A 40842-nucleotide genomic window follows, 5' to 3' on the forward strand; every position below is an offset into this window, starting at 1 on the left:
TATATTGCTGGGAGTTCTCTTGATGGAACAAGAATTAAAAAAGGGGAAGTTATTAAGTATGCAATTGAAAGTTGCAACATTTCTAATTTATCAAGAGTAATCATGATTGGAGACAGAGATAATGACATTATCGGGGCAAAACAGGTAGGTATCAATTCAATTGGTGTTTTATACGGTTACGGCGATAGAAATGAACTTGAGAAAGCGGGTGCTGATTTTATTGTTGATAATGTTGAAGGTATTGGAAGGATACTGTTACGTAATGAATGAAGGGTACACATTCTTAAAGAACACACCCGCATCAGCTTAATTACTATATGCTAAATCGCATCTATTTACTGGTTGCTACTCACCAACATTAATAATAGTGTAGACAGTAAGATTTTCAAATTCACTTCTTAACAGTAAAAAAATATAAGAATGTGGTAAACTAAACATATAGATTATTAAAATAAATACATTAAAATAATGGATATAGATTATTAACCAGTAAATAGATTCCACTTCGTTCCATACATTTACTGGAATAGGGTCGCATCAACCACCTAGTATATGGAAGTTAAGTAGATAGCCATGCGAAGATGCAGCATCTGATGTGAGTGTGACCTTAATTACAGATTATAGTTTTTAGCAGGCTCAGGCAAGCCTTCACAAATACTCCAGAGGTGCTTGTTTTTAGATTGATATAAAAATAAGCTAATGGGTAAACCTCAATAGTTTGTTAGATTGGGGATTGCAAAGGATATATGAGTTTAGATATTAGTTAGGGATTTGTAGGGAGATATTACTTTAAAGTTAGCTTTTAGCTTATCAATAAAAAACACTACTTCACCTAGGGGGAACCCAGTGTAGTAGTGTTTTCATTATTTCATCAATTAAAAGGAATCGGTATCTAAATTATAGATTGTTTTAAAAAATATAGTAAACATGTTATAATTTTATTAAAGATTATTCATATTCCGAAGATACGATACACGCATCATTGTACAATATTGTATAGTAATTTTAATTGAAAGAATAGGGGGTATCTTTATGGCAACTTTTCGTATTTTAAGTTTTATTAATCAAATAGTTATTTTAGGTTTATTGGGTATGGGTATTTATGGATTTGTATTATTTGTAAAACTTGCGAATAGAGGAATTAGAGCACTTGATATTTACATTAATGAAAAGACTAATAATAAATTATAGGTACATATCTTTCATATAGGTTGAATAAATTCAATTAATACGATATATGGAACTTTATATTCTAAACCGAAGCAAGTTTATATATATTGTTGAAGGTAAGGTAAAATGGACCAATAAAGTAAGTTTATAGATAAGTTAATTGTGTGTCTTCCTGAATTTGATAACATTACTAATATTATTTCAGTGTACTTAGGTGGAAGGTTTTCACGAGGAGATTATACTGTAACATTTACTATAAACTACCTTTACTACACACTTGGATTACAATGTTTCATCAATCGTTTTGTGAATTTTAACACCATAGATTATATATTATTTTTATAATGCTAACTAACTTAAACAAAAGCTAGCTAAGCTATAACGATATTTTGACCTTTAACAGATAAATAATAATTTGTCAGTGAGCTATTTTTGTTTAAGAACAATTGTATTATAATATAAGATTAATACATACGAAATTGAGGTGAATACTATGGGGAAATATACAAGAGAAGAGTTGGAAGAAGCGTTACAAGTTATATCTTCAACTATCACTAATTGTGAAAAAATGCAGCCTAAATTTGCGGAGAGTACGTCACAGCATACACTACTTAAGAACAGGATAAAAGCTCTATATATTTCAAAGGCATTAATATCATATCAAGATATTATGGACCAATATACAAAAGAAGAATTGATAGACTCCCTACGCCCTATATCCACAGTTATCAGCAAATGTGAAAAAGGACAGGCGAAATTTGAGGAAAGTACTCATCATTACACTCGCTTTAATAAACTAATAAAAGCCATGTATATTTCAAAGGGATTAATAACAGAGGAAATTAGTAAAAGAGGTTAATTTTTAGTTTTTTGTAAGACGATGAGTATAATGCTAATTTAGATAAATTTAAATTTTAAAGTTAAGTTAGTTCGGAATGTTTTTATAGGTTGAGTACATCTTTAAAATGCGATATAAATAACTTTGTAATCTATAACGCAATAACTGATGAAAATTATTCATAATAGACGAACTAATTAAAATCCATACAGTTAATAGGGTATGGGTTTTTTGTTGTTGATAATTGCCATTTATCCCTAAAATTTTCAGTAGATTATATAAATAATAAAATATATAATAAGTTGATATTAGTGTCATATTTATGAAATAATCATGCTGGAGGTGAAAATAAAGTAAAGTTGGACAAGCGATATAATAATAGAAAAGGAGAGAAATAATGGGGGGAAAAACTAATAGAAAATTAATTCACATTCGATTATTAGCAATTATGTTTATTACCAGCAGTTCTTTATTACTTCCAGGTGTTATAGTTAAAGCAAATAGCGTGGTAATAGATAAGGCACCAACAGTTGGAACTATTAATGTTACGAACATATCAACAGACGGAAAGATAGTATTTGGAATTCCCAAAGTATCTGTTAATCCTACTGATGATAAGGGAATAACTAAAGTTGAGTTTTTTGCAAAGGCAGTTTCGGCACCAGACAGTGCTTATTATAAAGTAAGGACAGTTACGGCAGCACCTTACAGTGCTAATTGGGCTACAAGTCCTTGGGTTGCAGATGGGGAATATACTATTAAAGTTGTTGTATACGATACAACTAAACAAACTGCTAATGCAACAAGAAATGTAATAGTTAAAAACACAAAACCAATTGTTGTAGCTATAGATATTACAAACATAGATGCAGATGGTAAGACGGTAACGCGAATGCCAATAATATCTGTTAATCCTCTTGATAACATGGGAATAAGTAAGGTTGAGTTTTATACAAAAGCGGTTTCTTCGCCAGATAGTGTTTATTATAAAGTAAAGACAGTTATCTCGGCACCTTACAGTACTAATTGGGCTACAAGTCCTTGGGTCGCAGATGGTGAGTATATTGTTAAAGTTGTTGTATATAATACAGCAAACCAAACTACGGATATATCAAGAAATGTAATTGTTAAAAACAATAAACCCATAGTTGTAGCTCCGACGAATTTGTTATCAACAGCGAAAATAGGTACTAATGTCCTTTTGAGTTGGACAGCAGCTGCTGGAGCAGCGGGGTATGAAATTTATGAAGGAGCAAATAAAATTGGAACAACGACTATAGCTACTGATTTTATGGCTACTGGATTAAATTCAGGAACAAATTATACTTTTACTATAAAAGCAAAAGATACCTTGGGAAACACTTCAGCAGCAACTAATAGTGTTACTGTAAATACAGAAGCTCAAGCACCAGTTAATCAAATTACTCTAAACAGTTATGTTGCTAAAGCAATATCTGCATATGAGATAGGTAAATATTCATATCTTTTAAACAATGACTATCAGCATTACAATGGTGTAACACAAGATATAGTTTATAACGGTGCGACATTATTAAGAGCTAATCCAGATGGGAGCAAATCAAGTCATTGTGTAGGTTTAACCTTTGAGGTTTTCTTTAAAGCTATGCAGACAAGAAACACCGATGCTGGAATCTCAAAAGATAGTTTTAATAATATGTCTTATGAAAATATGACTGATGCTATGCTTACCTGGTATTCAGCATTAGGAACTCTAAAATCACAAGGTGACCAACTTGCGGCAGCTATTGAAAAATATGGTTTGGGAACAAGAATAACTAATCTTGAGGAAGTTAGAACTGGTGATTTCATAGATTTTAGCAGAACAACTGGTTCAGGACACACAGCTGTGTTTATAAACTGGATTAGAGATAACAACAATATTATTGGATTTAAATATTGGTCCACAAATGTATCTACTAATGGTATTAACTACAAAGAAGAGTATTTTAGTGACAGTGTTAAAGAGGGAACTGTATATAGAAACCAGCTTTATATTGGAAGGGTAAGCTCTTTGCAAAACTATAAGTCTTTCAATAAGTAAAATTAATAGTATTACGTTTCTAAAACAATTAGGTTAAAACACAATAATCTTTTATGTAGTAACAAGTAACCTCGTATCTAATTAATGATATGGGGTTTAATATATTTAGATTATATTTATATGCTGGATGTAACATAATGTTGATATGTTCCCATTTAAGTAGACTGATTGGGCGCATTGGGGGGGGACCCAACTAAATATTCACAACTAATTGGGTGTGGATTTTTTTAGTAACCAGTAAATAGATTTCACTTCATTTTATCCATTTACTGGGATGGGGTCGCATCAGCAACCTAGTATATGTAAATATGCGGAGTTAGGCAAAGATGGAACATCTGATGCCAGTGTGACCTAATTACATAATATAATTTCTTATACAAATTTTACATTTATTAGTCTGCTGATAATACCCTATTGTAAAATATGGAAGTGGATACGCACAGGTTTTACTTTCTAAAAGTATATATGAACTCAAATATTAGTTAGGGATTTATAGGTAGATATTACTTTAAATTTAGATTTTAGTTTATTAATAAAAAAACACTATTTCACCTAGGGGGAACCCAGTGCAGTAGTGTTTTCATTAATTCATCATTTGAAAAGAATTGTTATCTAAATTATAGACTGTTTTGAGAAGTTTATTCACTGGTAGGATTATTAATTTAAGACATGCTATTAGTTATAATTACAAATAATGATATTAACAAAGTAACAGGCTATTAATTGGATAGTTCATAAGGTGTGAAAACTCACCTTTACTTATTTTAACAAGGATTTTCTGAAAAACATTGTAAATATGTTATAATTTTATTAGAGTTATTCATATTTTGAAGATACTATAAATGCAGCATTGTAAAATACTACGATAAAACTATTTAATATAGAAAGGAGAATTTGTATGGAAGTTGACTATGCTACAATTATTTTAATAGTTATTTACTGTGCTATATTAATTGTAATTTTAGCAGGGATATATAATGCAATACAAGGATTTAAAAGTTTTGTTGATAGAAATAGAAAGATGGATGAAAAGATAGATGTTATTTTAGACAAATTAGAAAATAAAGAAGATAATTGATATTTAAAGTTGCCAATTCATCTTCTATGAAGATGTTGCAGCTATGAAGGAGATGACTAAAATAATTACTCAAATAAGAGAAAAATCTCAAATTACAATACCAAAAGATTTAATTAAAAAATTAAATCTAAAAGTTGGAGATAATATAGATATTGATATTGAAAATGGTAAAATAATTATTAAACCAGTTGTTATTATACCAAAATCTCAAGCATGGTTTTGGAGCAAAGAATGGCAGCAAGGAGAATCTCAGTCAGAGAAGGATATAGAAAATGGGCAGGTAGAAAGATTTAATTCAACTCAGGAGTTATTCGAAGACCTTGATAATTGAACGTACTGATAAATTTAAAAAGGAATATAAAAAACTGCCTGAAAATATAAAAAAAGCTTTAAAAAAACAATTTGTAGTATTTATAGAACATCCTTCTCATAAATTTCATCCATCATTAAGAATAAAAAGAGTTCAAGGCACTTCAAATATTTTTGAAATGATAATTACTAGGTCAATTAGAATGACCTGGCAGTATACAGAAGATGGTATATTGCTTAGGAACATAGGTAACCATGATAAAACATTAAGTAACCCATAATATTTTAAAGAACCATCTGATGCGATTGCGACCTTAATTACAGAATATAGTTTTTAGCATGCTTAGGCAAGCCTTCATAAATACCCAGGGGTGTTTGTTTTTACATTGATGTGAAAATAAGATAATGGGTAAGTCTCAACAGTTTGTTAGAGTGGGATTGTAAAAAGGTTTATTGCCTTTTGGAATAAAAAAACACTACTTCACCTAGGGGGGAACCCGGTGAGGTGGTGTTTTAATTATTTCATCATTTAAAAGGAATCGGTATCTAAATTATAGACTATTTTGGAGAATTTATTCACTGGTAGGATTATTAAGTAAAGATATGCTACTAGTTATAGTTACAAATAATAATATTAATAAAGTAACAGGCTATTAATTGAGTGAAAACTCATATTTATTTTAGCAAGTCTTATTATTTTAAAAATATAGAAGAAATGTTATAATTTTAATAAAGATTATTCATATTCTGAGGATGCAATACATGCAACATTGTATTTAATGACGAACCAATAGTTGAACAAAGTTAAATATTTTAAAGTAGGTATTTCTAGAGGGGGTGATATTATGGTAAACATTCTTGCAGTTGCAGGTCCAAATTCGAAATATAAGTTATCCTATGCTCAGTCAGCTGGATTTTGGGCTGGTTTATGGCATGGATTAATAGTACCTATTACATTTTTAGTATGCATATTTAATTCTAATGTACGGATTTATGAAACTAATAATAGAGGTCGTTTATATGATTTGGGGTTTCTGATTGGGGCTTCGAGTTCAATTGGAGGAAGTAGTTCTAGAGCGGGGCAATAGATTTTCTGTTACGGAACATTCGTATAGTAGACTAAAGTGTAGCAACAGTAATATAAAATGAAGATAATTAACAGAATGTGGAGGATTATAATATGAAAAAAATATGTAATCAATGCCAGACTGAAATGATAGAGAATTACAAAGTTGAATCTTTTGGCGGAATTACAATTTCAAAAAAAGGTAAGTTTTTTCTAAATACTACGTATGGTACACTCAAAGCAGCAGTTTGCCCTAATTGTGGCTGTGTAATTTTTTATATTGATAACTATAAAGACGTTGTTAAGTAACCACATAATCATTAGATTACTAAATTACGTAAAATACTCTGTTTTCAGCATGAAGAACCATTCAAGATTAGTAACCAGTATATAGATTCTACTTCCTTCCATAGATTTACTGGAATGGAGTCGTATCAGCCACCTAGTATATCGGGATTGGGTGGATAGTTATGCGAAGATGCAACATCTGATGCGAGTGCGACCTTAATTATAGAATATAAAAGTATATATGAGCTCAAGTATTAGTCAGGGACTTGTTGGTAGATATTACTTAGAATTAGCTTTTAGATTATCAGTAAAAAAATACTACGTCACCTAGGGGGAACCTGGTGCAGTAGTATTTTATTAGTTTATCATTTTAAAAAGAATTGGTATCTAAATTATAGACTATTTTGAAAAAATTATTCACTAGTAAAATCATTAAGCAAAGATATGCTACTAATTATAATTACAAATAATGATATTAACAAAGCAATAGGCTATTAATTGGATAATTTATAAGGTATGAAAACTTACCTTTATTTATATTAACAAGTATTTTTGAAAAATATTGTAAACATGTTATAATTTATTAGAGTTATTCATATTCTGAAGATACTATAAATGTAGCATTTTAATCAAATCAGAATCATGGAGGTTAAGAGATGATAGATAAAATTATAGATAAAATCAAAGAAAATATTTCAGTAAAAACATTTTGTTTATTGGCTATTGACGGGTGCGGTGGGTCAGGAAAGAGCACCTTGGCAGAGCATATTGTTTCAAAGTATGGCAGTGGTCAGATAATACATATGGATGATTTCTATAAGCCATCTAATAAAAGATTACAAATGAAAATGAGTAAAAAAGAATCAGGAGCAGATTATGATATCAAAAGACTCAATCAGGACGTTATTATTCCTATCACTAATGGAATGAAAGCAAAGTCTCAAAGATATGATTGGGGTGGAGATAAATTGGCAGAATGGCACACTGTTGAACCTCATGGATTAATTATAGTTGAAGGTGTCTACTCTATAAATGACCAGTTACATAATAAGTATGACATCAAGATATTTGTAGAATGTAATAGAGAACTGCGTTTAAAGAGAGGATTAGAGAGAGATGGCGAAAACGCTTTTGATTTTTGGGAACAGTGGATGATAGGAGAGGACAAATATCTTCAAGAGCAAAGGCCAAGAGATAGGTCAGATTTTATAATTTCAGGAGAAGAAAAATACTAACAAATAGTTTAAATTTTAACTACATTAATACGCCTTTTTCGTAAAGTGTTCATCAAATCACATATATGCTATATATAGACAACTGTTAGAAATGGCGAGATAAAAATCAAAAGTGGGGGGTGTGTGAAATTAATAGAAGAGGTGCAGGAGTAATATTTTGCTTTATATCAGCATTTTTATTTGCAACAAGGTATACGAGTGCTTCTATTTTTGGTTCAAGTCTTACTTCATTGAATAAAGAATTATTTAATTCTATGCTTCAATTCACTGGTAATACGCTTATAACTTTAAGCATAATTTCATTAGTTGTAGGAATTATTTATCTTGTATTAGCAGAAATAGAAATTAAAAAATAGTTTACTTAATATTTTTTATTAAATTCTTTATCAATCGCAATTATATGATTGATGAAGAATAGTAGAATTAGGCGAAACAATAGTCTATAAAACTATTAAGGGGGAATTAATGTGGAAATAGGGAACATAGACATAGGAATTAGCGTTATTGTTGCAATTGTAGTTACAAGTCTAACTTTCCGATACCTCGTTACTACAAAGAAAATAAAAATTAGTAAAATATCAAATATATTTTATGAAGATGATGAAAATTTTATTAAATATTGGGAAAAAATACAAGAAAAGGGTAAGTTAAAATTTATCCTTAAAATTATCATTTTTACGACTGTTGGGTCTGGTATAATAGGCATAGTTTTTATATTGAACAAACGTAGAATGTACGGATATGTACAAAGCCAAACCTTGTTTGTTCCTTTACTAATGGGTGCTATTATAGGTTTAATAAATTCTCTACTTGGATGGGGTAAAAATCAGGATAGATATAGCCGATTAACAGAAAAAAGAAATGAGGAAAGTGACAATACATAACGATAATAAAAAACAAAGCGAAGTTCGCAACTTTCTTATGTGGTGAGGCAAGTATTATGTATTTAATTGAAGGGAGATAAATAATATGGAAGAGTTAATATTCATAATTTCAATCATGTTTTCATGCATACTTTTTTTAGTATTGTTTGAAAAATTAAACATGACTTTGTTAAATTCAGCTCAAAAATTCATATCAAAATTTAAAAGAAGAAAAATATATTATTACGTTATTATTATTATCATAATTGTTTCGAACGCTTTATTTTTAGGTTTCATACATTTACATCCTGTGAAAAGTGGAATAATATATGGGTTACTTTTTACCTTCGTTAACATAATTTTTGAAGAAGTTTAAAAGCAAATTAAATAATAAATAAATTAGTAGAGGATATTAATTTGTGTACAAGCAAGTACACTAGATATAATGAGGAGGAGAACTTTATGGAAAATAATAATGGCTGTCCAATTTGTGGTTGTAAAGAAATTGGCAAGGGAAAGCAATCTGCACAAGGAAAAATGTTTCCCATAGATAAAATATTTTCTTCGGGTTCGCAAATAGTTGCAGATATTTGTACAAAATGTGGGTATATTTTGTCCACAAGAGTAACAAATCCAGAAAAATTTAAGTAGTTCTCATGTTTTGTAAACTACCTAATAAATGAAAAAAGGGCAAAATAAAAAAATATAATAGAATATTAGTTTAATTCGCTATCTTCATAAGTTTCGTCACTACTATGATTTGAGATGAGTTCAAAATATATATAAATTACTAATTAGCAACAAAAATTGCTCACTATTATAAAGATGGAATAGAAAAATTGGATGATGAAGGTCATTTTCGATTAGAAAAATTCAGATAAAAATTGTTGCATAACTTGCGCAACTGTACTCAAATTCCAAACTGAAAATTATTAATCTAATAAAAAAGTGGGCTACTGATAGCAGGCATGGATAAGTTAACCTAAGTCTGAGTCCTACTTTTCTAAATAGACGACACAAGTATTTGAAGGGAGGATTTGAGATAGAAGGTATAAAAAAGAAATTTATGTTGGTTGATGGTGAATATGTAGACGAATTTTATATGAGAGGGGGAAGTATTATGAGGATGATTAGAAAATATAATTTTTGGATTACTTTTATAAGTTGGTTCGTTACATTTACTGTAGGTACTGCTGTGGGTGATTATTTAGGACTTAAAGGAGGAATATTTTCATTAAATACTGTTTTACGTTTTTCAATATTAATGATTATATTTACTATTATGCAATTTCTTATTTCAAAGGTTGTATATGTATGGAACAAAAACAAAAATAATAATAAATAGTAAGATATTGTAACTAAAAACCATAAATGATTAATTATAAATATATCGTAATATTCTTAAAGTCTTCATCAATCGCAAAAAATACGATGCTTGAACAATTGTAAGATATTATATACTAATTTACTTGAAGGGAGATTAAATATGTCACATACAATTTTAGGAATTATAGGCTTATTTTCAGGAGTTGGTGTTCTTTTACTCACATATAAAAACAGATATATAATAACTAACACTAACATTTTCTTTAAAAGGGATATTTATGAAGTAGTTAATGAGAAGAAATTTTTAAGGCTTCAAAATATAATATCTTTATTCGTAGGAGTATCATTTATTAGCATAAGTATATTAGGATTATGGTGGAGTTCAGAAGTTTATGTATTAGTAGCTATTATTCCAGGGGCATCACACTATATATTTTCTCTCCTCTGTATGAAATATGTAAAACTAAAAGGAAAAGTTTACTTATAATATTTATTTTAAATTATCAAATTTGTTTTAAGATTCAATGCATCTTCTATGAAGATGTTACAGCTCCTGTATTTTGTCAAGTGGAAATGCTGCAAAGAGTCATAGAAAAGTGCTGCACCCTCTAAGTAATAATATTTATTTTTGAACTGCTCCACCCATGTCTTTATTACGAATGGAAAATGTCAATTTGGTTCGAGGTTATTAACTTTATAAATCCAGTACAAAATATAAATTCTTGATAATAAAGCAGTATTATAGTATATAATTTAATTTTATTCTTTAATTAAATTCAAGAATGTCACTGATAAGGCATAACTGTGGATAACCTTAAAGGCTAATATTAATTGTATCTGTGGATAATTTCAATATATAGATTTTATCCACAGAAAAGCCTGAGCAGATGCTTGTGGATAAAAGTTTTTTTGCTCAAGGATTATCCCTGATAATTTTCCTAGCATTTTCCCATATATCTTGTTCATTATAAGTATACACACATCCATTCTCACAAGGTTCAGGATCTTTGCAAAATTCCTCTAGAATAAGAGTTTCAGCAATCTCAGATATTATTAAATTATTTTCTCTCAGGTCGCGTATGTACTTTTTAGTAACTATCATACTTATAATCTACTCCTTTCTTCGATACGTATGGTTGAATGCTCTATTCGATAGCTAGGACCATCGAATACAAGAAGATGACTGTGATGGACTATACGATCAATAATGGCAGCTGTAAGCTTTTCGTCATAAAATATTCCATTCCATTTTCCGAATTCAAGATTGGTGGTAATAATTAAACTTTTTCTTTCGTAACAATCTGCAATTACCTGAAACAAAAGTTTTGCACCTTCACTATCAACTGGGACGTAGCCCCATTCGTCACAAATCAAAAGTTCGCATTTTTCTAATACTTTCATAAACCTTCTTAAGGTTCCATTTTTCTTGGCATCCACAAGGTCATTAACCAGTGCAGCAGTTCTATAAAATTTAACCTTCATACTGTGATTACACGCTGAAATTCCTGTGGCTATGGCCATATGCGACTTACCAGTACCTACTTGTCCATATAGTATTAAATTCTCTTTTTTTCTGATAAATGTTCCATCAATTATGTCCTCTTTTGTTAAGGTATTTGGTATTTGTATTCCTTCGAAAATATATCCTTCAAAGGTCTTCTTAACATCAAAATTAGCTTGCTTTATATATGTGTTTTTTCTTTTTAGTTCTCTATTGTCCAGTTCTAGTTTAAACAATTGTGTTAAAAAACTTATATTATCATCCGCATTAATGCTCTTAGCATTAATTAGTATATTGCTTCCAAAATGAAGCTGTTTACAGTACTGTGTCAATATTTCATCCATTAATTACCACTCCTAACGTGAATATTCATAAGCTGATCGTATGCTGAAAAGTCTTGAATATAGGGTATTTGCGTAGGAGTGTTCCTAGTAACAACTTCTGGAAAGTTTATTGCTGGTTCTGTAATACTTCTATAACATGCAAGAAAACTGTCAGCATCATCTTTACCGTTCTCCAAAGCTAATTCAATAGCAGCTGTTGCATCTACAAGGTTACCACTAATAATCATTGGTGATATTATTGTGAGCATTTTTCTATTTTTACTATAATCACCCTTATTAAAATAGTCCTGCCAAGTCTCTGGAAGTGTCTTAAAAAAGTCCGTATATCTCAGGGCATTAGGTTTTTTAACTATTGCGGGCAGATACTTAAGCCAGTCAATTACAGGGGAATCCATCAGTATATATTTCCTTTCATGTTTTGCTATTTCAAGGTATTTTTCATCCAAAATGCGAACGTAATTTGCAGTAGATTCTATCCAAACCTCACAATTTGTATACTTAGGACTTGTTGAATATTTGTTCTTTTCAAAGGATATGAAGCTATAATTATCTGTCTTTCCCTTTATTAATCTGCAAACCTTAAATTTCTTCTTCGGAAGTTCCAAGAAAGATTGCTGATCTTGATAGAACAGTGAATTTATGCTGCCTTTTTTCTGATAATGTTCTCTATGCATATCTTCATCACAAAGCTTAAACAAATGTTTATTGTACTCATCAATATCTATAATTTTTGGTACTGGCACCATAAAATTTCTTCTGGCGTAGCCAACTTTTCCCTCTACATTACCTTTTTCATTTCCACTATTTGGATTGCAAAAACTTGCTTTAAACCTATGATGCAATACAAATCTAGAAAATTGATCTACTAATTTTCTCTTACCTTCTGGAAGAATTTTTGTTACTGCAGATGACATATTGTCAAAAAGTATTCTTGTAGGTACACCACCCATATATTCGAATATTTTCTGCATGGATTCGAGCAGACATTCTTGATTCTGAGATCTACAAAGTTGAATATAAGCACCATTACTTGCTGGAAATGACATCACAAGCTCATAACACTTCTTAAACATACCATCCTTGTCATAATAGTGAATTTCACCAAAGTCAAGCTGCGCTTCACCAAATGGGTGACTACCATATATGGAACAATCAGAAGCTTGTCTGTATAATTCTTTCTTTTTTAGTGATACATATCTTGTAACTGTTCTTTGTTTTACTAGAAGCTCGCCAGGATATTCCAACATTAATCGATTAAATACTCGGACAGCTGTATGCCTCTGCTTTCTAGGTATTTTCAAGTCGTTTTCAAGCCAAATATTAATAATTGGCTTAAGTAAATCTAATTCCGATTCCATCTGTTTAGGTTCAACAAGTTCTTGGCTCCAATTTTCTTTATCCACATATTTTTTTACAGTTCTAAAGTGAAATCCTGTCCTTCTACATATTTCTCTTAAAGATAACCCTTCAAATTCTCTTATAGCAGTGATATAATTTATCTTATCCATTGTTAGCATCCTTTCACATTCATCTCCTTCGGTGTCGACTACCTTAAGAGTATGATATTTTGAGGGTGCTTGCAATGGGTATTTTAATATCCCAACTGCAGCACTTTTGGATGACACTTTGCTACACTTTTATTATACCAAATACAAGCTCCGAAGGAGATGATTAAAATAGTTTTATTTTGATCAGTGTTTTTCTTGTATATATTATTGGGATAAATAACAATTATAATCTTAAGGGCTTAGAGCATAAATAAAAGAATTAAGAATAATTCAGATTCGATGAGTTGAGGGGAGGGAAGTGTAATGGGTTTTTGGATTTTGATTGCACTAATGATTGGGTCTTGTATATGGTGGTATACAGATTTATACGACATCATTACCAATTTAAGTAACAAAGTCATCGTTAAGACTAGGCTAATTACAATGTGCATTTCAACAATTGTTACAATTATTCTATTGCTTGTTATAATTGTCTCAATTTTTAATCATTAAGTCTAACTAATATAAGCTTTAACGACATTTGATGCAAATGGTATTTCAGTGGTGAGCTCACGGATATTGGTATATATTTTGTATGATTTACAAGTGTAGGTTATGATAATTAAGGGGGAGATAAAGAAATGAATATTCATATTATTTTTCATAGTATTCACGGACATGGTTATGCTATGGCTAAAGAAATTAAAAGAGGTGCTGAGCTGATAGAAGGGGTCAAGGCTGATATTTTCAAAGTTCCTGAAACTACTTCAGATGAAATAATTGAAACTATGGGAGGAACAGAAAAAATAAAAACTTTTTCACATTTACCTACAGCTACAATAGAAACTATGGTAGTGGCCGATGCAATAATTTTAGGGGCTCCTACTTATTTTGGAGCACCTAGTGGTCAGATGGTCGCCTACTTGAATCAGTTTGGAAACGAATGGGTTAATGGAGTTTTAGTAGGAAAAGTTGGAAGTTCTTTTACAACTACTTCAGAACAAAACGGTGGTGCAGAAACGTGTTTACATAATTTGAATACTTTTTTCTATCATCAAGGAATGATTATTGCAAGTGTACCTACAGCACTTAAATATAAGGAGATGCATGTTGAGCATAAACCAGTAGGGGGGTATTCTTATGGAGCATCTATGATAACTGGTGGTATGAATGATTATGAAATTTCAGAAGAAGAAAGAAAAATTGCTAGACTACAAGGAAAACATGTTGCCAAAATTACTAAAGCATTATGTTTAGGTATGAAAAGTATATAGAAGGTAAATAGTAAAAGAGAGGCTTACACCCCTCTTTTGCTATACTTTCAAGTCCTTTGTAGAACGTGAAGGTATAGTAATGAAATCTCTAGAGTTATGGAATATTATAACAAAATCCAAAGCAATGAGTTATTTAATATTTTATAACCACAGGGATAATTGTGAAGTAACAATGAAAATAGGTAACTAATTTAACTTACTAAAAATGCCGTACTATTTTTGCATTTAAATTTTAATCTTAAAAGTTTTAATTTCATATGGTTTTATCTCAAAAGTAAAACTATTACATTGAATATCTATTGGCTCTATGCTCTTTTCAAGTAAATCACATTCTTCTACACTAATAAAGTCTTTTAATAGGTTACAAATTACCGTTGTTCTTTTATTATATAACTCATACATTCTGACTATTATATGTGCGCTCTCTTCAGCCTTTTTAACTACCTCAATAATTACATTGTCCTTATCTATATTTATGAAGGATAACTTATGAGGTAAATTACCCTCGTGTGCCTCTTGCACGTTTGCATACATTGGGCAATTAAGTTCGTAAGCCATTTTTACTACTGAACTGTCCTTCCATTCTCCACTATGTGGATATAAGGAATATGTGAATTCATGTACCTCTCTATCAGCATCAATATTTGGCTCAGCTGCAGATTTTAATAGAGTTAATCTCATAACCGAATCCTTAATATCATGACCGTATTTACAATCATTTAATAAACTTACACCATAATCTCCTTCTGAAAGATCAGCCCATTTATGAGCACATACTTCAAATCTTGCATAATCCCAACTTGTATTCCAATGAGTTGGTCTTTCCACATTTCCATACTGAATTTCATAAGTAGCCTTATCTGAGTGAACATCTACAGGGAAAGCAGCCTTTACTAAGATTTGTTTTTCCTTCCAATCAATCCAAGTTGAAAAATCTATTTTTGGTATATCGTTGTAAATATATATATTCTGAATAATTACTGAGTCAAGGAACCTCTTCTTCACCCTTATGCAAGCTCTAACTGGACCTCTCTCAGTTAATTCTATACTCTCTACTTCATTTATCTCCCACATTTTTTCCTGATAATAAATATTAATATCCCAAGCATCAAAATTATGAGGTTTATCTTCAAAAGCCTGAAGTATGTTTGCTCTTTCATTCGGCTTAAGTACTTGTCTCTTATTTAACACATCAAATATAGAAGTAATATTTCCAGACTCATCAAACTTAACATCAAAATATTTATTGCTAAAACTTAAGACACCGGTATTAATGTTAGTTTCATAGTGTTTTTCTTTTTGTTGTAAAGTAAAGGTTTTATATCCTTTTGAAGGTATATTAGCGCCAAAGAAAATAATCTTATTTTCTTCTATTATTTGAGATGGAATTTCTCTTTCTCCATCAAATACTTGAGCTGCTTTCCACAAATATGGTAGTTCAAGTATTACGACGTCACTTCTTTCAAAACTCAATTGATTAAAAACTACAGCTGAAGTACTTTCTATTTTTATATTACGACTTATACTATTAACAGCACCGCTAAGCATTTCATTACCTAAAGCGTTAATTCTTTCATAATCATTTTTAGAATCCTCATAAACTTCTTTTATTGAGGAGCCAGGAATTATATCATGAAATTGGTTAAGAAGTGTAGTTTCCCAACACTTATTTAAAGCTTCCTGTGGATAACTGCTTTCATTTACCACCATATCAATTGTGCTAAACAATTCCACATCTGTATTTAGAAATTCTGTTTTTCTATTGTATTTTTTATTTCTGGCCATGGAAGTATATGTTCCTCTATGATATTCAAGATAAAGCTCTCCAACCCAGCTTGGAAGATTTTTATTACCCTTCACTCTTGCATCTACACTTTGGAAAAAGTCTAAAGCTTTTCCAATTTTCACTTTAGGACTTCCCGGAATACCTTTTTCTAGCCGCTTTGCATTCTCAAGCATTCCCTTTGTGGCACCACCGCCACCATCACCGTATCCAAAACAATTTAAAACCTCATTATTTATTTCTTTTTGTTGATACCTTTGCCAACATCCCATCACTTGTTTTGGATTTATATCTCCGTTATAGGTTGTCCATCCTAATGCCCTTTGCTCTTTTTCATAATCAGAGGTAGATACAAAATGAGTTAATACCTCTGAACCATCTATCCCTCTCCACTTAAAAGTATCATAAGGCATTTTATTATACTCATTCCAGCTTATCTTTGTAGTCATAAAATATTCTACACCGCTCTTTTTAAGGATCTGTGGAAGTGCAGCACTATAACCAAAAACATCTGGAAGCCATAGTATTTTGCTATCCACTCCAAATTCTTCTTTGAAAAACCGTTTCCCAAACATGATTTGTCTAATTAAAGATTCTCCAGACGTTAGGTTACAATCCGCTTCAAGCCACATTGCTCCTTCAACTTCCCAACGGCCCTCTTTTACCATTTTTTTGATCTCACTATAAATCTCAGGATAATCTTCCTTTACATATTGATATAGTTGAGGCTGACTGGACATAAAAATATATTCTGGATATTGTTTCATTAAATTTAATACTGTAGAAAAACTTCTAGCAGTTTTTTCTCTAGTTTGAGCTAAAGTCCATAGCCAAGCTACATCTATATGAGTATGACCAACACATATTTCTACTACATCTTCATTTCCACAATATTTATCATAAAACTCATTTTCCAAATATTCATTTGACGTTTTAATAGTTGAGTAATATTCTTCATTAAAAGGTTTTCTTAAATCTACTATATTAATAGCCTTTGTTAGATAGTCTAAAATATCTATCCTTCTTTTATCTCCCTTATCTAATAACTCTGCAATTTCTAAAGGTACCTTAATATTATAATAAAGTTTTTCTATTTCTTTATCTAATATAGCGATATTAGAATTTAATTCAACTAAATTCTCTTGCATACCTGCATAAGCATATAATTCTATTTCATAAAACTCGCCCGCCTTTGCGCTGTTTGTTAGTAATATATCTCTATGATTTACATCCAATCCTTGAATAAGTTTTTTATTAACATATATTAGGAATTGTGGATTTATTGCATCCCATTGACCTTCCCTACCAGTAGTAACTTCATATATTACACTTTTATCTTGATAAGCTTTTGGTATCTCAACTAAAGTTTTAAACCAAAAATGTTTATCTAGTCCACCCCAACGTTCTTTCCCTTTGAAGATATCCCAATTTTGAGCGTCTTCCTCTAATAGACCTAAATCTCCATACGAACACTCTTTAACCTTATATTCATCTATTGACTCTTTTTCAACATGGATATAACTTTCTAATTCAGTTATAATTCTTTTTATTCTTTCAACTTTGAAATACATGTGAAATCTCTCCTTTGTGAATCATAATACCTTATTATAACCACAAACCATACTCTTATAAAATTGAAAAATCAGACTTAACTTTAATATTTTTGGACATTACTTCTATAAAGTCCTGGTGGGTATCCCTCTAGCCTTTTAAAGAATTGATTAAAATAGTATTCACTAGTAAACCCTAATATTTCAGAAATTTTTTTGATATGTAGCTCAGTATTCTTTAAGAGTTCCTTAGCTTTTCTTAATTTTTTTTCATTTATAAATTCCTTTGTAGATTTTCCTACCTTTTCTTTTATAACTCTATACACTTGCTTTTCGCTGAGGAACATAAAGCTAGCTAAATCTTTTGTAGTGAGATTGTTTCCTAAATTATCCTCAATATATTTATCTATTAATCTAAATCTATAATCATTTTTAGCCATTTTTTGAGGTACTAGGCAAACACTATTAATTTTATTCTCATTAGTGGCTCTTGCCGCATGTACTATAATTAAATTTGCTAAACTCTTGATATTATTATAGAATCCTACTTCTTCATAATAAGCTTCTTTAAGTGCATCATAAAATAAGTTTAAGATATTATTTTTATCAATAAAACTCTTACACACAGCTAAAGAAAGAATCTCATTAATTACACTCATTTCAGTTATTTCATCGCTTTGTTTAATGAAATCGCAATTCATGCTATATTCAACGTAGTAATCATTTTCTTCTATACTTCTTTGTTCATGATATATCCCAGGCCGTGCAAGATAAAATTCGCCTTCACTTGCTATAAATTCACCATTATCAAGTACCACCAAACACCTTCCGGCTGCAACAAAATGAAATTCATAAGATGAATGAGTATGTCTACTTATGCACCAATTCCCCTTATCCTGCAATACCCTAAACCACAATATATCTATAATAAAATTTTCCATATTTAGTTTTATATTTAACTGTGATAATTTGTCCGATGCTTTATGAATATCTATTAGAATCACATCCAATCTGTAGCATAAGTACTTAATTAATAGTACCACACTTTGGACATTTGATATTAGTTACTATTAAGTTTTTACTGAAATCATTATTAGGTGTCATAAAAGCTATTTATCAGCAAGGGATAAAAGTACCTCAGGAGCTTTCAATGATAGGCTTTGATAATATTGGAGTTTCTGAAATTGCAAGGCCAGCACTTTCTATTATTGTGCAGCCGATGGAAGAAGTAGGCAAATTATCTGTACAACTTTTACTTAAAAGAATAAAAGGAGATTGTGACAGCTTTCCAACTATAAATCTCCTTAAAACAAATTTAATTATAAAGGATTCCACAAGGAAATTATAGAATATCAGAATTCTTTAATATTAAATTGAATGCTTTCAATTTAGGAATACCTATGAATAATTGAGTATCTATAAATAATAAAATATTAGGAGGATTTTTTATGAGTAGTTTACCATTTAGACAGGTACATTTAGATTTTCACACTTCGGAGGCTATAGGAGGAATAGGTTCAAATTTTTCTAAAGAACAATTCCAAAAAGCATTAAAACTTGGTCATGTTGATTCCATTACTATTTTTTCGAAATGTCATCATGGTTGGTCTTATCATCCAAGTGAGGCAAACGAGATGCACCCTGGGCTTAACTTTGATTTATTAGGAGAGATGATTGAGGCTGCACATCAAATAGGAGTAAAAACTCCTGTGTATCTTTCAGCAGGATTAGATGAAAAAATGGCCAGAAGACATCCAGAGTGGTTTAGGTAGTTTTGTAACCTCTACAGCAGATCGCGCTGGGTACTCATTACCTTCAAATACTGTTCCGTACAACATTCCATCAATTGTAACCCTTCTAGCGGAGTAATCCACAGTTAATTTAATGAGCCTTGCCAACCCGGTGGGGCTATTACTTTTGAAAGATTTATTAATAGTAATTAACTCTAATGTTACATAAAGCTTATTTATGGGTTTATAAAAATAACACATGATGTTATAATTTTCTAAAAGGTAGTTTGTATGCAATCTTATGTGTAACTTTTTAGATACTCAGGAAACTTTCTTTCAATTGATTAAGTGTTGATAAGTCAGATTAAAGAATTGAGGGAAGTTGAAGTTTAGTAGTGACGGAAAGTAATCAAATTGTAATTTGTATAGCTGAACAATTTTGTAAATAGACGACATAATAATACATATTGATATACATTAAAATTAAATTGAGGCTGATTTAGGGTTGGGGTTAATTCGCATCTCTCATAATTCGTACATAAGGAGTTGGTTTCAATGTATTTTAAATTAATAGATAAACAAAATTGGAGTAGAAAATTATATTTTGACAATTATATGAATGATGTTAGATGTACATATAGCATGACAGCTAATATCGATATTACAGATTTACTTATTAAATTAAAAAAAATAATATAAAATTATATCCTGCTTTAATTTATATGACTGCAAAAGTTAGCAAACAAATTGTGTTCGCAATTTGTTCATAACCCCCGGGGGTTTTTATTTTTTATAGATAAAAGCACTACTTTACCTAGGGGGAACCCAGTGAAGTAGTGCTTTTCATTATTTCATCATTTAAAGAGAATTGGTATCTAAATTATAGACTATTTTAAAAAGTTTATTCACTGCTAGGATTATAAGTAAAGACAAGCTACTAGTTATAATTGCAAATAATGATATTAACAAAGTAAAAGGCTATTAATTGGATAATTCAGAAGGTGAGAAAATTCGCTTTTATTTAACAAGGATTATTTGAGAAATATAGTAAACATGTTATAATTTTATTAGAGGTTATTCATATTCTAATGATGTGATAGATAAAACATTGTAATATATTATATATTAACAATAATAGTTTTGTGGGAGTAAATTTAAAGTTATCATATATAATTATGGAATTAAAAAATCAAAAGACTTAAATTAATTGGTGCTGTTATGGGTATAGTTAGGTGCAGAATAATTATTTCCATAATTTTGAATTTTAGGTTATACTTATATAAGTTAATATAACTAATGCTAAGGCATAATGCATACCTACGAGGAGGAGATATTAATGAATGATTCATCGTTAGACATAAATTCTAATCAGTCACTAGCAACTTCAAAAGAAGCAAATTTAATAATTAAGTTTTTTACTGGTGTAGAGAATCATGATGACGCTCAACAAATGTTGATGGATATAGAAGCTCATTATGATAAAAAAGGTGCGTATTTAGAAATTGATGCTGTTGTGTTTTGGCATTATTTACTGAACCGTAAACCATATCAACAAGTTATAAAAAAAAGTAAAAAGATTAGATACTATGATTTTAAAAAAATAATAAAAATTAAAGGTATAGAGAATTATAAGCAATTGGTTGAAGCTGCTAATGATTATAACAATAAATATAAATATAAATATTATTAAGGAGTGTAACAATAAATATAGGTGTAGATAATATGGCATTGTTTTTAGTTAGTACGTTTATCAAATGAGAGTTTAGACATTAGAGTTTAAGTGATGGTGAGGTTTTACAATTTAAAATGAAACTAATAGATATCCCATAATAAGTAAAATTTTAAAATAGTAAGTTCCACAGTGAATGGGGCTTACTATTTTTGTGTGTTATGTATGATATGATGATGAAATTGAATTTAGCAAAGTGAATTTTCTGTTATAATCACTTTACATGTAAACTTTATAATCTTTCCATATTTCTTCCAAAGTAGAAAATGTTTTTGAAATTTTTTCTTTTTCTCTTAATCCCACAGCTATGATTAATGCATTTATTACACTAAGTGGTGCTACAATGGAATCAACAAATGAAGTCATATTACATTGTGCTACTAGGGTATATGTAGCGTTCGTAGCCAGTGGAGATAGCAAACTATCTGTAATTGCTACAATTTTGGCATTTTTGCTTTTAACAAAGGAAAGAGCCTCAATTGTTCTTGTGGCATACCTTGGGAAGCCTATACCAATAACTATGTCTTGTTCATTAACACTAAGCATCTGCTCAAAAATATCACTAACACCGTAAGCGACTACTTTAACATTATCTAAAATAAGATTTAGATAAAAAGCTAAAAATTCAGATAATGCAGAAGAATCTCTAAGTCCGATTATATATACTTTTCTAGCTTTAAATAATGAATTAACTACATCATCAAAAGTTTCATAATTTATTTTTTCCAAAGTAGATTTAATATTTTCCATATCAGCTTTTAATACACTTTTTAGTGCATTTTCTTGAGTAATGTAGTCATTGGATAATTCAATTCTTTGAACGGTAGTTAATTTAGTTCTAATTAATTGTTGAAGAGATTTTTGAAGTTTTGGATAACCACTAAATCCTAATTCGCTTGCAAATCTAACAACTGTAGATTCACTTACTCCAATACTGGTGCCTAATTTAGCCGCTGTCATAAATGCCGCTTTATCATAGTGTTCTAAGATATATACAGCTATTAGTTTTTGTCCTTTACTTAAATGTGGTAATTTAATTTGAATAGATCTCATCAAATCTTGTTTGCTATTTTCCATAATAAACTCAACCCTTTCTACGTTAATTCCAACTAAATGAAATAAAAATATTCAATAAATGATAAAATGAAAGTTTTATTTCATTTTATCATTTATTGAATATAGTATCAACCAATTATTTGTTTTATTCATTTATTGAATGATTTAATTATAAATTATTCAAATATTTAATAGTTTAACTTTAATTTATATGAAATATTATTCTAATAGATTATTTTAACATATAAAACTACCCCACTAAAGTACGTGTTACAATGGTAGGAAATGAAAGGGTTTAACATAGAAGACTAACTACTAACAGGAGGTGAATTTAACATGGAATTTAATTATAAACATACATTGTATGCAAGTTATTTAGGGTACATTACTCAAGCAATAATAAATAATTTAGCACCTTTACTTTTTTTAACCTTTCAAAATCAATTTAATATTTCATTAGAAAGCATTGGTATATTAATATCTCTTAACTTTACAGTGCAAATAATAACCGATTTATTGTCAGCTAAATTTGTTGATAAAATTGGTTATAGGGTGTCGATAGTGGGAGCTCATATTCTATGTAGCATAGGGCTAATATCAATGGGTATTTTACCATATATATTTTCAAATGCATATGTAGGACTAGTTATTGCTGTTAGCATTAACGGTGTTGGAGGTGGACTTATAGAAGTATTAATAAGTCCCATTGTTCAGTCACTTCCAGGTGAAGAGAAAGCCTCTGCTATGAGTCTGCTACATTCTTTTTATTGTTGGGGACAAGTTATAGTTGTTTTGCTAACTACTTTATATTTTTATGTGGTTGGAACCGAAAAATGGTTATATCTACCTATGTTGTGGGCAATTATACCATTGTTTAATATGGTTCTATTTCTTAAAGTACCACTTCATACTATTGAAGATGATCATGCTTTAATTTCCTTTAAAAAGCTTTTCTCCACTCGAATTTTTTTGCTATTTGTAATGCTTATGATATGTGCAGGAGCATCTGAACAAGCTATGGCTCAGTGGGTGTCTTTGTTTGCGGAGTCTGGGCTTAAAGTATCAAAAACCATGGGTAATTTACTAGGGCCTTGTTCATTTGCAATGCTAATGGGGACAGCAAGGGTTTTTTATGGGATAAAGGGTTCGAAAATTAATATGAAAAAGGCATTAGTGTATAGTAGTATTCTTTGTGTTATAAGTTATTTATTAGCGGTGTTTTCACATATTCCGCTGGTATCACTAATAGGATGTACGTTATGTGGTTTATCAGTAGGCATCATGTGGCCAGGAGTATTCAGTTTATGCGCAGAGTATTATCCAAGAGGAGGGACCGCAATGTTTGCCATTCTGGCGTTGGCAGGTGATGTTGGGTGCACGGTTGGACCAGGTCTTGTTGGATTTGTTTCTAGTAGAGTTGAGAAAGCTACAATGACATTATCTAACGATTGGTTTTATAGTACAAGTATTACCGAAATAGGTTTAAAGACTGGACTACTATTTACTATTATATTTCCTGTAATTATGGTTTTTAGTGTTATGATGCTAAGGAGAAATAATATTCAAAATGGTGATACTAAAAACAGTTGAAATCCTAACAATTGCTGGCGGAACTAAGTGGAAATTAGAAACAGTAGTAGGTGATCAAAAGGATGCTAAAATTAGCATCCTTTTCTATCCACTCTTTACTTTAGGATTTTATCTAATAATATTAATTTTACATGGTTAAAATAATTTATTTGGGGAGTGAATATATGACATTTATTGGGGTGGTTATAGTAATTGTTATTGTAATATTTATGATTATAGGTGGAGTAATAAGTAAAAAGAAGTGGTTAAGGATAGCCTCATTGGGGGGGTTCGCTTTAATTGTGGTATTTGTATACTCGATTGTTAAGGGTGTACCCTTTGGTAACTATATTGCCCAGGCAAAAATATCTAATTATGCAAGGCAGGTCTATGGCATAACAACTAAACTTAAAATGCCACAATATAACGTCGTAAACTCTAATTATGTTGCGAATATATTGCAACAAGAAAATGTTGAATTTGAGATAACCTATGATCTTTCAAGTAATAAGATTTACGATGAAAGAGTTAATACTGCCTATAATGGCCTTTTTCAAGAGGAGTATCAAGAAATATTAAAGCTATATGATGGTAATGTTGAGTTGCCACTTACTAATATTAGCACCTCTATCTTAGCGAATGGTAAATATTCAAAAGATATTTATGATCTTACATGTTTTCAAATATTTTATATTACAGGTATTGTAAACCGTGAGAAGATTTCACCTGAGGAAAGCAGTAAAATGCCTGCAAAAATAACCAGAGATGTATTAGATAAGCTAAGCAATAAATTTAATGTTACGTCCCTTCAAATTATATATACCGACTTAAATGGTACTTTTGAAACTATTGTAAAAGGCAAGGATAAACTCACTGTAGAGAAAATGCAAAAAAATACAGCTAAGTTGGATAAACTAGGAGAGGTGGAAAAGAAATTAATCCTTGAACTAAATAAATAAAAATAATCATAATTACATTGAGATTATGATATAGTAATTATAAAGGTTATATATGGTTATCTAAAAGTTATAGCATATTTTAAATAGTAAAGGGGGAGGGCGATTGTGGCAATGATGGGTGTAGTAAGTTCTGTTTATTTCATTTTTATATTAGGGGTTGTGGGAATAAGTGTATATACAATGATTTTGTTTATCAAGGCTTTACAAATTTATATTAAAAAAAATTCATAACGAACATATTTTTAGAAGATATAAGATAAGGGAATCCATTTGGATTCCCTTAAAAATGATAATGAGAAAAGCGGTCTATTAGTTAAAAAACCATAGTTATTTACTTTTCCCATTTAACTGCTGTGCAAATATTCTTGATAGATATATACCGGTATTTTTTACTTGTTCAACAGTATTGTTATTATTACCTACCTCAATTAGCACTGCGTTATCACTTCTATTCTGATTATAAAAATCAAGGCCACGGTTCATTACACTAATGTGTTTATCATGCAGAAATCCCGGAAATAATTTATTTGATATTCCTACCATAGAGTCTACTAGAACCTTTTGCTTTGCATATCTTGGGTTTCCCTTAGTAACTACAAACATTATTTTAGCAGCATCTTGACCGTCTATTTTAGTAGTTATTGCATTCTTATTATTTACAGGAGCACCATCCCTATGTAAATCTATAATTAAATCGAAATCTCCGAATTCCTTTAAATATTTATCCAGAGTAACGGCGGATTTTTTATATGAATTTGCATAATCTAATAAATTATGGAGGGTTTTATCATGGATAACAGAAATTCCATAGGTCTTTTTTAATTCTGTTTCTATTATATCCCCTACACCTACTACATTTTTTGTTTCATCCGTACTAAATGTACTTTTAGTTGTATCTGTATTTGAGGTGAGATAAGATTCAGTTGCATGAGTGTGATATATAAATACTCGTGGGCTAGCCTCATTAAGGGTTTGTTTCAAATCAGCACTTGGGATGATTGCTACATCAGTTGGCTCTGTCGAATTGCTTACCTGAGACTCCGTTAAATTAAAAGGAGTAACTGCCTCTATAATTTTCTCTTGTGTGCTAATATTATTTATATTAGTACTAGCTTCGTTTTTATCTAAATATGATATTTCTTTTGTTATTATTGTTATAGGATTAAAAATGTTTATTCCTAAAAATGATAAGATGGAATATTCAATTTCACTGTTAACTTCTTGCCCCCCATTGCTAGAGGAATTAAGCAAAGCTAGTGTATTATTAATAGCTTTAATATAGTAAAAATTTTGAGATTTTTGTTCTGTATCTGCATTAGCATTTTTAGGTAAAATAAGGCCAAATAAAAAGATAATGAGAAATGTTGTAATACATAAAGATATTCTCCTATTATCATATATTTTAAGCTTTTTTTGCTTCATATTAATCCTCCTAGCGTAGTTTAGTTTATAACTGTAATGTGTATTATTTTATAATGTATTCAGTAAAATATTAATTATCACAATATTTACACAAAATTAGTGGTTTAAAAAAAGACTTAAGGTACATTTTGACTGATTTATAGTATACTTATGGGATGAATTATAACACGTTAAAGAATTTAACAAGTTGGAGAGTGTGATATATGAGATTTTTAAAGGATATCGAAAATCAAGCGATAAGTATTAAAAAAATGAGCATAATTAAAGCTTTTCTTGTAATGATTGTATCTGTTTTGTTAGAAGCTTTTGGACAAATACCCATAGAAATATTAAAGATATTTTCACGACAATTTACACATGTAGGGGCATATATAGACTTTGCTTTTGGAGTAGTAGTTAAATATTTTATTATTATTCTTTTGTTAAAGTGGTATAGTAAAAAATCTGATCATAAAGAGCTCAAAGAGCCACTTAGACACAAACAAAATTTAAATAGGAAGAATTTTATTTGTATTGCACTAATAATTATAGCCTTTCGTTTAATATATGATAATAGCTTATTGTACTGGGTTAATAAGATACCTATGCCTGACTTTATAATACAAGCTTTTGAGGAAATGTCTATGGAACCTATCACAATGATATTAAGTGTTGCGATTATAGCACCAATATATGAAGAAGTTATTTTTAGAGGGATTTTGCTAAAGGGAATGTCCAGAAAAATGAATCCAAAATTAGCAATTATAGTATCGGCTTTATTTTTCGCTGTGCTTCATTTGAATATTCCACAAGGCATTAATGCATTTTTATTAGGACTAGTTATTGGAGCTATATACTTAAGTACAGGTTCAATTTATTTAAGTATATTTGCACACTTTGTAAATAATTCAGTTGGAATCTCAATTTCTGGATTTTTTGCATCAATAAGTGGAAAGTACAGCATTTTATCTCATGGAGTAGCTTTTATTGTGGGAGTTATAATTTTAACTGCTGTTTATAGATGGTATAAGCAAAGTGAAACTGAAAATGAGTTACCTATATACAGAGAGTTTAAAGAATTGTAAACTCGATATTTATTTTTCTGAATTATTTATATAGTAATTTTTGAATAAGTTACTATTGTGATAAATGATAGTAATATGATATTCAGTTGCAATACATCTTTACAAAACTCTTAATTAACTATATAATAAGCTTTAAACTGAAAGTTCAAAATATAATAAGTTCATAACGTTAAAATTAAATGTAGTGCCTAAATATGAAAGATAAGGTATACAACAAGGAGGAGAATAAATGAAAAAGATCCAGATGGAAGACCATAATGATGCTTATAATATAGCAAAGAGTAATTTGTTAGCAGATAATCAAGAGCAACCAGAGTTATTTAAAGAAATATTTCCATATTCAGAAATTCCAAAGATGGTTTTTGGAAGTCAGCAAATTCCAATGTGTATACCTGATGATATTTGGATTACAGACACTACATTCAGAGACGGACAACAGGCTATGGATACTTACACTGAAAAACAAATAGTTAAAATATTTGATTATTTACACAAACTTGATAATAATTCTGGGATAATAAGACAAACAGAATTTTTTTTATATACGCAAAAGGATAGAAATGCTGTTAAAAAGTGTCTAGAAAGAGGATATAAGTATCCACAAGTGACATCTTGGATAAGGGCCAACAAGGAAGATTTTAAGTTAGTAAAAGACATGGGGCTTAAGGAAACAGGAATGCTTATGTCATGCTCTGATTATCATATATTCAAAAAATTAAATAAAACTAGGCAAGAAGCTATGGATTTATATGTTTTGCTAGCAGAAGAGGCGATAGAAAATGGTATAGTTCCAAGATGTCATCTTGAAGATATAACTAGAGCAGATTTCTTTGGATTTGTAGTGCCACTAGCAAAAAGACTTATGGAACTTTCTAAGAAGTCTGGTATTAAGATAAAAATTAGGGCTTGTGATACATTAGGTCTTGGATTACCTTACGCAGGTACTCAGCTTCCAAGAAGTGTACAACACATCATATATGGACTGCGGGTATATGCAGGAGTTCCTTCTGACTGCCTTGAGTGGCATGGACACAATGACTTTTATAATGTGGTGCCAAATGCTACAACAGCATGGCTTCATGGATGCAGCGCTATAAATACATCTCTGTTTGGTATTGGCGAGAGAACAGGTAATTGTCCACTAGAAGCTATGATTATAGAATATGGCCAAATAAGAGGAAATGTAAAAGATATGAATTTGAAACTTATAAGTGAAATTGGTGAATATTTTGAAGGTGAGTTTAAATACAGCATTCCACCTAGAACACCATTTGTAGGTAGTGAATTCAATGTTACGAGAGCCGGAATACATGCAGATGGAATATTAAAAGATGAAGAAATATATAATATTTTTGATACGGAAAAAATATTAGGTAGACCAATTGTTGTTGCGGTTAATGAACATTCGGGACATGCAGGTATAGCGGCTTGGGTTAATACTTATTTTAGATTAAAAGAAACTGACAAGATAGATAAGAAAGACCATCGAATTCAAATTATAAAAGAATGGGTAGATGAGGAATATCAAGCAGGCAGAAACACTGTGATGAAAAGTGAAGAGTTAGAATTATTTGCGAAAAGTGCTATTCCGGAACTAAGTTTAAAATCACAGAGGACTAAAGCGTGTTAATATAGAATATATATATATACAAAAAATGGAGGGATATAATGGCATTTACTGTAACGCAAAAAATAATTAAGGCTCATTTAGTTAAGGGCGAAATGATTACGGGTACTGAGATTGCAATTAAAATAGATCAAACATTAACTCAAGATTCTACAGGTACAATGGCATATCTTCAATTTGAAGCTATGGGAATTGATAAAGTTCAAACAAAAAAGTCTGTTGCATATATAGACCATAATATACTGCAAACTGGTCCTGAAAATGCAGATGATCATCTATATATACAAAATGTTGCTAAAAAACATGGCATATATTTCTCTAAAACTGGGAATGGTATTTGTCATCAAGTGCATTTAGAAAGATTTGGAGTGCCAGGTCAAACTTTACTTGGATCAGACAGTCACACTCCAACTGGTGGAGGAATAGGGATGATTGCGATAGGAGCGGGTGGACTTGATGTTGCGGTTGCTATGGGCGGCGGAGAATATTATATAACAATGCCTAAGGTTGTAAAAGTAGAGCTTACAGGGAAATTAAGTCCTTGGGTTGCGGCTAAGGATATTATTCTGGAAGTATTAAGACGCTTAACGGTTAAGGGTGGAGTTAACAGAGTATTTGAATATACGGGAGTCGGAGTTGGAACTTTAAGTGTACCAGATAGAGCAACTATTACAAATATGGGAGCAGAGCTTGGAGCTACAACTTCATTATTTCCTAGCGATGAGGTAACCCACGCATTCTTAAAAGCTCAAGATAGAGAAAAAGATTTTGTAGAGCTTAAAGCAGATGATGGAGCAGTATATGATGAAATAGTTGAAGTAGATTTAAGTAAAATTGAACCTCTTGCTGCTTGTCCTCACAGCCCAGATAAGGTAGTTCTAGTATCATCTTTAAAACATATAAAAGTAGACCAAGTGTTAATAGGAAGTTGTACTAATTCGTCTTATGTTGATATGATGAAAGTGTCAAAAATACTCCTTGGAAAAACTATACCTGATGAAGTGTCACTTGCTATCGCACCAGGTTCAAAACAGGTTTTAAATATGTTATCTAAAAACGGTGCACTTGGAGATATGATTGATTCTGGTGCAAGAATTTTAGAAAGTGCATGTGGTCCATGTATAGGAATGGGTCAAGCACCTGCAACTGATGCGGTATCACTAAGAACCTTTAATAGAAATTTTAAAGGTAGATCTGGAACTGTGTCAGCTCAGGTTTATATTGTGAGCCCAGAAGTTGCGGTTGCATCAGCGCTTACAGGATATATAACTGATCCAAGAGAACTGGGAGAGGCAGTTGTTGTGCCTATGCCAGAAAAATTCTTGATTAATGATAATTTAATAATAAAACCAGCTGGCGATGGAGAAGGTTTAGTAGTTAAGAGAGGTCCTAATATTAAGCCATTCCCTATAGCTAAAGAATTAATAGGAAGCGTTGCAGGTAAAGTTTTAACTAAACTTGGTGATAATATTACAACTGATGATATAATGCCATCTAATGCTAAATTACTTCCATTTAGATCTAATATTCCTTATCTTGCAGAATTTTGTTTAACTCCAAGTGATGAGAATTTCCCAACTAAAGCGAAAGAAAATGGTGGTGGAATTATAGTTGCAGGATCAAATTATGGTCAAGGATCAAGTAGAGAACATGCAGCACTTGCACCTCTTTTCTTAGGTGTTACAGTTGTTCTTGCGAAATCTTTTGCAAGAATTCATAAAGCTAATTTAATTAATAATGCTATAATTCCGTTGGTGTTCGAGGATGCAAATGATTATGAAGATATAACATTTATGGATGAATTAGTAATAGAAGATGCCACGAAGCAAATTATAAAAGATATTGTTATTGTAAAAAATATAACAAAAGGAACAGAATATAAAACTCTACCTGAAGTAACGGGGAGAGAAAAAGATATGCTTATACATGGTGGATTAATAAATCTTATGAAAAACAAGAAAAAAGGAGAGGTTTAGAAGTATGGAGCATAATATTACACTTATACCTGGCGACGGAATTGGGCCAGAGGTAACTTCGGCCACTGTTAAAGTTTTAGAAAAAAGTGGCGTTAAAATTAATTGGGAAATAGTACGTATGGGCTCAGGAGTTATAGAGGAGTTTAATACTCCTATGCCCCCTTATGTTTTAGAAAGCATCAAGAAGAATAAAATTGCACTTAAAGGACCTGTAACTACACCTGTAGGTAAGGGATTTAAAAGCGTTAATGTTACATTGAGACAAGAGCTAAATCTTTATGCTAATATTAGGCCTATAAAAACACATGCTGGTGTACCATCAAAATTTACTGATGTGGATCTAATAATAGTTAGAGAAAACAGTGAAGATTTATATATAGGAATAGAGCACATGATAACAGAGGACATAGCTGAGAGCATAAAGATAATAAGTAAAAAAGCTAGCGATAGAATAGTAGAATATGCTTTCAAACTTGCAAAAGAGCAAAATAGAAAAGAAGTTATAGCTGTTCACAAAGCAAATATTATGAAACTTTCCGATGGACTATTTTTAAGATGTGCAAGAAGTGTTGCGCAGAAACATAAAGAGATAGCTTTTGGAGACGTTATAGTAGACGCTATGAGTATGAAGCTTGTAATGAACCCAGAAAGATATGATGTATTAGTAATGCCTAATTTATATGGAGATATACTCTCTGATATGGCAGCAGGACTAGTTGGCGGTCTTGGACTAGTTCCTGGAGCAAACATAGGAGAAGATGGCGCAGTTTTTGAGCCAGCTCATGGTTCAGCTCCAGATATAGCAGGCCAAAACATAGCAAATCCAACTGCATGTATTCTCTCAGCAGTTATGATGCTTAGATACATAGGAGAACCTGCAGCAGCAGATAAAATAGAAAATGCTGTAGAAGCTGTTTTAAAAGAAGGAAAACACTTAACTTGTGATTTAGGTGGTACTACTGGAACTCGCGAGTTTACGCAAGTTGTTATAGAACAAATGGAAAAATGAGAATAAATAAACTTCTTAGTAATTATGGCATTTGTTCAAGAACTGATGCAGCTAGACTTATTGGCGAGAATAGAATTATTGTAAATGGTAAGTTATGTATTCCTGGGCAGTGGGTAGAAATAGAGGATGATATTCTTATAGATGATGAGCATATATCAGCTAACAAGAAGATTTATATTGCTTTAAATAAGCCAGTGGGGATTACTTGCACAGCAGCAAAAGCAGTAGCAAACAATATAATTGATTTTATGGATTATCCGCAGTATATATTTCCAGTTGGAAGATTAGATAAGGAGTCTCAGGGGTTAATACTTATGACCAATGATGGCGACTGGTCAAACAATATTTTGGATTCTGATAATGAACATGAGAAAGAGTATATAGTAACTTTGAACAAACCTTTTGATGATCTTTTTATAAAAGGAATGTCGAAAGGGGTTCAAATTTGTGGTGTTAACACGAGGCCATGCAAAGTTATCAAAGCTTGTGATAATACTTTTAGGATTGTTCTTACTCAAGGATTAAATAAGCAAATACGAAGAATGTCTAAAATGTTTGGATATACAGTTATAAGGCTAGAGAGAATTCGAATTATTAATATAAAAGTTGAGGGAATAGATATTGGGTCATGGCGACACCTTATGGAGAAAGAAGTAATTGAATTAGGTAAATAGATAAAGGGTTTCTTAGTAGCTATACTAAGAAACCCTTTTGTGAATAATGCAGCTCCGCAGGAGATGATTTAATTATCTAGTTTTAAAAGTTAAACAGTCAGTTTCTGAGTATAAATTAACATTGTCACCATGAACTTCTATAGAGTTAGCCTTGCAGAGTTCATTAGAGTTATAGATGCAGGTCCCTACAGTGCAAGAAACTACGTCACATCCATTACTATTAGAATCTATGATATTTGTAAGAGAATTGTAGGCAAGACTATCTAAAAATGAAGCGCAGCAAGTATCAGAATCTTTTTTAGCACTTTTTCCACCAATATTTATTATGTTTGCAAAACATTTGTGTTCATTATTATGTGAGCAATTTTCAACACCACAGCAAATTTTTGACATTATATCTCCTCCTTAATCTATCTACTAAGAAGTTTAACCCAAAATTAAAGAAATTATTTATGAAAAATGAGCTGAATTAAATATTATAAGAATAAATCGGACCAAAATTTTTAATTCCTTTAAATTTGGGTGTTTATAAGCTATGGAATGTGATATAATAAAAATAATGTAGTAAAAATAAACATGTGTGTTCTAGAGAAAATTGAGTTGTTAATAAAAAACTAGGGAAATATTAAAGTTATATATAATTTTAAATCCCTTAAAGGCAAATGAAAAAAATAGGCTAGCATGCTGACTGGTTATTTTTTTAAGATGCCTAAATAGAAGAAAGAGGTGTCCTATCATTAAAAACGAAAATAGTAAAGTAGAAAACATTAAAGTAGAAACTACTAAGGTAGAAGTTAAACTTAATAAATATCAAACACTTGAAGAAGTTACTTATTTAAAAATAGTTAAAAAAGATGGCACAACCATTGACTGTAAAATAGATACAGAAGATTTACAAAGAGTATTAGCTAAAGGTCGTTGGTTTGCAGAGTGGAACAAAGCCTTTAATAATTTCTTAGCTCAAAACTTAGGAAGTTATTATATCGAAGAGAAAAAATATAGAAGAAAGCAAAGTTTGCAATCATTTATATTAGAGGTTCATCCAAAAGCACCTGTAAGACATATTAATGGAGACACTTTAGACAATAGAAAAAGTAATCTAGAGGTATATAACCAAAACACAATTAATGATTATGAGGAACATGATGAAGATTCTGTTGACGTAATATTAAGAGACAGATATGGTAAAGAGAAAACAAGAACAATAATTGATAAAGAAGATTTGAACAGAGTAGTTAACAATGACTACACATGGGTTTTATTTAAGAAAGACACTGAACCTTATGCAGTAGCAAATACTCCTGGTGGAAAAATTTATCTAAATAGATTTATAATGAGTACTACTGAAGATATGGTTACTCATCCTATAAATCTTAATACATTAGACAACAGAAAAGCTAATTTAGAAAATAAAAATGCTAATGTTGAAGATGTTAAATTGGGCGAAGAAACTGAAAGTTAATAAATTTATAAAAACCAGTGTAGAAGATATTTCTATACTGGTTTTATTTTTTTGTGTAAATATATAAACTTTATAGCTTATGTAGTTTAAAAGTGTTAACGATGCATATAACAATTTGTTATGCTGTATAATACTTGCTTATTATAAAAATACTAATATTATTTCATAATTATGATATAATTGATACAAATTTAAAAAGATGATTGAATAAAAGGCGGTATGATGGTGAATAAAAAAAGTACATATGAAAAGATATTAACTATTGGAACAGTACTTGTTATTTTTGCAATATGGTTTATAGTAACCCAATTTGGGTGGGTTGATCCTAAATTAGTGCCATCTCCACAATCGGTATGGACTGCCTTGATTGATATTATGAAAAATGGGTACAAGAATTATACATTGCTACAGCATTTAGAAGCAAGTATGGAAAGGCTTATTATCGCTTTTTTTGCAGCGGCTGTTATTGCAGTACCTTTAGGTCTTGCCAGCGGTTACAATTCCAAGCTTAGGGCAATTTTTGAACCTATTATAGAATTTTATCGTCCACTTCCACCACTTGCTTATTATACACTTTTAGTTTTGTGGTTAGGGATTGAAAATGGTTCTAAGATTGTACTTTTATTATTAGCTTGCTTTGCACCAATTTATATTGCTTGCGTATCAGCAGTTATAAAAATAAAGGAAGATTATATAAATAGCGCATACACTGTAGGGGCAAATAAACTACAAATATTTATTTATGTGATATTCCCGGCATGTTTACCTGATATATTCATGGGGCTTAGAACGGCATTAGGTGTTGGATATACTACTTTGGTATCGGCTGAAATGGTTGCGGCAAGTTCTGGTATAGGATGGATGGTATTGGATGCAAGTCGATATTTGAGAAGTGATATTATTTTTCTTGGAATTATTATAATGGGGCTAACGGGTATTTTATTAGATAAGAGTATACAATTTATTGAACATAAGATTGTTCCTTGGAAAGGTAAAGAATAAAAAATATATTATAATTAGGGGTGGCAATTATGAAGTTTAAAGATATATTAGCGAAGGTTATAATGACAACAGTGATAGCAACATTATTTGTAGGATGTGGAACTTCAAAAAGTGCAGAAAATAAAGAGGCTTCTTCAGGAGTACCTAAGGTGGTAAATATAGGTACTCAACAGATGCCTAATGATGAGAAAATTGCTATAGCAAAAGGTTTTTTTGAAGAAGAGCTTGGAGTGAAAGTTAATATTATTGAATTTAACGCAGGTGATATAAGAAATGCTCTTGTATCAAAAAATATTGATTTTGCCTTACTTGGTTCATCATCTGCAACACTTGGGATTGCAAGCGGTATTGATGTTCAAGTTATTTGGATACATGAAGTACTTGGTGATGCAGAAAGATTGGTAGCTAAAAATAGTTCAAATATTAATTCTATAAATGATATTATAGGGAAGAAAGTTGCTACTCCATTTGCTACGACAGCACATTATAGCTTATTAAAGGCCTTGGAGTTAAATGGTATTTCCCAAAAAGATATAACACTACTTGATATGCAAATGCCAGAAGTATATGCAGCTTGGCAAAGAGGAGACATTGATGCAGCTTATGCATGGGAACCTACACTCTCTAGCCTTTTAAAGGACGGTAAAACTATAATATCAAGTAAGGATATGGCTGGGAAAGGTGTTGTTACATCTAATGTAGAGGTTGTTAGGCGAGAATTTGGTGAAAAGTATCCTAGCGTTGTAGCAAAGTATATAAAGGCTGTAAATAAATCTATTAAACTTTATAATGAAAATCAAGTTGAGGCAGTTAAAACAATTTCTGGTGCATTTGAAATTACACAAAAGGAAGCATTAAAACAGATGCAGGGCTCTATTTGGCTTACTGCAGAGGAGCAATTAGATCCTGCTTATTTTGGAACAAGCGATAAGAAAGGTGAATTAGTAAATTCATTAAAAGATACAGCTGATTTTTTATATGAACAAAAAAGTCTTATGTCTGTACCTAAGTTATCTACTTTTGAAGAGGCAGTAAATCCATCATATATAGAAAATGCTTTAAAATAGAAATGGGGAATTTTTATGAAAGAAACATTAAAACGTAAAGAAAATTATGTTGTAACACTAAAAGATATAAATTTAATGTATTCTGGTGAGAAAGGTGAAGTTGTTGCCCTACAGGAGATAAATTTAGACATAAAGGAAGGCGAATTTATATGTGTGCTTGGTCCATCAGGTTGTGGCAAAAGTACTTTACTCAAAATTCTTGCAGGTTTTCTTAAACCCTCAAAGGGCAAAGCTAAAATGGACAATGAACTTATTACCGGACCTGATTGGCATAAAGGTGTTGTTTTTCAAAGCCCTATCTTATATCCATGGTTAAATGTTAAGGATAATGTTGCTTTTGGTCTGAAAATGAGAAAGTTACCCAAAAATGAGATTGAGGAATTAACGGTTAAATATTTAGAACTTGTAGGTCTTAAAGGCTCGGAGAAGCATAAATCTTATGAGCTTTCTGGGGGTATGAAACAAAGAGCTTCCCTTGCAAGGGTTTTAGTAAATAAGCCTAGAATGATTTTAATGGATGAACCATTTGGAGCATTAGATGCTTTAACAAGACGAAATATGCAAACTTTAATAAGAAAAATTTGGACTAAAACAAAAAATACTGTTTTCCTCATTACACATGATGTTGATGAGGCGTTAGCACTTGCCACAAGGATTATTGTAATGTCAACCAGTCCGGGCAGAATACTTAAGGAATATAATATAGATTTCACTTATAACACTTCAGGTGTGAATCATGAGAATGAAAGATTTACACCTGAATATATGGAGATAAGAGAAGAAATCTTAAACATTATCAATAGCCAAAATGATGAATTAAAGTTTTTATGAATTTCATGTATAACAATTTGTAATACTGCATAACTGATTGCTATTACAGAAACGTATAAGATTGTATTATAATTAACACATAGTTTGGCATTAATTTAACAAAGACAAAATATTATATGGGGGCGTTAACATGAGCAAAAAATATTTAATAGTAGGCGGAGTTGCAGGTGGTGCATCAACGGCAGCCAGACTCAGAAGACTTAGCGAAGAAGATCAAATAATAATGTTTGAAAGAGATTCAGACGTATCTTTTTCGAACTGCTGTCTGCCATACCACTTAAGTGGGATAGTAGAAGAAGCGGATAGTCTAGTGCTTATGCATCCAGATAAATTTTTAGCACAATACAATATAGAAGCTAGAATTCATAGTGAAGTTATAGATATAGACAGAGAGAAAAAAGAAGTAAAGGTTAAAAATACATTAACTGGAGCGCAGTATACAGAAAACTATGACAAGCTAATTTTATCTCCAGGTGCAAAGCCTATACTTCCTCCTATCAAAGGGATTGAAGATGTAAAGGTATTTACAGTAAGAAATGTTGTGGATATAGATAAACTTAATAAATATGTAAAGAAAATGGGAATAACGAATATATCAGTAATAGGCGGAGGATTCATAGGAGTTGAAGTTGCTGAAAACCTAAAAGAAGCAGGAAACAATGTAACGTTAGTTGAAGCAATGTCACATATTATGAAACCATTTGACTACGATATGGCTCAAATTCTTCACAAAGAAATGCGTGATAAGGGTGTAAACCTAATCGTAGGAGATAAAGTAAGTTCTTTTGAAAAGGATACTGTTGTTCTAGAATCGGGTAAAAAAATACAAGCACAAGCAGTGGTTATGTCTATTGGTGTACTTCCAGAAACTTCTCTTGCAGTTAAGGTTGGACTTGAAATCGGAATAACAGGAGCTATAAAAGTAGATCAAAACTATAGAACTAGCGATAAGAACATATATGCAGTTGGAGATGCTATTGAAGTATATCATGCACTCGCAGGAATACCTATTAAGTTATCATTAGCAGGTCCTGCTCAAAAACAAGCAAGACAAGCTGCTGACCATATGCACGGTAAAGTTGTAAGAAATACAGGAGTTATAGGATCATCAGTAGTGAAATGTTTTGATTATAATGCAGCTTCAGTAGGCTTAAATGAAGAAATGATAGAGGCTCTTAAATTAAATATTAATTATGAAGTAGCTAAGGTAATTCCAGGAGATAAAGTTGGAATAATGCCTGGTTGTGAGCCACTACATTTTAAGCTGATATTTGAAATTCCAACAGGAAAAGTATTAGGAGCTCAAGCAATTGGATTGGGAAATGTAGATAAGAGAATGGATGTAATTGCTACAGCTATTAAATTTGGAGCAACAGTAGATGATTTAAGAGATTTAGAATTATGTTATGCACCACCATTCGGAACAGCTAAAGATGTAGTTAACTTTGCTGGATATGTAGCGACTAACTTATTACATGGTGCATTTAATCAAGTAAGTGAAAAAGACGTAAGAGGTTTAGTTGAAAGTAAAGCTTGTATAATAGATGTAAGAGAAAAAGGTGAATATGAATTAAGCCACATAACTTGCGCTAAGAATATACCACTTAGTGAAATAAGACAAAGAGTAGATGAAATACCAAAAGATCAACCAGTATATATGCATTGTAGAAGTGCACAAAGAAGCTACAATGCAGTAATGGCACTTCAAAATTTGGGGTATACAAACATTTACAATATTGCAGGTGGTTTTTTAGGAATATCCTTCTATGAATATTTCGATGATGTAACTACTGGAAGAGAAAAAATAGTTACTGACTATAATTTCTTATAATATTTCAGCGACCCAAAAGATGATTTAACATGAATCCAGCTGTTTATATTAATCCAGCTGGATTTATATTAAAATGAAAATAAATATAGAAAGGAAATGAGATATGAGTAATTCAGGGGGAAGCACTGAGTTAAAGACTAATATTAAAGTAGTAAATGGAAAAGCAATTATAAATAAAACACAATACTTTATTGGATTTGCAATTATAATAGCTATGGTTATCTTTACTATGTCTTTATCTGCAAATAATCCTAAGTTAGGATTATATTTAATCACTGGACTTGCAATCGGTTATATAATGCAAAGATCAAGATTAGGATTTGCAGGCGGTATAAAAAGAATATATGTAACTGGAGATTCATCTTTAACAAAAGCACTAATGTTTATGCTTGCTATATCAATAATAATAACAGCAGCAATACATTATGGTGCTTTTGCTGGTGGAGCTGAGGTAGCATCTAGAGCATTCGGAGGGGCTAAGATAATTCCAGGAACTCAATTTGTTAAGCCAATTAACCTTTTATCTATTATAGGTGGAATATTATTTGGTATTGGTATGATGTTTGGCGGTGGATGTGCTTCTGGAACACTTACAGATGCAGGTGAAGGTGAAGGAAGAGCTTTAATAACGCTGTTCTTTTTTATAACAGGAGCCCTGTGGGGAGAATACTCTATGGGTTGGTTGAAAGATACTGTGTTTTTCACTTGGGGTAAAAAAGTTTACTTGCCAGATTCTTTTGGTTATGTGGGAGCTATAGTAATTTCATTATTAGGATGCTTAGCAGTTTATATTTTTGCTAAATGGTATGAAAATAAGAGGAAAAGAGCAAATACTTTTATTTTACCAGAATACGAAGAATGGGAAAAAGAATTGCCAGAAGCTGTGGAATACAAATTTTTCAGTAAAGAAACCTATCACAAATTTTTCATAAAAAGATGGTCTTTATATACTGGAGCAGTACTTTTAGCAGCTATGTTTGAAGTAATATTACTTACAACAGGTAGTAGTTGGGGAGTAACTGCAGCTTTTGTAAATTGGGGCGCTTGGATATATGGATCATTAGGTCTAATAGATGTTTCAAAGTGGGGATCTTTCTCTTCCCAAATGGATACAATTAGGGGAGGATTTTTGAATGATCCTGATTCTATGAGAAACTTAGGAATAATAATAGGAGCTATAATATCTCCGTTACTCGCAGGACACTTTTCATTTAAGAAAAAATTTGTGTTAAAGGATATTGCATTCTATGCAATGGGTGGATTATTAATGGGATTTGGTGCAAGATTTGCACTAGGATGTAATATAGGAGCATTCTATTCAGCACTAGCTAATTTTTCATTATCTGGATGGCTGTTTATGCTAGCTTTAATTTTAGGTGGAGTAATAGGAGTTAATTTAATTAAGAAATTTAACATTACAATTTAACGATATTTTAGCTCCGCAGGAGATGATTTAACTTTTATTAATCTTTCCATAGAGAAAGAAGAAAATGCTGTGGTGCCTAAATGCACCATAGCATTTTGTACGTCCATCATGTTCGCTGAGCCGATAGGCAGAAAGAAGCCTACGTCACCTAACCAACGGGAAGACAACCTGAGAGCAAGGGCGCTACTGGCAACGGTAGGGTCTGAAGGAAGCAGCAGGGGAAATGTGGAACAT

Annotated in this window: 47 protein-coding genes (1 of these 47 cut by a window edge); 38 read left to right on the top strand and 9 right to left on the bottom strand. The window is 31.0% G+C overall.

Going from position 1 to position 40842, the window contains the following annotated elements; all coding sequences use genetic code 11:
* The 16 genes from ACREVX_RS14475 to ACREVX_RS14550 all read left to right on the top strand — a co-directional run.
* Window positions 1-270, top strand: the 3' portion of a protein-coding gene (locus ACREVX_RS14475) for an HAD family hydrolase (RefSeq protein WP_431544925.1). The gene continues 387 nt to the left of window position 1, outside the view; only the last 270 of its 657 coding nucleotides appear in the window; the start codon falls outside the window, past its left edge; it ends in the stop codon at window positions 268-270.
* A 762-nt stretch (window positions 271-1032) separates the two neighbouring features.
* Window positions 1033-1191: a hypothetical protein gene (locus tag ACREVX_RS14480; protein ID WP_431544926.1), complete on the top strand. Its 159-nt coding sequence runs from the start codon at window positions 1033-1035 to the stop codon at window positions 1189-1191.
* Between the two features lie 472 nt (window positions 1192-1663).
* Window positions 1664-2029, top strand: a complete 366-nt coding sequence (locus tag ACREVX_RS14485) for a hypothetical protein (protein ID WP_431544927.1) — start codon at window positions 1664-1666, stop codon at window positions 2027-2029.
* Between the two features lie 376 nt (window positions 2030-2405).
* A complete protein-coding gene (locus tag ACREVX_RS14490; RefSeq protein ID WP_431544928.1) occupies window positions 2406-4070 on the top strand; it encodes an Ig-like domain-containing protein in 1665 nt (554 codons plus the stop codon).
* 898 nt (window positions 4071-4968) lie between these two features.
* Window positions 4969-5148, top strand: coding sequence for a hypothetical protein (locus ACREVX_RS14495; protein WP_431544929.1), 180 nt, complete (start codon window positions 4969-4971; stop codon window positions 5146-5148).
* A gap of 43 nt (window positions 5149-5191) precedes the next feature.
* Entirely contained in the window at window positions 5192-5479 is a 288-nt protein-coding gene (locus ACREVX_RS14500) for an AbrB/MazE/SpoVT family DNA-binding domain-containing protein (protein ID WP_431544930.1), read from the top strand.
* A complete protein-coding gene (locus tag ACREVX_RS14505) occupies window positions 5469-5738 on the top strand; it encodes a hypothetical protein (RefSeq protein WP_431544931.1) in 270 nt (89 codons plus the stop codon). The genes ACREVX_RS14500 and ACREVX_RS14505 overlap by 11 nt, the downstream gene beginning before the upstream one ends.
* Window positions 5739-6302: 564 nt before the next feature.
* Window positions 6303-6545: a hypothetical protein gene (locus ACREVX_RS14510; RefSeq protein ID WP_431544932.1), complete on the top strand. Its 243-nt coding sequence runs from the start codon at window positions 6303-6305 to the stop codon at window positions 6543-6545.
* 92 nt (window positions 6546-6637) lie between these two features.
* Window positions 6638-6832, top strand: coding sequence for a hypothetical protein (locus ACREVX_RS14515; protein WP_431544933.1), 195 nt, complete (start codon window positions 6638-6640; stop codon window positions 6830-6832).
* Window positions 6833-7467: 635 nt separating this feature from the next.
* The gene (locus ACREVX_RS14520) at window positions 7468-8046 is read left to right on the top strand and encodes a uridine kinase family protein (protein WP_431544934.1); all 579 of its coding nucleotides are present in this window, start codon (window positions 7468-7470) and stop codon (window positions 8044-8046) included.
* A gap of 119 nt (window positions 8047-8165) precedes the next feature.
* Window positions 8166-8402: a hypothetical protein gene (locus tag ACREVX_RS14525; RefSeq protein WP_431544935.1), complete on the top strand. Its 237-nt coding sequence runs from the start codon at window positions 8166-8168 to the stop codon at window positions 8400-8402.
* A 111-nt stretch (window positions 8403-8513) separates the two neighbouring features.
* Complete coding sequence (locus tag ACREVX_RS14530) at window positions 8514-8930, top strand: hypothetical protein (protein ID WP_431544936.1); 417 nt, start codon at window positions 8514-8516, stop codon at window positions 8928-8930.
* A gap of 85 nt (window positions 8931-9015) precedes the next feature.
* Complete coding sequence (locus tag ACREVX_RS14535) at window positions 9016-9285, top strand: hypothetical protein (RefSeq protein WP_431544937.1); 270 nt, start codon at window positions 9016-9018, stop codon at window positions 9283-9285.
* A gap of 86 nt (window positions 9286-9371) precedes the next feature.
* A complete protein-coding gene (locus ACREVX_RS14540) occupies window positions 9372-9560 on the top strand; it encodes a transcription initiation factor TFIIIB (RefSeq protein ID WP_431544938.1) in 189 nt (62 codons plus the stop codon).
* A gap of 469 nt (window positions 9561-10029) precedes the next feature.
* Window positions 10030-10254 carry a hypothetical protein gene (locus ACREVX_RS14545; protein WP_431544939.1) on the top strand — a complete coding sequence of 75 codons (225 nt, stop codon included), beginning with the start codon at window positions 10030-10032 and terminating at the stop codon, window positions 10252-10254.
* 141 nt (window positions 10255-10395) lie between these two features.
* Window positions 10396-10722, top strand: a complete 327-nt coding sequence (locus ACREVX_RS14550) for a hypothetical protein (protein ID WP_431544940.1) — start codon at window positions 10396-10398, stop codon at window positions 10720-10722.
* Window positions 10723-11148: 426 nt separating this feature from the next.
* Here ACREVX_RS14550 and ACREVX_RS14555 read toward each other — a convergent pair whose 3' ends face one another.
* The 3 genes from ACREVX_RS14555 to istA are packed head-to-tail and all read right to left on the bottom strand — an operon-like array spanning window position 11149 to window position 13705.
* Window positions 11149-11337 carry a hypothetical protein gene (locus tag ACREVX_RS14555; RefSeq protein WP_431544941.1) on the bottom strand — a complete coding sequence of 63 codons (189 nt, stop codon included), beginning with the start codon at window positions 11335-11337 and terminating at the stop codon, window positions 11149-11151.
* Window positions 11338-11339: 2 nt separating this feature from the next.
* A complete protein-coding gene (gene istB, locus ACREVX_RS14560) occupies window positions 11340-12080 on the bottom strand; it encodes an IS21-like element helper ATPase IstB (RefSeq protein ID WP_431544942.1) in 741 nt (246 codons plus the stop codon).
* Window positions 12080-13705 (bottom strand): IS21 family transposase, encoded by a 1626-nt coding sequence (gene istA / locus ACREVX_RS14565; protein WP_431544943.1) that lies wholly within the window; start codon window positions 13703-13705, stop codon window positions 12080-12082. Before istA ends, istB begins: the two co-directional genes overlap by 1 nt.
* A gap of 186 nt (window positions 13706-13891) precedes the next feature.
* On the opposite strand from istA, the gene ACREVX_RS14570 reads away from it, so the two are divergent.
* Both ACREVX_RS14570 and wrbA read left to right on the top strand, forming a co-directional pair.
* Window positions 13892-14080 (top strand): hypothetical protein, encoded by a 189-nt coding sequence (locus ACREVX_RS14570; RefSeq protein WP_431544944.1) that lies wholly within the window; start codon window positions 13892-13894, stop codon window positions 14078-14080.
* A 128-nt stretch (window positions 14081-14208) separates the two neighbouring features.
* On the top strand, window positions 14209-14841 hold the full coding sequence (gene wrbA / locus ACREVX_RS14575) for an NAD(P)H:quinone oxidoreductase (RefSeq protein WP_431544945.1): 633 nt from the start codon (window positions 14209-14211) through the stop codon (window positions 14839-14841).
* A gap of 225 nt (window positions 14842-15066) precedes the next feature.
* On the opposite strand, the gene ACREVX_RS14580 is transcribed toward wrbA, so the two are convergent.
* Window positions 15067-18195: an alpha-mannosidase gene (locus ACREVX_RS14580; protein WP_431544946.1), complete on the bottom strand. Its 3129-nt coding sequence runs from the start codon at window positions 18193-18195 to the stop codon at window positions 15067-15069.
* Between the two features lie 83 nt (window positions 18196-18278).
* On the bottom strand, window positions 18279-19217 hold the full coding sequence (locus ACREVX_RS14585; protein ID WP_431544947.1) for an AraC family transcriptional regulator: 939 nt from the start codon (window positions 19215-19217) through the stop codon (window positions 18279-18281).
* 11 nt (window positions 19218-19228) lie between these two features.
* Between ACREVX_RS14585 and ACREVX_RS14590 the strand changes: the two genes are divergently transcribed.
* The 5 genes from ACREVX_RS14590 (at window position 19229) to ACREVX_RS14610 (ending at window position 21594) form a co-directional block, all read left to right on the top strand.
* Window positions 19229-19522, top strand: a complete 294-nt coding sequence (locus ACREVX_RS14590) for a substrate-binding domain-containing protein (RefSeq protein WP_431544948.1) — start codon at window positions 19229-19231, stop codon at window positions 19520-19522.
* Between the two features lie 100 nt (window positions 19523-19622).
* Window positions 19623-19946, top strand: a complete 324-nt coding sequence (locus ACREVX_RS14595) for an alpha-amylase family protein (RefSeq protein ID WP_431544949.1) — start codon at window positions 19623-19625, stop codon at window positions 19944-19946.
* On the top strand, window positions 19906-20043 hold the full coding sequence (locus tag ACREVX_RS14600; RefSeq protein WP_431544950.1) for a hypothetical protein: 138 nt from the start codon (window positions 19906-19908) through the stop codon (window positions 20041-20043). The genes ACREVX_RS14595 and ACREVX_RS14600 overlap by 41 nt, the downstream gene beginning before the upstream one ends.
* Before the next feature lie 416 nt (window positions 20044-20459).
* Window positions 20460-20603 (top strand): CatA-like O-acetyltransferase, encoded by a 144-nt coding sequence (locus tag ACREVX_RS14605; protein WP_431544951.1) that lies wholly within the window; start codon window positions 20460-20462, stop codon window positions 20601-20603.
* A gap of 637 nt (window positions 20604-21240) precedes the next feature.
* A complete protein-coding gene (locus ACREVX_RS14610; RefSeq protein ID WP_431544952.1) occupies window positions 21241-21594 on the top strand; it encodes a hypothetical protein in 354 nt (117 codons plus the stop codon).
* Between the two features lie 258 nt (window positions 21595-21852).
* On the opposite strand, the gene ACREVX_RS14615 is transcribed toward ACREVX_RS14610, so the two are convergent.
* Complete coding sequence (locus ACREVX_RS14615) at window positions 21853-22710, bottom strand: MurR/RpiR family transcriptional regulator (RefSeq protein WP_431544953.1); 858 nt, start codon at window positions 22708-22710, stop codon at window positions 21853-21855.
* Between the two features lie 315 nt (window positions 22711-23025).
* Here ACREVX_RS14615 and ACREVX_RS14620 point away from each other — a divergent pair, with 315 nt between their 5' ends.
* From ACREVX_RS14620 to ACREVX_RS14635, 4 genes are all read left to right on the top strand, one after another.
* Window positions 23026-24279, top strand: coding sequence for an MFS transporter (locus ACREVX_RS14620; RefSeq protein WP_431544954.1), 1254 nt, complete (start codon window positions 23026-23028; stop codon window positions 24277-24279).
* A complete protein-coding gene (locus ACREVX_RS14625; RefSeq protein WP_431544955.1) occupies window positions 24257-24418 on the top strand; it encodes a hypothetical protein in 162 nt (53 codons plus the stop codon). Before ACREVX_RS14620 ends, ACREVX_RS14625 begins: the two co-directional genes overlap by 23 nt.
* Before the next feature lie 25 nt (window positions 24419-24443).
* Window positions 24444-25217 carry a hypothetical protein gene (locus tag ACREVX_RS14630; protein ID WP_431544956.1) on the top strand — a complete coding sequence of 258 codons (774 nt, stop codon included), beginning with the start codon at window positions 24444-24446 and terminating at the stop codon, window positions 25215-25217.
* Window positions 25218-25322: 105 nt separating this feature from the next.
* Window positions 25323-25448: a hypothetical protein gene (locus ACREVX_RS14635; protein ID WP_431544957.1), complete on the top strand. Its 126-nt coding sequence runs from the start codon at window positions 25323-25325 to the stop codon at window positions 25446-25448.
* 96 nt (window positions 25449-25544) lie between these two features.
* Here the strand turns inward: ACREVX_RS14635 and ACREVX_RS14640 are convergent, their stop codons facing one another.
* Entirely contained in the window at window positions 25545-26639 is a 1095-nt protein-coding gene (locus ACREVX_RS14640) for a stage II sporulation protein P (protein ID WP_431544958.1), read from the bottom strand.
* A 203-nt stretch (window positions 26640-26842) separates the two neighbouring features.
* Between ACREVX_RS14640 and ACREVX_RS14645 the strand changes: the two genes are divergently transcribed.
* The 5 genes from ACREVX_RS14645 to ACREVX_RS14665 all read left to right on the top strand — a co-directional run bounded on the left by ACREVX_RS14645 (window position 26843) and on the right by ACREVX_RS14665 (window position 32989).
* Window positions 26843-27703, top strand: a complete 861-nt coding sequence (locus tag ACREVX_RS14645; RefSeq protein WP_431544959.1) for a CPBP family intramembrane glutamic endopeptidase — start codon at window positions 26843-26845, stop codon at window positions 27701-27703.
* Window positions 27704-27947: 244 nt separating this feature from the next.
* The gene (locus ACREVX_RS14650) at window positions 27948-29333 is read left to right on the top strand and encodes a hydroxymethylglutaryl-CoA lyase-like TIM-barrel protein (RefSeq protein ID WP_431544971.1); all 1386 of its coding nucleotides are present in this window, start codon (window positions 27948-27950) and stop codon (window positions 29331-29333) included.
* A 38-nt stretch (window positions 29334-29371) separates the two neighbouring features.
* The gene (locus ACREVX_RS14655; protein WP_431544960.1) at window positions 29372-31306 is read left to right on the top strand and encodes an aconitate hydratase; all 1935 of its coding nucleotides are present in this window, start codon (window positions 29372-29374) and stop codon (window positions 31304-31306) included.
* Window positions 31307-31310: 4 nt separating this feature from the next.
* Window positions 31311-32315, top strand: a complete 1005-nt coding sequence (locus tag ACREVX_RS14660) for an isocitrate/isopropylmalate dehydrogenase family protein (RefSeq protein WP_431544961.1) — start codon at window positions 31311-31313, stop codon at window positions 32313-32315.
* Window positions 32312-32989 carry a pseudouridine synthase gene (locus ACREVX_RS14665; protein WP_431544962.1) on the top strand — a complete coding sequence of 226 codons (678 nt, stop codon included), beginning with the start codon at window positions 32312-32314 and terminating at the stop codon, window positions 32987-32989. The genes ACREVX_RS14660 and ACREVX_RS14665 overlap by 4 nt, the downstream gene beginning before the upstream one ends.
* A gap of 72 nt (window positions 32990-33061) precedes the next feature.
* Here the strand turns inward: ACREVX_RS14665 and ACREVX_RS14670 are convergent, their stop codons facing one another.
* The gene (locus tag ACREVX_RS14670; protein ID WP_431544963.1) at window positions 33062-33382 is read right to left on the bottom strand and encodes a DUF1540 domain-containing protein; all 321 of its coding nucleotides are present in this window, start codon (window positions 33380-33382) and stop codon (window positions 33062-33064) included.
* 622 nt (window positions 33383-34004) lie between these two features.
* Between ACREVX_RS14670 and ACREVX_RS14675 the strand changes: the two genes are divergently transcribed.
* From ACREVX_RS14675 to ACREVX_RS14700, 6 genes are all read left to right on the top strand, one after another.
* Window positions 34005-34451: a hypothetical protein gene (locus ACREVX_RS14675; protein WP_431544964.1), complete on the top strand. Its 447-nt coding sequence runs from the start codon at window positions 34005-34007 to the stop codon at window positions 34449-34451.
* Window positions 34452-34673: 222 nt separating this feature from the next.
* Window positions 34674-35453 carry an ABC transporter permease gene (locus ACREVX_RS14680; protein ID WP_431544965.1) on the top strand — a complete coding sequence of 260 codons (780 nt, stop codon included), beginning with the start codon at window positions 34674-34676 and terminating at the stop codon, window positions 35451-35453.
* 29 nt (window positions 35454-35482) lie between these two features.
* Complete coding sequence (locus tag ACREVX_RS14685) at window positions 35483-36520, top strand: taurine ABC transporter substrate-binding protein (RefSeq protein WP_431544966.1); 1038 nt, start codon at window positions 35483-35485, stop codon at window positions 36518-36520.
* Window positions 36521-36535: 15 nt separating this feature from the next.
* The gene (locus tag ACREVX_RS14690; RefSeq protein ID WP_431544967.1) at window positions 36536-37351 is read left to right on the top strand and encodes an ABC transporter ATP-binding protein; all 816 of its coding nucleotides are present in this window, start codon (window positions 36536-36538) and stop codon (window positions 37349-37351) included.
* A gap of 130 nt (window positions 37352-37481) precedes the next feature.
* A complete protein-coding gene (locus ACREVX_RS14695) occupies window positions 37482-39182 on the top strand; it encodes an FAD-dependent oxidoreductase (protein WP_431544968.1) in 1701 nt (566 codons plus the stop codon).
* Window positions 39183-39351: 169 nt separating this feature from the next.
* Window positions 39352-40608, top strand: a complete 1257-nt coding sequence (locus ACREVX_RS14700) for a YeeE/YedE family protein (protein WP_431544972.1) — start codon at window positions 39352-39354, stop codon at window positions 40606-40608.
* Here the strand turns inward: ACREVX_RS14700 and ACREVX_RS14705 are convergent.
* Window positions 40605-40842: hypothetical protein (locus ACREVX_RS14705; RefSeq protein WP_431544969.1), on the bottom strand; the 238-nt coding region annotated here is incomplete at its 5' end. The two genes, ACREVX_RS14700 and ACREVX_RS14705, sit on opposite strands and share 4 nt — an antisense overlap.

The organism is Clostridium sp., from assembly GCF_050717545.1.
Classification (GTDB): Bacteria; Bacillota; Clostridia; order Clostridiales; family Clostridiaceae; genus Clostridium_AD.

Bases quoted from the DNA above. Each gene is read 5' to 3' on its own strand.
- ACREVX_RS14480 (WP_431544926.1), top strand. From the start codon at position 1,033: ATGGCAACTTTTCGTATTTTAAGTTTTATTAATCAAATAGTTATTTTA.
- ACREVX_RS14485 (WP_431544927.1), top strand. From the start codon at position 1,664: ATGGGGAAATATACAAGAGAAGAGTTGGAAGAAGCGTTACAAGTTATA.
- ACREVX_RS14490 (WP_431544928.1), top strand. From the start codon at position 2,406: ATGGGGGGAAAAACTAATAGAAAATTAATTCACATTCGATTATTAGCA.
- ACREVX_RS14495 (WP_431544929.1), top strand. From the start codon at position 4,969: ATGGAAGTTGACTATGCTACAATTATTTTAATAGTTATTTACTGTGCT.
- ACREVX_RS14500 (WP_431544930.1), top strand. From the start codon at position 5,192: ATGAAGGAGATGACTAAAATAATTACTCAAATAAGAGAAAAATCTCAA.
- ACREVX_RS14510 (WP_431544932.1), top strand. From the start codon at position 6,303: ATGGTAAACATTCTTGCAGTTGCAGGTCCAAATTCGAAATATAAGTTA.
- ACREVX_RS14515 (WP_431544933.1), top strand. From the start codon at position 6,638: ATGAAAAAAATATGTAATCAATGCCAGACTGAAATGATAGAGAATTAC.
- ACREVX_RS14520 (WP_431544934.1), top strand. From the start codon at position 7,468: ATGATAGATAAAATTATAGATAAAATCAAAGAAAATATTTCAGTAAAA.
- ACREVX_RS14535 (WP_431544937.1), top strand. From the start codon at position 9,016: ATGGAAGAGTTAATATTCATAATTTCAATCATGTTTTCATGCATACTT.
- ACREVX_RS14540 (WP_431544938.1), top strand. From the start codon at position 9,372: ATGGAAAATAATAATGGCTGTCCAATTTGTGGTTGTAAAGAAATTGGC.
- ACREVX_RS14545 (WP_431544939.1), top strand. From the start codon at position 10,030: ATGAGGATGATTAGAAAATATAATTTTTGGATTACTTTTATAAGTTGG.
- ACREVX_RS14550 (WP_431544940.1), top strand. From the start codon at position 10,396: ATGTCACATACAATTTTAGGAATTATAGGCTTATTTTCAGGAGTTGGT.
- ACREVX_RS14555 (WP_431544941.1), bottom strand. From the start codon at position 11,337: ATGATAGTTACTAAAAAGTACATACGCGACCTGAGAGAAAATAATTTA.
- istB (WP_431544942.1), bottom strand. From the start codon at position 12,080: ATGGATGAAATATTGACACAGTACTGTAAACAGCTTCATTTTGGAAGC.
- ACREVX_RS14570 (WP_431544944.1), top strand. From the start codon at position 13,892: ATGGGTTTTTGGATTTTGATTGCACTAATGATTGGGTCTTGTATATGG.
- wrbA (WP_431544945.1), top strand. From the start codon at position 14,209: ATGAATATTCATATTATTTTTCATAGTATTCACGGACATGGTTATGCT.
- ACREVX_RS14580 (WP_431544946.1), bottom strand. From the start codon at position 18,195: ATGTATTTCAAAGTTGAAAGAATAAAAAGAATTATAACTGAATTAGAA.
- ACREVX_RS14595 (WP_431544949.1), top strand. From the start codon at position 19,623: ATGAGTAGTTTACCATTTAGACAGGTACATTTAGATTTTCACACTTCG.
- ACREVX_RS14600 (WP_431544950.1), top strand. From the start codon at position 19,906: ATGAAAAAATGGCCAGAAGACATCCAGAGTGGTTTAGGTAGTTTTGTA.
- ACREVX_RS14605 (WP_431544951.1), top strand. From the start codon at position 20,460: ATGTATTTTAAATTAATAGATAAACAAAATTGGAGTAGAAAATTATAT.
- ACREVX_RS14610 (WP_431544952.1), top strand. From the start codon at position 21,241: ATGAATGATTCATCGTTAGACATAAATTCTAATCAGTCACTAGCAACT.
- ACREVX_RS14615 (WP_431544953.1), bottom strand. From the start codon at position 22,710: ATGGAAAATAGCAAACAAGATTTGATGAGATCTATTCAAATTAAATTA.
- ACREVX_RS14620 (WP_431544954.1), top strand. From the start codon at position 23,026: ATGGAATTTAATTATAAACATACATTGTATGCAAGTTATTTAGGGTAC.
- ACREVX_RS14625 (WP_431544955.1), top strand. From the start codon at position 24,257: ATGGTGATACTAAAAACAGTTGAAATCCTAACAATTGCTGGCGGAACT.
- ACREVX_RS14630 (WP_431544956.1), top strand. From the start codon at position 24,444: ATGACATTTATTGGGGTGGTTATAGTAATTGTTATTGTAATATTTATG.
- ACREVX_RS14640 (WP_431544958.1), bottom strand. From the start codon at position 26,639: ATGAAGCAAAAAAAGCTTAAAATATATGATAATAGGAGAATATCTTTA.
- ACREVX_RS14645 (WP_431544959.1), top strand. From the start codon at position 26,843: ATGAGATTTTTAAAGGATATCGAAAATCAAGCGATAAGTATTAAAAAA.
- ACREVX_RS14650 (WP_431544971.1), top strand. From the start codon at position 27,948: ATGGAAGACCATAATGATGCTTATAATATAGCAAAGAGTAATTTGTTA.
- ACREVX_RS14655 (WP_431544960.1), top strand. From the start codon at position 29,372: ATGGCATTTACTGTAACGCAAAAAATAATTAAGGCTCATTTAGTTAAG.
- ACREVX_RS14660 (WP_431544961.1), top strand. From the start codon at position 31,311: ATGGAGCATAATATTACACTTATACCTGGCGACGGAATTGGGCCAGAG.
- ACREVX_RS14665 (WP_431544962.1), top strand. From the start codon at position 32,312: ATGAGAATAAATAAACTTCTTAGTAATTATGGCATTTGTTCAAGAACT.
- ACREVX_RS14670 (WP_431544963.1), bottom strand. From the start codon at position 33,382: ATGTCAAAAATTTGCTGTGGTGTTGAAAATTGCTCACATAATAATGAA.
- ACREVX_RS14680 (WP_431544965.1), top strand. From the start codon at position 34,674: ATGGTGAATAAAAAAAGTACATATGAAAAGATATTAACTATTGGAACA.
- ACREVX_RS14685 (WP_431544966.1), top strand. From the start codon at position 35,483: ATGAAGTTTAAAGATATATTAGCGAAGGTTATAATGACAACAGTGATA.
- ACREVX_RS14690 (WP_431544967.1), top strand. From the start codon at position 36,536: ATGAAAGAAACATTAAAACGTAAAGAAAATTATGTTGTAACACTAAAA.
- ACREVX_RS14695 (WP_431544968.1), top strand. From the start codon at position 37,482: ATGAGCAAAAAATATTTAATAGTAGGCGGAGTTGCAGGTGGTGCATCA.